Source organism: Roseateles agri, from assembly GCF_034043675.1.
In the GTDB taxonomy this organism is placed as follows: domain Bacteria; phylum Pseudomonadota; class Gammaproteobacteria; order Burkholderiales; family Burkholderiaceae_C; genus KK5.
In genome coordinates, this window is the sequence record NZ_JAXCLA010000008.1 from 278,080 (window position 1) to 335,750 (window position 57,671).

A 57,671-nucleotide genomic window follows, 5' to 3' on the forward strand; every position below is an offset into this window, starting at 1 on the left:
CCGCTGGCTTTGGTGTTGAACGCCAGACCCCACATCCCACCCCGTACTATTGGGAGAACGATTCCGTCGATCAACTGATGCGCGAGTTCGGTGGCGCGGCCGACCGGAGGCGGGAGGTCCTCGTGAGTGGCACGGGGGACGGCGGCCTCATCGACGTCCTGCGAGGTGTGCTGTCCAGCTTCAGACATGACACGGTGCTCAACGCGGTACTCCATCGTGTCGATGAAGGCGCGCGGTCCCATCTCAGGAGGCTCGACGCGAGTCTTCGCGCACTGGACCTGGCCGACGCCGACGAGGTCGAGCACTACGTTGGGGAGTTCTGTAGCGTCAAAGTACCAGAGATTGACGCCTACCTACGTGAACAGATTCGGGGCGACACGCGTCTGTGGCTTGCCGGAAAGATCCCGCATCCATGCCTGGCAGCCAATGCCAACATCATGCATCGTCTTCTGGTCACGCGCCTCCTGGAAACTCAGAGAGACGTCAAAGATCCTGTGCTCATCTATCGGCCGAGTGGCGTGTCGTTGACATGGAAGGATGGATACGGCGAGTCAGTGATGGATGGGACAGCCATCCGCTTCGATGCAGTCTTCATTCGGCACGGGACCGATACGGCGAGTCAGCCTGCAATGCAGGCGTTAGCCAGGAATCTTGGCGTCGATCTCGACGAGGTTGAGCGCCGCGCCTCGCGGCTGGCGCCACCGTCCGAGGCCTTCAGAGCGCACCTGAACCATCGCCACCGCAGTCTGTTGCCTGCGGGCACCGTTCAAGTAGGACAGTGCGCGGACACGCCGATCGGCCCATCGGAACTGGGTGACCTCATTGACCTTTGGCTCTCCTCGGCCCCTACACAAGCTCTGATAGACCGGATCGAGCGCGCCCAATCTCAGGCTGCAGCCTACCGATTCCCAACGGCCTTGCAGCGTGCTGTGCATGCACGACTGTGGATCATGCTTTCGGAGCAGCACACGAAGCTGCGACGCCCGATTCCTGCCGGGCGTGCAATCGACGAGGCACGCGCACTCTTGCTCGGCCTTCCCGATTCACCGCAGAAGCTGCAGGCAGAACTGGACATTGAGTGGTTGCTGTCCATCGTCTACAAGCTGAACTCTCGCCACTCGCTCGCGGTGGACCTTTGCACCAAGTCACTCGAAGGACTCGAAGTACGCTTGGCCCGCGAAGGAAGCGATCACCACTTGGTGCAGCAGTTGACGCTCCATGAGGCGCGCATGCGACGGTCTCTGGTGACATACCTGGCTGAACAGGGCGAGTGGCTTGCGGCGCGCCAGTCCGCGGAGAATGCCGACGCACCGGTCAGGGCCGGCCGATGGAAGGCCCTGGACGCCACTTGGCTATGCGAATGTCATCTCTATCCGCAGACGGCGATGGAACGGGTGCTCCAGCACGAGGGCTTTCAGCTCCGTCGCAGGCAGATGGATTTTTGGCTGCAGGCTGGCGAGATGGATCGGGCGCTCGCCGTGTTCCCCGCATTCGCTCGCCAATACCTCGAGGCGGTCGAACGGCACGCGATCGACAACATCACCAGGCTGAACTTCTTCAGATTGATGGCCGGGCTGTGCGCCAGAGCTTCCATTGGCAGCAGCGCGGATCTGCGCGACCGCCTCCTGAACCTCGCGCGCCGTTGTGCTGGCGTTTCGCGGCTCGCCGCCGCAGGTCAGGATCTGCCATCGCCCGTTCGCATACGCGACGCGTTCATGGTCATGCTCGACCGAACGCGGGCAATCGACGATTGGGAAGTGGCTGCGTCGCTCTCGGAACAGCGCGCACTCGTCGACGCGGCCGCCCTTGAGCTGCAGAAAGTGACTGAACGCAGGCAAGCGCCGGTGAGACTGCTGTGGAAACCAGGCATGTCCCCCGGATTCGCACGGACCAGCCATGCCGGTGTCTTCGGAGCAGTGCACAAGCCAGGCGTTGGGTTTGCGTCGGTACAGGCTGCTGCTCAGCATATGCTGGCCGGGCTGGTCGAGACCGGTGAAGGCTCTGACCACAACGGCGCCATCGCCCTGGAGTTGGTGCGGCAGACAGCCGAGCAACTCTGGGCCGCGGACAAGGATGCCTCAAAGAAGGTCGGCGTGCTTCTGGTGCTACACGACGAAGAGACACACATCACGCGCTGGTACCGATCGGGCGCCGTAGATCTCAGCTTGAGCGATCGGCCACTTGAGCCAGGATCGGAGAGTGGCGCATTCGACGGTGGTGGTTCGCTGATCGCACGGCTCGGCGTCGCGGAGGGCGATGCGGCCACCCCAGAAACCATCTGGACATGCTGGGTTGACGGATGAGCCCCGACAACGAAAAGGGAGCAGGCGATGTTGTCCGAGGATGAAAAGAATCGATATGCCGAGCACGGCGTACTCTTTCCGCTGCGGGTACTCCAAGCGGAGGAAGTCACTACGGTTCGTCAACGCTACACGCAACTCGAACAGGCGCTCGGCGGGCGGCCGACACCGCTTGAGCTGACGCAGTTGCATCGCGCATTCCAATGGGCTTGGGACGTCGCTGCGCATCCGGCGGCCCTGGACATCGCTGAATCACTGATCGGGCCTGATCTGGCCATCTGGGCCACTTCAGTCTTCTGCAAGTATCCGGAGGACGACGCCTATGTAGGGTGGCATCAGGACAGCCGCTATTGGGCCATGTCCGGTGATGACGTCGTGTCAGTCTGGATCGCATTGACGCCCAGTACCGTCGAGAACGGTGCGATGCAAGTCATGCGAGGCACGCATCTTGGTCAACTTCAGCATCACCAAGAGGGCACGTCGTCGAAGAACGTCCTGAGCCGAGCACAAGAAATCCGAGATCTACCGGCTTGTCCCGATGTTGTCGATGTGCAGCTGGCTCCGGGCGAATGTTCGATTCACCATGTGCGTGCGATACACGGCTCGCAGGCAAACAGCTCGCCCTTGCAGAGGATAGGGTTTGTCACCCGGTATGTGCCTCCCTGGACGAGGCAACCCAACCCCATGGAAGTCGGGGTGCTGCGGGGATCGATCGCTGCGTTTTCGGGGCAGAACCTTGTTGCCCGCCCTGCTGACGACGACGTGTCCGAAGAGGCGATCGTCAGATTCCGCGCAAGCGTCAGTCAATTTCTCGGCCGCACGCGCACCGCTGCTGCCAAGTCGGCTGACAACGAAGGCAGCTGAGACATCGAGCCGGCATGCTGCCCAGCCGCCTTCGCCCCGGCTACTGGAAATCCTCTCGATTGGGCTCCTGGGATTCGGCCAACGCTGGGCATTGCCGACGCTCGTTCGCTCGGTCATCAGTCGCGCACCGGCGCGCCGGCTCCGGCATGATCGCCGGCATAGCGAATTCAGCGCTTCAGATCAGCGCAGCACTGGGCATCGCAGCCATCGGCGGCGTGTTCTTCAGCGTCGCATGTACTTTCCCCGATTCAATGTCCGTGGCGAGAGCGCCGGTGATCGCTATGTTGTGCATTGGGGCCAGCCTGTCTGTCTCCGCCGTCTTGTCCGTTGTCGCCTCGGGGCGTGCGTTGAGATCGACATCTATGCGGCTGGTGACGTTGTGACTGGCCTCGACCAGTTGGCCGTCGCTTTCGGGCACGGCGCCATCGCCGCGATGACCGTCCACAACGCGCTGCATGCCAGTCGGTAGTCCAGCCGGCAAGGGTCCCGGTCGTGAACTCACCCAGCAAGGGCCGCTGACAACCCGCAGCCCTTGTCAGGCATCAACGGCTGGTCCGCGCCAATGCAATGCCCGTGACGCGCTGGCTGCAGAGGGTCCAAGCCACAAGATCTGAGTTGCTGGCTCCCTGCTGATCGGAAGAACGTCGATTCACCTGGCTGACGCTCCACCCCTCCGCCGCAGCACGCGTATGGCCACCAGCGCTGCGCCGAAGCCCGACAAGGCTCCGATGCCCAGCGCCCATCGCGGGCCAGGATGGTCGGCGATCCACCCGACGATGGGCGCACCGATAGGCGTGCTGCCGAGCGCGACGCCGAGCCGGATCGCCATCACCCGGCCGCGCATGGCGGGCTCCGTCGACAACTGCATCAGCGTGTTGGTGGCCGTGGTGAAGGTCAACGCGCCGACCCCGATCACGACCAGGGCAACCGAGAACAGGATGGCGTCCGGGGCAAGCGCTGCCAGGGTGCAGCCCACGCCAAAGATCAGCGAGCCCACCAGCAGCGTCATGAAGCGCGGCACGCCGCGGCCGGCAGAAGCAAATGCGCCGGTGATCGTGCCGAGGGCCATCGTCGACGACAGCAGACCGTAGCCGCGTGCGTCGGTGTGGAAGACGCCGACGGCCATGGTCGAGATGAAGATCGGGAAATTCAGGCCGAAGGTGCCGACCAGGAACAACATCAGCAAGATCGCCCTGAGGTCCGGCCGGGACCACACGTAGCGGAACCCTTCGGTGAGACCACCCGGCGTGCGCGCAGCCCGGGCGTTGGCTTTCAGCTCGCCGGTGCGGAAAAGGCACAGCGAGACAAGCACCGCAACGAAGCTGGCGCCATTGATCAGAAACGCCCACCCGGTGCCGACCGACGCGATCAGGAGGCCAGAAACGGCCGGGCCGATCATCCGCGCGGCGTTGAACGAGGTGGAGTTCAGTGCGACTGCGTTCGGCAGATCGTCATCGCCGACGAGTTCCGCCACGAAGGTCTGGCGCACCGGGGCGTCGAAGGCCGCGGCGCAGCCGGAGAGGAAGGCGAACACGTAGACCTGCCAAAGCTGAACCCAGCCCGCGACCGTGAGCAGTCCCAGCATCAGTGCGAGGGCACCCAGCGTGGCCTGCGTCACCATCAGCAGCTTGCGCTGGTTGAAGTGGTCGGCGGCAAAGCCCGTCCAGGGCAAAAGCAGAAGCTGGGGCCCGAACTGCAGCGACATGACGATGCCAACGGCGGAAGCGCTGTGCGCCGTCAACTGGGTCAGCACGAGCCAGTCCTGCGCCGTGCGCTGCATCCATGTCCCGACGTTGGAGACCAGCGCGCCAGCAGCCCAGACCCGGTAGTTGTAGCTCCGCAGTGAACGGAAGATGCCGCGGGCCGATGCGCTCATGAACGCCCCGGGTGCTCGCCGCCGTGCAGGGGGCCGAACAGCCGTGCGTGCATCAGGCCCATGCCCAGGATGCCGAGCCCGAGAGCCACCGCATCGGCCGTGGCCTTGAGATCGAAGTCACCGATCCGACAAATGAGCACGTAGCCCACGGCGAGATTGAAGAATCCCCAGAGCACATTGACCGTCGAGGACGAAAGGCCCTTGCCCGGCGGATTGGCGAACGGGCTCTGGAAGGGCTTGCCCATCGTCCCGCTGACGAAGTGCGGCAACGCATTGGGAAGGCGCCGCCGAAGAAATAGGACAGGAGTTGCAGCCAGGACATGATCAGGCGCTCCGGGTTTCGAGCAGGTCGATGACCTCTTGGACCGTGCCGGTTTCGCCCAGGCGCGGAAAGACTTGTCGGATGCTGTAGTCGTGCGCCTCGGGTCGCCCATCGGTCATGGCATCGATGGCCAGCGTGACGTTGAGGCCGTGCTCGTAGGCCTGGCGGGCGGTCGCCTCCACGCCGGTGCCTGTCGCGATGCCCGTGATGACGACCTGGGTGACGCCGAGCGACTTCAAGCGGCTTTCCAGGTCGGTGCTGGCGAAGGCACCCCAGGTCTGCTTCGTCACGGCGATGTCGGTGGCTTGGCGGTCAAGTTCGGGAATGAGTTCTATCCAGTCAGGTGTGAAGGCGAGCGCGCGGCGAGGCTGCTCGGTGCGGCCGGGTGCACCGCCGGCGACGTTGACCAGGACGACAGGCAGACCCCTCTTGCGGAACGCATCGAGCAGCGCACGCGTTCGGCCGATCACGTTTTCGACCGGGTGAGCAAGAGGGAGGGCAACGATGCCCTTTTGCAGATCGACAACGATGAGAGCAGTTCTCGGGTCGAGGGTGGTGAGCGGCATGTTCGTGATGGGTGTGGCGGACGGGGAAATCAGAACTCGGCAAGGCGTTGCAACAGCGGGATCGTGGCGGCGAGCTCTTTTTGCTCCTGCGGCGTCAATTGCGCCTGCAGTGCCCGAAACAGCCAGTCCTCCTTGGCGGCGCGCTGGGTCTTCAGCGCCTCGCGGAAGTCCTCGGTCAGTGCGATCAGGGTCTTCCGCCCGTCACCGGGGTCGGGCTCGCCGCGGATCGCGCCCTGCGCCTCAAGTGCAGCAACGGTGATGCGCATCGATTGAGGCTTCACGCTCTCGGCCCGCGCCAACGCTGAAACGGTCGCCGGCCCGTCACGTTCCAAGCGCAGCAGGACCGACTTCTGGGAGGAACTGAAATCCCCGGAGGCCGAGTGCTCCCGTACGCGCCGTATCAGCTTGCCGACGCTGATTCGCAATTCGCCGGCAAGGGCATGCAGGTCTGGATTGGGGGCAGTTGTTTGTCCTGGCATGGATAGACCATAACATATATACAGTTTAACTGCACAGTTAAACTGTATAAATGGCGGAATTTCCAACAAGCTACATTCACGCGTCTGCCCAGGTCTCGAGTCCAGACCTCTATCAAAACGCCCTGGTGTATCGCTTCGCTTGAGCGGCGGACAACTGTCGGACAAAGCCGACGCGCGGAGCCGATGCGGGCAGTCAACTCCATGGCGAGGCAGATGCCAAATCCCAGCCATGAAGCCGCTGATCGTCGCGCCGTCCATCCTCGCCGCCGACCTCGGCCAACGGGGTAAAGAAGTGTGCGACGTCGACCGCGCCGACGCCGACTGGATGCATGTCGACATCCACGAACGGCCGCTTCGTGCCCACCATCAGTTTCAGCCCCGCTGCGGTCCAGGCGGTCCAGCGATTCACCGCGAAGCCGCTCAGCGTGCACCTGATGATCGTGTAGCCCGAGCGCTGGATTGAGGACTTCCGCCGCGCCGTCGCCGACCATCTGCTTGTGCGAGCCGAGCCCGCGCCAACGATCCACCTGCACCGCGTGCTCAGCCGCACCCGTGAACTGGGCCCGGGCAGCGCGATGGTGCTGCCCAAGATCCGCGCGCTGCGGCGCATGTGCGACGAGCACGCTGGCCCCGTGGATCGAGGTCGATAGCGGCCAGGACGTCAGCACCGCCAGGCATGCCGTGCAGGCCGGGGCCAACGCTCTGGTGGGTGTGCTCGGCGCTGTTCGGCCAGCCTGAGTACGCCAGAGCGATCGCCAGGCTGCGAGAGTACGCAAGAAAGGCCCGAAACGTCGCTTCGTCAAGCATTGTTTCCCGTCAGCGGGCGCCTACAGCGCGACGAGCCCCCTTCCGATTCGGCCCCTCGAAGCGCGGGGCTGAAATGGACGATCGAACAAGGCATGGAGCGACGGTATGCAACCAGCGATGATCGGCCTCGGCCTCGGCCTCGGCCTGGGCCGCACGGGCGCAAGCATGGTGCGGCGGCTGATCCACCAGGGCCATGAACGCGCGGTCCACGACCGGCGGCCCACGACGGTCGAGGCGATGCGCAAGGACGGCGCGGTCGGGGCCGTGTCGCTGCCCGACTTGGCGGCGAAGACGAGCCAGCCGCGGGCGATCGGGCTGACGTTGCCGCCCCCCGTGCCGACTCCCGTGCTGAGCGGCGCGCTGTATGCGCGATTCAGCTCGCGCGGCGAGGAGGACATCGCCAACCAGCTGCTGTCGGCGATGCGCCATGAGTTCTGTGGGCATGTCGAAACCAACGTCGAAGGCAAGACATGACCCCCGCCGCTCCTCCATCGTCGTCTGACGCCCTGGTCGTCTTCGGCTTCACCGGCGACCTCGCGCACAAGAAGATCCTGCCTGCCCTGTACGCGATGGTGAAGAAAGGCACGCTGGCCGTGCCGGTCATCGGCGTGGCCTCGCGTCCGCTCGACATCGCGGCCCTGCACGCCCGCGTGCGGAACAGCCTCGAACAGCAGGCCGGTGGCATCGATGACGCCGCCGCGTTGGACAAGCTGCTCTCCCTGCTCAGCTACGTCAGCGGCAAGTACGAGGACGCCGCCACCTTCGATCGGCTGAAGGCCGCGCTCAGTGGCGCGAGCCGGCCAGCGCACTACCTCGCCATCCCGCCGGACCTGTTCGAGAAGGTGATCCAGGGTCTCGGCGCCGCCGGGATGGCGAGCGACGCGCGGCTGATCGTGGAGAAGCCCTTCGGCCGCGACCGAGCCTCGGCCGCCGAACTGGATGCCGTGGCTCACAGCGCCTTTCCTGAGGCGTCGATCTTCCGGATCGACCACTACCTCGGCAAGGAGGCGATCATGAACCTGCTGTATTTCCGCTTCGCCAACGCCTTCCTCGAACCGATCTGGAACCGCGACCACATCGCCAGCGTGCAGGTGACGCTGGCCGAAGACTTCGGCATCGGCGATCGCGGTGGCTTCTACGAGAGCGCGGGCGCGCTGCGCGACGTGGTCGAGAACCACCTGTTCCAGATCGTCGCGCTGCTGGCGATGGAGCCGCCGGTGCACCGCGAGTTCGAGGCCGTGCAGGCGGCCAAGGCCGGGGTATTCCAGGCGATGCGGCCGCTGGCGCGCGAGGACCTCGTGCGCGGCCAGTACGAGGGCTACCGGCAGGAGAAGGACGTCGCTGACAACTCCGACGTCGAGACCTTCTGCGCCGTTCGCATCTTCATCGACTCCTGGCGCTGGGCCGGCGTGCCCTTCTACCTGCGCGCGGGCAAGCAGCTGCCCGTCTCCGCCGGCGAGGTGCTGGTGCGGCTGAAGCCGCCGCCGCAACAACTGTTCGACGACGCGTCGTCGCAGCCGAATCACCTGCGCTTCCGCCTGCAACCGGCACCAGCCATCGCGCTGGCGGCGCGGGTGAAGCGGCCCGGCAAGGGCTATGTCGGTGAGCAGCGCGAGCTTCTCGCCTGCGAGGACACCCGCGGCGAGGAGGCGCCCTACGAACGTCTGCTCGGTGACGCGATGTCCGGCGACCGCGCGCTGTTCACCCGTCAGGACGCGGTGGACGCCGCCTGGGCCGTCGTTGACCCCGTCCTGGACGACCACGCGCCCTGCCTGCCCTATGCCCCGGGCAGCTGGGGGCCGGTGGCAGCCGACACGCTGGTCGTCGAGGCCGGCGGCTGGCATGACCCCGATCCCTCGCCGCCGCCGGCCCCTTGCGAGACCCGATCGGCGTGAGCGCCCCACTCGTCTTCCTGATCGGCCCGCCGCCGACTTCAGCGTTGGCTGCATCGCCGATCTGCTCGATATCGATTTCTCCCGCCTGGAGGTCCGACCATGACGAAGAAGAACGCCAACACACAGGCACTGCACGCGCTGGGCCAGAGCCTGTGGGTGGACAACATCACGCGGCAGATGCTCGACGACGGCACGCTGCAGCGTTATATCGACGAGCTCGCCATCACCGGCCTGACGTCGAACCCGACGATCTTCGAGCACGCCATCGGCAAGAGCACCGCCTATGACGCGCAGATCGCCGAGCTGAGCCGCGCTGGCAAGTCGGGCGAAGCGCTGTTCTTCGAGCTGGCGATCACCGACCTGCGGCGCGCGGCCGACCTGTTCAAGCCCATCCACGCGGCCACAGAAGGCGTGGACGGCTGGGCCTCGCTGGAAGCCTCGCCGCTGCTGGTGGACGATGCCGAGGGCACCATCGCCGCCGCCGCCCAGCTGCACCGGGCGGCGGCGCGTGACAACATCTACATCAAGATCCCCGGCACGGCCGCGGGCGTGAAAGCGATCGAGGCCTCCATCTTCGCCGGCGTGCCGGTCAACGTGACGCTGCTGTTCTCGCGCGAGCAGTATCTGGCCGCGGCCGAGGCCTATCTTCGCGGCATCGAGCGGCGCATCGCCGCAGGGCTCGATCCGAAGGTGGAATCGGTCGCGTCGCTGTTCGTCAGCCGCTGGGACGTGGCGGTGAAGGACAAGCTGCCCAAGGACCGGGCTAAGGAGAAAGGCAACCGCCTCGGCATCGCCATCGCTCAGCGCTGCTACCGCGCCTACCGCGAACTGCTGGCCGCGCCGCGCTGGCAGAAGCTCGCCGCCGCTGGCGCGCATCCGCAGCGCCTGCTCTGGGCCAGCACCGGCACCAAGGACCCGGACGCGCCGGACACGCTCTACGTGCAGGCGCTGGCCGCGCCCGACACCGTCGACACGTTGCCCGACAAGACGCTGGAGGCCTTCGCCGACCACGGCAGCGTCGGCGCCGTGATGGCGCCGGACGGCGGCGACGCGGAGGCGGTGATCGCCGAGCACGGCGCGCTGGGCATCGACGACACGGCGCTCGCTGCGCAGTTGCAGCAGGAAGGCGGCGACTCGTTCAAGAAGTCCTGGGAGGCCTTGCTGAAAGGCATCGCCGACAAGGCAGAGCGGGCTGGCAACGCTGCGAGCAAGGCCGGTCTGGCATGAGCGCCGGCCCGACGCCCCTCGCGCAGAGCCCGATGTGGCAGGCGCTGGCCGCACACCACCGCGAGATCGGCTCGCGCCATCTGCGTCAGCTCTTCGCGGACGATTCCTCGCGCGGCGAGCGCTTCGCGGCTGAGGCAGCGGGGATCTACCTCGACTACTCGAAGCAGCGCATCACCGACGAGACGCTGCGCCTGCTGCTCGCGCTGGCCGTCGAGTGCGGGCTGCCCGAGCGCATCGAGGCGATGTTCCGCGGCGAGGTGATCAACACGACCGAGCGGCGCGCGGCCCTGCATGTAGCGCTGCGACGGCCCCAGGGCATGGCCCTGGTCGTCGACGGGACGAACGTTGTCGCCGAGGTCCACGCCGTGCTCGATGCGATGACCCGCTTCGCCGAGACCGTTCGCAACGGCGACTGGCGCGGCCACACCGGCCGACGCATCCGCAACATCGTCAACATCGGCATTGGCGGTTCGGACCTGGGCCCGGTGATGGCCTACGAGGCGCTACGGCACTACAGCGAGCGCGCGCTGACGCTGCGCTTCGTCTCCAACGTCGACGGCACCGACCTCGTCGAGGCCACGCGCGACCTGGACGCCGCCGAGACTCTGTTCATCGTCTGCTCCAAGACTTTCACGACGCAGGAGACGCTCGTGAACGCGCATGCGGCGCGTGACTGGTGCTTGAGTCACCTGGAGGACGAGGCGGCGGTGGCGAAGCATTTCGTCGCGGTGTCGACGAACGCCGAGGGCGTGAAGCAGTTCGGCATCGCGCCCGGGAGCATGTTCGGCTTCTGGGACTGGGTGGGCGGGCGCTACTCGATGGATTCGGCGATCGGCCTGTCCACGCTGATCGCCGTCGGCCCGGAGCACTTCCGCGCGCTGCTCAGCGGCTTCCACGAGATGGACGAGCATTTCCGCAGCGCACCGCTAACGAGCAACCTCCCGGTGCTGATGGGGCTGCTGGCCCTCTGGAACAACAATTTCCTCGGCGCCGCCACGCAGGCCGTACTGCCCTACGAGCAGTACCTGAAGCGGCTGCCGGCCTACCTGCAGCAGCTGACGATGGAGAGTAACGGCAAACATGTGCGCGAGGACGGGCAGCCCGTCGGCGTGGACACCTCGCCGGTGGTCTGGGGCGAGCCCGGCACGAACGGCCAGCACTCGTTCTACCAGTTGATCCACCAGGGCACGCGCATCGTGCCCTGTGACTTCATCGGCTTCGCAAAGGCGCTGAATCCGCTCGGCGATCAGCATGACCTGCTCATGGCCAACCTGTTCGCGCAGACCGAGGCGCTGGCCTTCGGCCGGACGGCCGATGAGGTGAAGGCCGACGGCGACAGCGCGCCCAAGCTGGTCCCGCACCGCGTCTTCGAAGGCAACCGTCCGACCAGCACGCTGTTGGTCGAGCGGCTAACGCCCGCCACGCTCGGCGCGCTGGTCGCCCTGTACGAGCACAGCGTGTTTACGCAGGGCACGGTCTGGGGCATCGACTCCTTCGACCAATGGGGCGTCGAGCTGGGTAAGTCGCTGGCGAAGCGGACCGCGGCCGAGCTGACCGGTGGCAACGAACCCGCGCTGGCGCACGACAGCTCGACCAACGCGCTGATCCGGCGCTACCGCAGGTTGCGCACGCAGACGGAGACCTGAGATGCACGCACCCATTCTGAGCATGGCGCGACCTGATCGGCCAGGCCGCCAACGTCGCCGCCGCCCAGCAAGCATTGCTCCACCGCGCCGAATGCAACCGCGCCGCTCGCCGCAGTGACTATGACGAAGTCGGCGACGACGCCGCTATCGACCGAACCTGAAAGCTTCTCACATGCCCTCCTCCGATCTCGATCAGCAATGCGTCGACACGCTGCGCTTCCTGTCCGTCGACATGGTGCAGCAGGCCGACAGCGGCCACCCCGGGCTGCCGCTGGGCGCCGCGCCGATGGCCTATGTGCTGTGGACCCGCTTCCTGAAACACCGTCCGGACGATCCGTCATGGGCCGACCGGGATCGCTTCGTGCTGTCGGCCGGCCATGGCTCGGCCCTGCTCTACAGCCTGCTGCACCTGACCGGCTATGACCTGCCGCTGGGCGACATCCAGCGCTTCCGCCAGTGGGGCAGCAAGGCGCCGGGCCACCCCGAGCGCGGGCACACGCCGGGCGTGGAAGTGACAACGGGCCCGCTGGGCCAGGGCTTCGCCAACGCGGTGGGCATGGCCGTCGGCGAAGCGCAGCTGGCGGCCCGCTACAACCGCGAGGGGCATACGGTCGTGGACCACCGCACCTGGGTCATCGCCAGCGATGGCGACCTGATGGAAGGCGTCGCGGCCGAGGCCGCCTCGCTGGCCGGGCACCTGAAGCTCGGCAAGCTGATCTGCCTGTACGACAACAACGCGGTGACGCTGTCCGCCGGCACTGACATGAGCTTCTCGGAAGATCGCGCCAAACGCTTCGAGGCCTATGGCTGGCAGACGATCAACGTGGACAACGGCAACGACCTCGACGCCATCGACGCCGCGTTGGCCGCCGCACGCGACGAGACCGGCCGGCCCACGCTGATCCTGGTGCGCACGCACCTCGGCTTCGGCTCGCCGCTGCAGGACAGCTTCAAGGCCCACGGCTCGCCGCTGGGTGCCGACAACGTGAAGAAGACGAAGGCCGCGCTGGGCTGGCCCGCCGAGCCCCCCTTCCTGATCCCCGAGGCGGCGCTGGCGCACTTCCGCGAGGCGCTGCAACGCGGCCAGGAAGCGCAGGCCGCATGGAACGCGAGCATCGACGCTTACACCCAGGCGCAACCCCAACTCGCGCGCGAACTGGCTCAGCGGCTGCGTGGCGAGCTGCCGGCCGGTTGGGACGCCGACATCCCGATTTTCCCCGCCGACGCCAAGGGCATGGCCACGCGTGTGGCCGGCGGCAAGGTGATGAATGCCATCGCCGCCCACCTGCCCGCGCTGACAGGCGGCTCTGCCGATCTCGATCCCTCCACGCATACCGCACTGAAGGGGCTGGGAGACTTCAACCCGGTGTCGCCCCCCGGCGGCAAGGACTGCGAAGGCTCGGACGCCGGCGGCTGGAGCTACGCCGGCCGCAATGTGCACTTCGGCGTGCGCGAGCACGCGATGGGGGCCATCGTCAACGGCATGGCCGCGCACGGCGGCTTCATCGCCTACGGCTCCACCTTCCTGATCTTCTCCGACTACATGCGCCCGCCGATCCGCCTGGCTGCGCTGTCGGGACTGCACGTGGTACACGTCTTCACACACGATAGCCTGGCCCTCGGCGAGGACGGCCCCACGCACCAGCCGGTCGAACAGCTCGCCAGCCTGCGCGCGTTGCCCGAGGTCACCCTGTTGCGCCCGGCCGATGCCAACGAGACGGCGGTCGCCTGGCGGATCGCCGTCGAGACACGCGACCGCCCGGTGCTGCTGGCGCTCACGCGGCAGGACGTGGCCACGCTGGACCGCGGCCGCTACGCGAGTGCCGAGGGCGTGCGTCGCGGCGCGTATTTGCTCTGCGACACGGACCCGGCCTCACCACCGGCGCTGATCCTGATCGCCAGTGGCTCGGAGGTTGGCCTGATCACAGCCGCGGCCGAGAAGCTCGCCGCCGAGGGCATCGCCGTGCGCTGCGTCTCCATGCCGAGCTGGGACCTGTTCGAGGCACAGCCCCAGGCCTACCGGGACGAAGTGCTGCCGCCTGCAGTCACCGCGCGTCTGGCTGTCGAGCTGGGCGTGCGCCAGGGCTGGGATCGCTACGTCGGGCCGGACGGAGACATGCTGGGGATCGAACGCTTCGGCGCGTCGGCGCCAGCGGGCGAACTGCTGGCGCGCTACGGGTTCACGGTCGAAGCAGTCGTCGATCGTGCGAAGCGGCTGCTTGGGTAGTGCAGAAAGATAAGGACCTGTTCTCGGCCCGGTCGCAAGGATTGCCTTCGACCCATGCGGGCGCTCCTGGAGGGCTGTCTAGAGTCGCTCGGCCTTCCTGCTCCTGTACCGTGCGCGGGCTTGAGAGACGAGAGATGCACCGCTGATGTTGGTTCGATCGACAACAAGCGGCCAGCAGCTGACTCCGGCGAGCGTCAGGTTTGGGTCGGTCGACCATGCCTGCATCTTCGACTGCGACGCCCTCGGCACGGCAGATCAAGGCTGACCGAAGTCATTCGAAGCCGGCGGCCTGAGCGGCCGCGGCGATCAGCACAAGACATCCGACGATTCTTGGCAGACGGCCAGTGCACCTCGGACATCTGGCACTCGACAGTTGGAGGTCGCGATCTCGCTTGAGCCTGCCTTATCATGACTCGTCTCCAAACCTATCGGACGCAGTCCACCATGGCGGTCAGCCGGACTTCCCGCGACGGCGCATTCGTCTCCTATTCACGTGCTGACGGAGAAGCGATAGCCCGCGAGCTTGTCACGCAACTCGCGGCCACAGCGCCGGAGCTTCGAGTCTGGATGGACCGATTCGAGCTTGAGGGCGGCGTCGGGTGGTGGAGGCAGGTCGAAGAGCAGCTCGACCAAGTTGAGTTCTTGATTCTGGTTATGACGCCGGCTGCGATGAATTCAGAGAACACGCGCCGGGAGTGGCGCGCTGCGCGCCAGCGCGGTGTGTGTGTATACCCTATCAAGGGGTTACCGGATTCGCAGTTCGACTACACATTGCTGCCTCGCTGGATGCGTAAAGCGCACTTCTACGACCCGAGCACCGAGTGGGCCAAGCTGGTGGCACATCTGCGGCGGGGTTGTGCAGGTCACCGGGTGCCCTTCATGGCGCCGTCGCTGCCTCCCGCATTCGTGTCGCGACCGCGCGAGCTAGCCGCACTGGAGCAGAATCTTCTCGGCGACGATCCGAGCGGAAAGTCTGTCGTGCTACGAGGCCCGGGCGGCTATGGCAAGACTTCGCTAGCCGCCGCGCTATGCCTTCGAGACGGCGTGATCGAGGCGTTTGACGATGGCATCCTTTGGGTCACGCTGGGGCAGGCACCGGACCTGCGGGCCGAGTTGCTAAAGCTCTATGCAGCAGTGACCGGCGAGCGCACGGGTTTCGTCGATGTCGACGATGCCGCGCGAGAGTTGGCTCTGCGACTGCAGGACAAGAACTGCTTGGTCGTCATCGACGATGCCTGGAACGTCGCCCACGTCCGGCCGTTTCTACACGCACAGGGGCCGCGCTACCTCATCACGACGCGCATCTTCGAGGTTGCGCTGGGCGCCGAGCGCATCGACCTGGGCCTGATGGACCCCGACGACGCCGTTCAGTTGCTGCTGCGGCGCGCCGAGGTCGACACTATCGACCTTGAGCCCTACCACGCGCTGGCGCGCCGGCTCGGCGGCTGGCCGCTGACGCTCAAACTGGCCGGAGCGGCGATGCGCCAACGCCTCGCGCGTGGCGACACGCCCGAGCGCGCGCTTCAGTACGTGGGTAGAGCACTCGATCGGCACGGACTGGTCGCATTCGACAGAAACGATGCGACAACGCTGGACGCCACCGTCGAAGCGACGCTGAGACGAAGCCTCGACCTGCTCGACGAGGTGGAATGCCGCCGCTACGCCGAGCTGTCTATATTTCCCGAAGGCATGCCCATCCCGCTGTCCGCTGTCGGGAAGTTGTGGCCCCTCGATGAATTCGACACCGAGGAACTGGCGCGCCGTCTCGATGAACTCGCACTTGCCGATTTCGACCTGCGTTTCGGCACGCTCGCGCTACATGGAGTGCTTCGAAGCCTCATGGTGACGCGGCTGGGCGATGCCGCGGCGTCGGCCCATGCCCGTCTCGTCGACGCCTGGTCGCCGCTTCCGCCCGACGGGTACGCTTGGCGCTGGCTGATCTTCCATCTGCGAGGTGCGGGCCATACTTCCGAGTTGCGCGCAAGGCTGCTCGATCCCAAATGGCTCATCGCAAAGCTGGCCGCGACCGACATCTACGCGCTGGCCAGCGACTTCGACAAAACCACCGACGACCTGCCCCTGCGTCTGATTCGCGACGCACTGCGACTGGCTGCTCCTGCGCTGCACCGCGAGCCTGGCCAACTGGCGTTGCAACTCGGCATGCGCTTGATGGCGCGTGGCGAACCGGAGCTGGTCGCGCTGTGCGCGACGCTCGCGCGCATGTCCACGGACGTGCTGTGGCCACTGCATCAAAGCTTCGATGCACCCGGCGGTGTGCTAGCGATGACGCTGCTGGGCCCCGAACGCGACGTCCTGTCGCTGGCCTGGACGGCGAACGGCGAGCAACTGCTGTCGGTCGGCAACGACCAGATGCTTCACGTCTGGTCGCGCGAGGGCCTGCCACTGAGCGTGCTGACCCTGCCCGCAACCGGCGTGCGCTGCGTCGCCGTGGATGCGGCAGCGCGTCTGGCGTTCTGCGGCAGCTCCGCCGGCCGTCTGATCGAAGTGGATCTTCGCCAGGGCGAGGTACTTTCCAAGTTCTATGACGATCCGCGCCGTGCCGTCGATGCGGTGGTCCTGTCGGGCGACGGCCGCCGGGCGGCGACTGCCGGTCGAGGAGCGGATGTCCATGTCTGGGACCTAGCCGCCAATGCCGTCGTAATGCGCCTTTCGACTCGGGGAGGACGCGTGCAGGCGCTCGCGCTGTCGGCCGACGGGCACGTGCTGGTAGCGGGCGTGGATGACGGCACGGTCCAACGATGGGACTTCACCACCGGTACGCCACTGCGCGGCCTGACTGCACATACCGCCGCCGTCACCAGTGTCGCGACCAGCGCCGATGGCCGCGTCGTGCTATCCGGCTCCAGCGATCGCAGCCTATGCGTGTGGGACAGCTCCGCCAACACAGTTCGGCATTTGCGCGGGCATGAGGCGAGTATCAACACGGTCGACATGAGCCCGGATGGGCTGCTTGCCTTGTCGGGGGCGTCAAACCGCGTGATGAATGTCTGGCGCCTGGCTGATGGCTCGCTGCTCCACCAAGTTGTCGCCCATGCGGATGAAGTCCACGCCGTGCGTTTCGGCGGCTCAAGCGACTGGGCTGCGAGCGCGTCGGCGGATCACAGCATCCGCCTCTGGAACTTCTCCGAGTTCGCGACCGAGCGCTCGCGCGACCAGCACGACGGGGCCGTCTGTGCGCTCGCGTTCAGCGCCGACAGCCGCCTGTGCGCATCCGGTGGGAGCGAGGGGCGCATTAAGCTATGGGAAGTGGCCAGCGGCCAATGCATTGCCACGCTGGGCATCGCCGCTGGCACGCCAATACAAAGCCTCGCCTTCACGCCGGACGACCGTTGCGTCGTCAGCGGCTCCACGGGCGGCCACTACCGTCTTTGGTTCATCGATTCTGGCGAGTCAGTCTGGATCCCCGTCCGGCACAATACACCGGTGGACCATGCAGTGTTCAGCGCCAATGCTCGCTTCCTGGTCACCAGCTGCCCGGATCGTTATGTGTATTTCTGGGACGTCTCCAGCGGCTCGCTCGTCGCGCGCTACGGAACACGTCGACTGTTCGATCACCTGATTCGCCCATCGGCTCGACGCGCCCTTGCCGGCGACAGCGCAGAACTGCTCGACACATACCTGCCTGGCGAGCCCGTATTCCAAGTCCAGGGCATCGCGCTCTCCGACGACGGCCAATTCGCTGCGATCAGCGGTCAGCCAACTTGGCCCGGCGGCCAGCGCTCGAATCAAGACGGCAGCGGCGTCATCGGCGAGGTGGCCGTCCTCTCGTTTGACATCGCTAGCGGCGCGATAGAGACGGTCTCGACGGAGCAGGTGCTGCCGGTTCGGACCCTCGCCATCACGACTAGCGGCGAAATGCTTACTTGGGTCGGTCAAGACCATGTGCTGCGGCTTTCGGGACCGGGGCAACCACGCCTGTTTACCGGCCACCAAGAACGCGTTCGCGGCGTCGTGGTGGCCGCTGAACGCGGCCTACTCATCTCCTGCAGCCTAGATCACAGCGTGCGTGCCTGGCGGCTGTTGGACGCTCGCCCGGCAGCGTCGCTGATTGGCGACAGCCCGATGCACGCGCTCGCCTTGTCGCCGGACCAGTCGGTCGTTGCGGTGGGTGATCAGTTGGGCCGCGTGCACCTTCTCGGGCTGGGTGACCGAGCACGGGAGCGGGAGCACGCATCGACTGGCTAGTGGATTGAGACCCGTGCGACCGAGGCCGGGGTCAACGGTTTGGACGGTGCGGAGCGGGACGAGTTGGGTATCGCATACTCTGCAACCGGTTGGCCGCACCCGGCCACAAGCCGCCATACGCGCTGGCGCGACCTACTACCGGTCCAGGCTGATTGCAGTCCTTCGCACGCGCGCGTCGACGGGTGGATATCGCCCCACTGCAGCCGTCGGATCGCGACATATGAATTTCGGCTTCACTTCGAACTGTCGTTCACCAAGAGACGCCGAATGATGGTCTCGGCCGAAGCGGTTGGTAGCGAATATCGGATGTCCGGCGTAATCGCATCTGCAACTTTCAGAGGAAGTGGCTGTCGGTGTCGAATTGCTAGTCGGTGCGGCCCGTACCGACGATCCGCGAGCGACAGCGCGGCGACGTCAGCGGCCTGCGATGGTCACCCTTGCAACGGTGGAGACGAAGTGCCGCTGCACCCACAGCAGCAGCACCGCTGCGAGTAATCCGCTGAAGGCGCAGGTGCCGCTCATGGCGACTAGCAGCGCGTTCGAAGAACCCGTCAGCACATCCGACAGGCCACCGACGACCACAAGGCCGCCGGCACTGAAGAAGACGCTGACGATCGAATAGACACCGAGTGCACGGGACCGGATCGAGGCCGTGGCCATATCCTGGACAGCGATGGCCATGACAGCGTACCCCGAGGTGCAAGGTACCAGCACTAGTGTGGCCATCAGGAACAGCAGCGACGGGGAGTCCGCGAACGGCAGGGCCGCCGCAAGCGTACCGGTCAGCAGCAAAGACAGCGCCATGATCCGGATCGAGGTGGCGGCCTGCAGTCTCGGCCGCAGCACTTTCTCGAGTACGGTACCGATGATGGTCCCGGCCACGGCTCCCACGATATAGGCCAGGCCCAGCCGGTTGCCGATCTCCTGAGGGGGCAGCCCGAACTGCCGGGAGGCCGTGATCGGCAGCCACATGATGAAGGACGTCATAGCACACGCGGCGAAGCCGATCCCGCCGTAGAGCCCGAGCGTCGTTCGACGGTTGCTCAGGAAATGGCGAATGATGCCTTCCCCTTTCGCCGCGTGCTGCGCGAGCGGGCCAACCCGTTCCCGGCGTTCCCGGATCGGCATTACCAGCACAGCGACAACGAGGCCGATCGGCACAGCCGAAAGGAAGATCACGCGCCAGTGCTCCAGGTGGCTCAGTCCGAAGGGCAACAGCGGCTGAACGGTGCTCAGGAACTCGATGAGCGCTCCGCTTGCCGCCAGGCCGATACCGCTACCGGCAACAATTGAAAACGCAAGAATCGTATTGGCCAGCGCCCGCTGAGATCGGTTGGGGAACAGGTCCGGGATCATCCCGAACAAGATCGGATTGAGCCCGGCTTCGCCGATGCCGACCCCCATCGAGGCGATGAACAGCCCGGTATAGCTGTGCACCATTCCGATGGCCGCAGTCATCGCGCTCCACACGAGGATGCAGAGCACCAGGATCCATCGGCGCGGGAACTTGTCCGCCAGCCAGCCGAGAGGCAGCGAGGCCAGCCCGGCAATGAGAGCGAAGCCCACGCCTTGCAACAGTCCGAACTGCGTGTCTGACAGATTGAACGCCTTGCGGATAGGCTGGGCCAGCAGGACAAAGATCTGCCGGTCGACGCCCGCACAGATCGTGGTCAGGATGAAGACGCAGAGTGCGTACCAGCCCAGGACAAATCGCCTGTCTGGCGCGGCTGCGGCGGAGGTGGTCTGGTTCACGATGGGGCGCGGCGCGCGGATGCGCACCCGACGTCAAGGGGTGTTCAAGAAGGGCTTGCGACTTGCGCCGCCAGCCCGGCTCAGTGGACGCGGTTGAAGATCCGGGCCAGTGCTCCCAACTGCTGCATTTTTCCGGTGACATCGGGCTTTACGAAGGCCAAGGGGAACGGGAGAGCGGTGCCGTTCAGGCTCATGGTGAAGAGATGGTCGCCGACGCGCGTGAGCTGGAAGATCCGGGCCTGCGCGGAGTCCGTTTCGTAGATGTCCTGCTTAGTGAGCATCCGAGCCAGCAGATGCCCATCCTCCACACGGACTTCGAAGCGATAGATCTGGTTCTCGAAGCTGCCCTCATAGAAGGACGCATCGAAAGGCCGATCCATCGGCGTCAGCGGTGTGGTCGCCGCGCCCCAGCTTTCGAGAATCGGCTCGACAAGCCGCGTATCGAAGACGCCCAGCTTCGAGCAGTTGGTGAGCAGTGCAAATGCTCTGCCGCTCTCCGGGTGCGCGTAGAGCAAGGAGGATACGCCGGGCCCGCCACCACCGTGGAATACCACGCCGCCTGCCAGCATCATCCAGCCGAGGCCGACGCGCCACGCCGGCGGCGAGATGAATCGCGTCGTCTCCGTCGCCATCAGCGCCGCGCTCTGTGCCGACAGAACGCGAGCCCCATTGGCTCCGACGCCGCCATTGATCAAAGCGCGGGTGAAGCTCAACAGATCGGACGGGGTCATCATCGTCGTGGCCCCGGCCGGGGCAAAGCTCAACGGCAGGAAGGGACGCTCGCTCTGCACGAGCTTGCCGTCGGCGCCGACTTGGTCACCGACGCTGACGCGAAAGCGTGGCAGCTCCGTGATGTCGACGAGGGAATGTCGGAGCGCCAGCGGCTCGAAAAGACGCGACTTGACCAGGCCGTACCAGTCCTCGCCGCGAAGCTTCTGGGCAATGTAGCCGGCGATGACGGTGCCGATGTTCGAATAGGCCGTGGCTTCACCCGGTGGATGGAGCTGCGTCATGTCGGCGCAATCGGCAATCGCGTCAACGACCCGCTGTTCATCGAAGCCGCGATAGGGCGGGCAGTCGTAGTCGATGCCGCTCGTATGGTTGATGAGCATCCGGCAGGTGATCCGGGCGAGAGCCTCCGGATCGCCGAGGCGTAGCTCTGGCAGATGCTTCGTGACGGGATCGTCGAGACCGATCAGTCCATCGTCGACCAGTTGCAAGAACAAGGCAGCGTTCAGCACTTTGGTGATCGAGCCGATGTGCATCAGGGTGTCAGGTGTGACTGGATCGCCGGTGACGCTGTTGCGCAGCCCGCCTACGGCCTGGTGCATCCGCTCGCCGTCCCAGTAGGCGAAGGACGCACCCGTCACCTCGCCGCTGCCAGTGACCTCCGCAATGACCTTGGCATAGTCGATGCTCATCTCAATGCCCACCGCTGATGCAGGACGGGCATCCGGGCAGGCGAGTGCCATGGACGAGGAAACGCTTGAAGTTGGCTTCCTCCTCGAGCGGCGGGGCCAGTTCCGCCGTCAGCAGCGGACGCTCAGGCAGTGCGTCGAGGTCGACAGACACGCCACCCTTGATGACCGCATGGATGCTCCGGTAGTGGTCCGCGGCTTCCAGCGGGTCCTTGTCGAGCACCACCATGTCGGCGATCTTTCCGACTTCGAGCGTGCCGAGATCGGTATCGAGCTTGTAGGCGCGGGCGATGTTTCGCGTCGCCGCGTGCAGCAGGTCCATCGCCGGCATGCCCTTCTCTTCCATCGCGCGGAGCCAGGCAAAGTGCCCGGTTGCCAGCCGACCGAGTGCCTCCTGTTCCGGCATGCCGTTCCAGGTGGCTTTCAGCCAGGGTTCGCGCAGCAGCTCCTTAGCGAAAACACCGCCGTCGTTGCCGAGCAGGATCGGCGCGCCGGAACCGATCAGGCGCCGCGCATTCTTGTCGCCCGCCGACCACATCGTCCATTCGAGGTCCGACACCGCGCCCTTGACGTGCGCCAGCCCGGCCTCGGTAACAGGAAAGATCACCGCGCCGCACTGCGTACGCTCGAACAGGTCGAGTGTTTCGACCGGGATCGGCACCGGGCCGGTCATGTTGCAGTGGGTGATGAGGTCACAGCCGGCCTCGATCGACATCCGCAGACCTTCTACCGTCGTGCTGTGCGCCTGCACGGTTCGGCCTGCCGCGCGCCCGGCTTCAACGATCGCCTGTTGGGTCCGCTCGGAGAATTGCAGGAAGGCGCCCGCGGCCATCGCACCATGTTCGGTAGCGCCATACTTGACAAAGTCGATGCCGCGCTCGATGTAGCGCGAGACCTCCGCACCGACCTGCTCCGGGGTCATCCACATCAGGTGGCGGCCGGAGTTCTCGACCCAGGCGGCATTAACGCGGTCGACGAACCAGGAACTCGCGATCTCGGCGGCTTTGCCGAAGAAGTCGGGCGAGAAAGGTCCGTCGAATCCGATGATGTTGCCCGCGCAGCGGATGCGGCTGCCAACGGTCTCGCCGCTTTCGATTCGGTCGCGCACATTTATCAGCGCGCGGCGTGGCCCCCAGGTGTCGAACACTGTCGTCATGCCGGCCTTCAAGGCGACCTGAGCCGCCTCTTCGATCAGCGCCTCGTAACGGCCTTCGAAGCGAAGTAGCGTTTCGAGGGAGGCATTGACCAGCAGATGGACGTTGGCGTTCATCAGCCCAGGAATGACGAACTTGCCCGCCAGATCGAGCGTTCGAACGTGGGGCGCGACATCCAGCGCCTCGCGATGGCCGATCGCCTTGATGCGGCCGCCATCAATGAGGATGGCGCTGTCGGTTAGCGGCTTGTCCGCGACGCCGTCGATGATCGTGGCGCCGGTGATCAGCAGAGTCGTCATGTCATGTCCTTTGAAGTGTCGGCCGGGCCGGTGAAAGCATCTGCTCGTCCAGTCCAGCGTCGACCAGATCTTGCGGCAGCTTCCGGCCGGTACAAAGCGCTGCCGCCGAGCGTCCCAGCGCGGCGGCGGTCTGGATGCCGTAGCCACCTTGCCCAACCAGCCAGAAGAAGCCCTCGGAGTCCGGATCGAAGCCCGCGACAGGCGTGCGGTCCGGCGTGAACACGCGTAGGCCCGCCCAGCTGTTCGCAACGCGGCGAACCTGCGCGCCGGTCGCCTGCTCGAAGCGGTCCACCGCGATGGCCACGTCAAGCTCCTCCGGCTGCGCATCGCAAGGCGGCGAATCCGTCTCGTCGGCGGGTGAGATCAGCAGCAAACCGGCGTCCGGCTTGAAATAGAACTCCTCGTCGATCGCAATGGCCGCGGGCCAGCGGGCCGCATCCAGACCGCGCGGCACGTCGACCAGCGCCGCGGTGCGACGCTTGGGCTGCAGTCCGAGCGGTGCGACGCCGGCGCTGCGTGCCACCTCGTCGCCCCAGGCTCCCGCGGCATTGACGACGATCGGAGCACTGAAGCGCCCAAGCCGCGAACTCAAGTGCCAGTGCCCGTGGAAACGCGACAGCTCGTCGATCCGTGCCGCGGTCAGGATCTCCGCGCCTCGGGCCCGAGCCTGGCGCAGGAAGCCCTGGTGGAGGGCGTCGACGTCGATGTCCGCCGAGCCGGTCTCCAGCACGGCCCCGCCAAGGTAGCCGTCGCGAAACGCCGGCACGCGCTCCTGGGCCTGCGTGGCGGACAGCATCACCGTCCTGCCGGCCACATCAGGATCCTCGCGAAAGCGCTCCAGCAGGTCCAGCTGATCGGGCGTGCCGAAGAAGAGCGTGTTCCGCGGCGTCACCAGGGGGCTCGAGGCGAAGCCGGACGGCGGCTCGAACAGGAAGCCGCGGCTGGCACGGGTGAGGAGCCGCACGACGGCGTTGCCGTAGATCTCCGAGATGAGCGCCGCCGAGCGGCCGGTGGAGTGGTAGCCGGGATGGTCCTCCGCCTCGAACAGCAGGACCGAGCCCTGGGTGGCGAGATGAGCCGCCACCGATGCCCCGGCGATGCCGGCGCCGATCACCATGAAATCAACTGCCCTGACCTGCGTCATCACTGCCACCCATCGATTGCGATGGGCGGACTATACGAAATAAAAATGCCGAATTGGAAATTAATTTTCCAAACCCGAGGAATGCTACTTTGCGCGCGGTGGGCGCTGTTGTCTGGCGCCGTTCTGGCGGTGCTCCCCCTCGGCTGCTGCCGCCCGCCTCCGGGAAGCCGAGACGAAGGTCTCCATCATCGGTTCCACGTTGCCACGCGGCACGGCCGCGGCGACGATGCGGCATGGCGCATCGCTGGCCTTCAAGTACGCGTGACCCATCTCGCTGTCGAAGTAGAGCGTGTCACCGGCCTGCAGTCGCATCGGCTCGTAGAGATCAGTGCAGAAGTCCACCTCGCCCTCGATGATGTAGACGAACTCCTCGCCCGGGTGCCGAATGAAGTCGCCGAACTCCGCTCGGAATTCATCCATCGTGCGGGCGCGCACCTCGACGACCATCGGCGTCATCTTCTTGTGCAGCAGTTCCGTCGCCAGGTAGATCTGGCTGTAGCAATGCGTCTCGACCCGTTTGCCTTCACCCGCGCGAAGCATCACACGGCGGGCGCCGTGGTTGCTGGGCACTGGCGTGGCGGAGGGCACTGAGGTCCCCAGCAATTCGGCCATGTCGACGCCTAGGCCGCGGCTGACCGCGGCGAGCTTGTCGAACGAAGGCGAGACGCGGCCCGCCTCCAGCTTCGACAAGGTGGAGGCCGCAAGCCCGGTCTTAGCGCTCAGTTCCGCCAGCGTCAGATCCGCACTGCGACGCAGCGCGCGGATCGTCGCACCCGGGTTGTTGAGCTTGCCGGCGATGGGTTCGATCGTCTTCATGGCGCGCACTGTATCAGCCACGTTCTGCCAACCAAAATTTTATGCAATGTCCACCAATTTCATTCCACACTGGAATTTATTTCCAATTTGGAAATTTTCTTGCTACCATGATTTGCATCGACCAGGCATCAGCCGTTGCTCACAAGGACTCTCATGAACGTTGCAGATTCCCCCGCCCGCATGACCGCACTCCCATCGGGCCGCAACGGTCCGACTCCACGACGGCTGCTGCCGACACTGGTTTCGCTCGCATGCGCGGCGATGGCATCTGCGGGCCAGGCCCAGGAAGCGGCAACTCCCGCTTCAGCCGCAGCCTCGACGCCTGGAGCGACCCATCTGGATGTTGTCACCGTGAGCGCGACGCGTCGTCGCGAACCGGCTCGTGAAGTTCCAGTGCAGGTGCAGGCCATCCCGGCCGACCAACTGGAGAAGGGCGGCGCGCGTCAACTGGCCGACTACATGGCCGACCAGCCGGGCGTCAACGTCAACTCGGCCGGCGCTGGCTACAACAGCGTCACGATGCGCGGCGTCTCCACCGGCGCGCAGACGATCTCGACGGTGGGGATCTACGTGGACGACATCGCCTTCGGCTCCAGCGGAGCCTACGCCAACGGCGCTCAGACGGCGCTGGATCTCAGCCTGCTCGACCTGCACCACATCGAGGTGCTGCGTGGCCCGCAGGGCACCCTGTATGGCGCCGGCGCGATGGGCGGGCTGCTGAAGTACGTGACCAACGAGCCAGACTCTTACGAGCTGTCCGGCAAAGTGGGACTGGGCGTCAGCTCGACGAAGGACGGGGGCATCGGCCATACGGAGAACGCGGTCGTCAACGTCCCGCTAAATGAAGGCGTCGCTGGCCTGCGGGTTGCGGCCTTCCATGACCACGCGGGCGGCTACATAGATGCGGTCGGGCCGGTGCCGGGCAAAGACATCAATCGCGGAGACAGCAGCGGTGCCCGCATCTCGCTGCTGGTCCAACCCTCGTCGAAACTGAAGGTGAGAGTGACCGGCCTGTCGGAGCAGATCAAGCGGGATGCGCACGACTACGTGGACTACGACAAGACGACCGGCCGACCTGTCGAAGGCGACTACGAGCGCAACAATGCCGTACGCGAGCCGCTGACGACCAAGGTGCAATTACTGTCCGCAGGCGTCGAGGCCGAACTCGGATGGGCGCGCTTGGAATCGATCACCTCGGCGCAAACCTCATCCCTGGCCAACGACCTCGACTACACCGCGGTCTACGCGCCGCTGCTGCAGCAGTTGGCGGGCCTCACGGTGGAGACCGTACCGGTCCGCGCCTACTCCAAGACACGCAAGGAGACGCAGGAGTTCCGCCTGACGTCGCCGTCGAGCAAGACCTTGGAATGGCTGGCGGGTCTTTTCTATACGCACGAGCGTGGCACCAACCACCAGCTTTCCAGCAGCACGCTGCCGGGCGGCGGCGATGGCCCGACGCTGGTCAGCGCGAGCCTGCCGAGCACGCTGAGCGAACTGGCCGTCTACGGCGACCTGACCTGGAAGCCAATGCCGGGGCTGGCTGTCACTGGCGGAATGCGCATCGCGCGGAACAAGCAGGAGTTCGGCCAGACCCTCTCCGGCGCGCTGGCCGGCGGCGACCAATCGCTGGCTGGCTCGTCGAAGGAGACCAGCAAGACTTACCTGGCAACGGTCAGCTACGCGCTGAGCCCGGTCAGCAACATCTATGCGCGAGCCGCAAGTGGCTATCGGCCCGGCGGGCCAAATCCGCTGGTGAACGACCCGGGGACAGGCCTACCGATCGCGCCCCCGATTTTCAAGCACGATTCTCTCTGGAGCTACGAAGCGGGCTACAAGGCCGACCTGCTGAACAAGACGCTGAAGGTGGAGGCATCTGTCTACGACATCCGCTGGAGCGATATCCAGCAGTTCACGTCTGTCAACGGGCTTGGGGTGATCGTCAATGGCGGCAAGGCGAAGATCCAGGGTGTGGAACTCGGATTGCGCTACAAGCCCGCCGATCCGCTGAGCATTAATGCGGGCCTGTCCTACGTCGATGCCAAGCTGACCAAGGGCAGCGATGGCCTCGGAGCCGCCGGCGCGCCGCTGCCCAACAGCGCCCGCCTGTCGGCTAGTCTGGGCAGTACCTACACGTTCTCGCTGGCGGAGCATGAGGCGTGGGTCGGTGGATCGGCACGGTACCAGGGCAAGCGCAACGCCGGCTTCGATGGCAGCAATCTGCAGCCGAACTTCATCATGCCCTCCTACTGGCTCGCCGATCTGCAGGCCGGCATGGACTTCCAGCGGGTCCAGCTCTCGCTGTACCTGCGCAATGTGTTCAACCGCCAGGCCCTGCTCGCCGCATCGACGCTCTACGTGCCGCTGAACGGTCCCGTGCAGGCCACCATCGCACAGCCGCGTACGATCGGTGTGACACTGAGCGCCTCGTTCTGAGCGTTTTCGATGAACGAATCCTCCTTCCCGTACGCCGTGCTGGACGAGTTGTTCCAGCCGTTCAATCGCAGCGATGCGCCCGGTCTCGTTGTCGGCGTGGCCTTGCATGGCAAGACGCTCTACCGCCGCGGATTCGGGCTGGCCAGCGTGGCGCTCGGCGTTTCCAACACGCCGTGGACGCGCATGCGCATTGGCTCCACCAGCAAACACTTCACCTGCCTGGCCGTGCTGCTACTGGCCGAAGAGGGCAAGGTCGATCCTGATGCCGGCGTGCGCCGGTATATCCCTGACCTGCCAGCGCTCGATGCCGAGCCGACCCTGCGACAGCTGATGTCGCACACCGGCGGATACCGCTGCTACCTCGACTTGGGCTTCATCGCCGATGGCATGGCGATCCGACCAAGGGGCGGCGCCATGGCAATCCAGCTGCGTCAGACCGAAGCCAACTTTGCGCCGGGTGAATCGATCATCTATTGCAATAGCGGCTACCACCTCTTGTCGCAGGTGATCGCTCGAGTCAGCGGCATGCCTGTCGAGCAGTTCCTACAGGAGCGCATCTTCGCGCCCATGCGCATGCTTGACACCGCCTCCGCACCGAGCGACTTCGAGATCCACCGCGGCATGGCGACCTTGCATCTTCCACTGCCCGGCGGCGGATGGCAGCGAGGCATCTTTCCGAGCGAAGAGGTGCTCGGCGAGGGCGCGATGATCTCGACGCTCGACGACATGCTCCGCTGGCTTACCCATCTGCGAGCGCCCCTGGGCATGAAGACCGTCGGAAGCGCGGCGACATGGGCGCAAATGACCACGCTCTCGCGTCTGAACGACGGCAGTGCCACCCCCTACGCACTCGGGCTAATGCGGCACGACTACCGCGGCGTCGACGTAATCCACCATGCCGGCGGCGTGGTCGGCGGCGCCTCGCAGATGCTCACCGTGCCGAGCGAAGGGCTGGACATTGTCATGATGACCAACGGAGCACCGGTGAGCCCGACGGAATTGGCTTGGCGGGTCGTGGACGCCGTGCTGGGAGATAAATTGCTCGGCCCACGCGCCGAGAAGGCTTCGACTGAGCGATTCCGCATGTTGGTCGGGGCACGCTATCTCTCGAAGGACACCGGTCATGTACTTGGCTTCGAGGATGTGGACGGCAAGCTGAGCCTTTCCTTCCTGAACAGTCCGGCGATGCCGCTGACGGACGGCGGCGATGAGCTTCGCATCCCCTTCCAGGAACTCGCACTAGGACCTCTGAGCCTGCCGGCCGCGCAGTTCGAAGGCCTGGCAGAGACTCCGACTGGGCTCCAGTTCAGCGAAGGCGGCAAGGCATCGACGTTCGAGTGTCTTCCCGCCGAGGCGCCGGTGCTTGCGGAAGCCGGTGGCGCGCTAGTAGGCCGCTACCGCGCGGACGACCTCGGCGCGGACGCGGAGATTGGCTTCGACGGCGACGCGCTGAACCTGCGCGTCCACGGCGCGCTAGCCGTTCCGGTGATGCCGCTCGAAGCGTTCGGCGCCGACGTCTTCGGCCTATCGTCGGCCGCCGCGAACTTGCCGTTACGCGGTGTCGTGCACGTCGAACGCAAGGACCGATGCGTCACCGGCTTCGTCCTCCACACCTTGCGCACGCGGCACCTGCGATTCGAACGACAGGATTGACGATGATGAACACCCCGCCGCTGTCTTCGATGCTGATCTGGGACAACCATGCCTGCATGCCGCTGCGTCCGCATGACCTTAGCTTCATGGACCAGCTCGAATGGCATCGCCGTAGCGGTACCGACGTTGTGATGCTCAATGTCGGCTTCGGCGACGACTCGATCGAAGCGCATCTGCGCATGCTCGCGGCGTTCCGGGGCTGGCTGGCGGCGCGCCCGGCGCAGTACCGCCTGATAAGCACGGTGGCGGACATCCACGCTGCCCGTGCAGCTGGCCAACTGGCCGTGGGTTTCGACATCGAGGGGGCCAACGCCATCGGCGATCAGCTCAGCCTGATCGCGCTTTACCGGGACCTTGGCGTGCGCTGGATGCTGCTCGCATACAACCAGAACAACCGCGCTGGCGGTGGCTGCCAGGACGAGGATTCGGGCCTCACCGCGTTCGGCCGCGCGATGCTGGAGGAGATGGCGCGCGTCGGCCTGGTAGGCTGTTGCTCGCACACCGGCTACTGGACCGCACGCGAGGCGATCGATGCATCGCCGACGCCACTGATCTTTTCTCATTCGAATCCGCGCGCACTGCATGACCACCCGCGCAACATCCCCGACGAGCTGATCCGCGCCTGCGCCGCGCGCGGTGGGGTAGTCGGCATCAACGGCATCGGCTTGTTCCTTGGGCGCAATGACGCATCGCCTGCCAACGTGGCCCGACACGTGCTGTACGTGGCCGAGCTGGTGGGCGTCGAGCATGTCGGCATCGGCCTGGACTTCATACACGACCGCCGTGAGGTCGACGAACTGATCGCCGCGAACCCAGAGCAGTTTCCGGCCCACCTTGGCTACAGATCCGGCATGACGATGATGGCGCCCGACGAACTCCCTACGCTGGCCGCCGAGCTGAGTGCCGGCGGCATGAGCACGGCCGATCTTGCTGCGGTGCTCGGCGGTAACTGGCTGCGGCTCGCCGAGCAGGTCTGGCGCGACTAGCCCGCGGGTTCGCCGCTGCCAGCCCGACATCCATTCGACTCCTTCACAGACGGAAAGATCCCATGACCGACATCCAGCGTTTCGACGCCGGCCCCCGCATCTCTCAGATGGCCATTCACAACGGCGTCATCTATCTCGCCGGCCAGATCCCTACCCGGGTCGGCGCGGACGCCACCGGCCAAACGGCCGAGGTACTCGGCGCCGTGGACGCGCTGCTGGCTCGCGCCGGCAGTGACAAGACGCTGATCCTTCGGGCGGAGATCTTCCTCGCGGACATCAACGACTTCGCGGCGATGAACGCCGCGTGGGACGCCTGGGTGCCGGCGGGCCACGCGCCGCCACGCGCCACCGTCGAGGCACGGCTTGCCCTACCGGGCTTGAAAGTCGAGATCGTGGTGACCGCAGCGCTGCGCCCGGCCTGAGTGCCCAGCTGTCGATCTACTTCGGTATGAGGTCGAATGCCCTCGCGGGCTCCCCTTCGATGGGCCCGGCCATCCGTGCTGTTCGGCAGGATAAAGGGCTGACGCTCGCGCAGGTCAGCAAGACGACCGGGCTGGCTGTCTCAACCTTGTCCAAGCTCGAGAAGGGCCGCATCGCACTTACCTACAGCAAGCTCATGTTGATCAGCCACGGCCTGGGTTTGAGCCCGGTCAGTCTGCTGGACCGGCAGGCAGCGACGACCAAGCCACCGAGCGGCGCCGGTCGCCGGATCGTGCAACGTGCCGGAGAAGGCGAGCAGATCAATACCAAGAGCTATCGGCATCAGCCGCTCGCTGCGGAGTTGTTGCACAAGAAGATGACGCCGATGGTCGTTGAGGTACTGACGCAGAGCTTCGATGAATTCTTCACCGAGTTTGGCGAATTCATGCGCGAGCCAGGGGAGGTCTTCGCTTTGGTCATCGAGGGTGAGCTTGATTTTCACAGCGAGCTCTATGCACCCCTGAGAATGAACGAAGGCGACTCGATCTATTTCGACGGCGCAATGGGCCACGCCTATGTCAAAGCGTCAGAGGGTCGCTGCCGCTTGGTGGCAAGCTCGTGCGTCTGCCTATCATTCGAGCGGAGCCGGTACGGCCAAGCTGGAAGGTAGAACAGACGCATTGCCGTCAGGCAACTGAGCGGCCTTGCGGCGCCGACGTACCGCTCCGTTTGCCCGAGGGCGCGGACTCGGGGCAGTGGCTCACGCCGCTGCAGCATCCCACATCCCCATGGCGTCGCGCACGGCTTTCTCGATGACAACAGGGCGGACGTGATCGCGAGCCAGCACCGACAGCCCCTGGAAGAAGCAGTCGAGCGCTATAGACAACGCAGCGGGTTCGGTGGTCTTGCGCAGCTCTCCGCTCTTGATGCCCCGCTCCACGCAAGAGCGAAATCCCGCCCGCGTGCGACTGCGAATGTCTCGAAGCAACTGAGTGACCGCATCGCTCGTCGTGGAATTGGACCCCATGACGCCCAGTGCAACCATGCACCCCTTCGGATGCCCGCTCTCGGTCTGCATCTTTGCGGACCGCTGCAGCGCAAGGAACACACCCTCCCGCGGAGCGATCGACGTGTCGTGCAGGCTCCGCGTCAAGTCCCTGTAGAGCACCATGTATCGATCCAGCGCCTCTTTGTACAAGGCCTCCTTCGACTCAAAGGCCGCGTAGAAGCTGGGGGCGGAAATTCCTTCGCCCATGGACGCCTTCAACTGCGACAACGATGTCGATTCGAAGCCCTGTTCCCAGAACAGGTGCATCGCCGAATTGACTGCCGCGTCGCGGTCGAACGTGCGTGGCCGGCCCCGCTGAGCCATGAGGATCTCCGTCAGTTCAAATTTACATACTAATCGATACACAAGGCCTGAGACAAGGTGGGCATTTGCCCTGATCACGGTGGCAAGCGCCATGCAAACGCGTTGACAGGTCTTCTGACTCCATCTATATTTGTACCGATCGGTACTTAAATCAATCCGAAGCGGGATGCAAGTTCCCGCCTTTTTTACTCTATTTTTGTACTGCTTGGTACATTATTTAATGCGGATTCGTCTGGACGACTAACCTGCCCCACCCCTTCAAGGAGAAATCACATGTCTACATCGCTCGAAGCACGCCTCGACGCCATCGAAAGCCGTTTTGCCATCGATACGTTGATCGCCAACTACGCCGAGGCGTTCGACACCATGAATGAGGAGCTGCTCGCAACGCTCTGGCATCCCGAATCGCGCCTGCTCCTTGGCGCGAACGGCAACTCCGAAGGCCTGGAGGCCATCCTGGCCCAGGCGAGAGTCAACATGAAGCGGATGCCCCACATGCATCACTGGATGGCGAATGCGCTGATCAAGTTGGATGGTGACCACGGCAGCGGCCTAGTGGCTGCGGACTGCATCTTCTACGACGTGGACCAGGGACCGCTGCAGGTGAGCGGCCAATACCGCGACGTTTATGAGCGACGCGATGGTCGCTGGGCGTTCCTTGAGCGCACCTTCACCATGCACTATGCCGTGCCGCTGCAGAACTGGGTGCCCGTCATGGGAACCGAACGCTTCGGCCGTTCGGCCTGACGCGACCCTCGATCAAGGACCCGAAAGCAAATGACGACCTCTGCCACGCGCAGGTGGTCGGCGTTCGCGGTGCTGCTGGTGGGGGCGTTCCTGCCCCCGCTGGACTTCTTCATCGTGAATGTCGCCCTTCCTTCAATCCAGAGCACGCTGCACGCGAGCGCTGCAGAACTGCAACTCGTGATCTCCGGATATGCCGCCGCCTATGCAGTGTTCCTAATCACCGGCGGACGGCTAGGTGATCTTTTTGGCCGACGCAGAGTTTTCCTGATCGGTATTGCCGGATTCGGACTGACTTCGGTGATGTGCGGGCTTGCGACGTCGCCCGCCATGCTGATCATCGCGCGCGGGCTCCAAGGCCTCAGCGCCGCCGCCATGGCGCCACAGGGACTGGCGTCCATTCACGCCCTGTTCCCGGAGCAGGAGCGTTCGCGCGCTCTCGGGCTCTACGGCGCGGCGGTCGGACTGGCGGCCGTGACGGCGCAGGCGCTGGGCGGCGGGTTGATCTCGGCAGACTTCCTTCACCTGGAGTGGCGAATCATCTTTCTCATCAATCTGCCGGTGGTCTTCGCCGTCTTGGTCTTCGGGGTGCCCCTGCTGCCAGACGCCCGCGGTGACAGTCCGGCGCCCGTGGACCGGATCGGCGTCCTGCTCTGCGCCCTGACGCTGGGACTGCTGATCGTACCCTTGGTGGAGGGGCGGGAGAGAGGCTGGCCCTGGTGGGCGTGCGCCATGCTTTTGGCGTGTCCGCTCTCGGGTCTCGGGTTCTGGCGGTACGAGAGGACCTACGCCACCCGTGGCGGCGTGCCCCTTATCAGCGTGGACCTGGTCCAGCGGCCCGGGCTTATGAGCGGACTCACGGGCGTACTCTTCTTCTACGTCGTCTCCGCCTTCTTCCTCGTCTTCTCCGTCTATCTTCAATCGGCACTTGGCTTGGGTCCCTTGGAGACCGGGCTGGTCTTCCTGCCGTTCGGCGTTGGCGCCTTCATCGGGCCATTGACGACACCTTTGGCCATCCGTCTCTTCGGCAGTCGGGTACCCGCCGTTGGGATGATGCTGGAAGTCGCGGGCTGTGTGCTGCTCGCCAGGCTTGTGGCAGCCTCGCCCGGCCAGATGCCGGCGCAGGTGCCGCTGATCATCGCCGTGGGATTGCTGGGGTTCGGTCAGGGATGGGCGTTGCCAACGCTAGTGCGCTCAATCATCAATCGCGCGCCGGCCGCAGGCTCGGGGATGATTGCCGGCATCACGAACTCGGCGCTGCAGATCAGCGCCGCACTCGGTGTCGCCGTCATTGGCGGCGTCTTCTTCAGTGTCGCGGGCGCTTCGCGCGATCCCGCGACTATGGCCAGGGCGTTTATGACCGCTATGTTGTGTGTCGGGGCCAGCCTGACACTTTCGGCCATCCTCTCCATCATCGCTTCTAGAACCAGCGCGCGATGATCCTCTACCATCAGCGCTGCGATGGCGGCGTTCTCAAGCACCCTGCCTGAGGCGTTCGATACGGCGGGCCACGGCGTCCGTACCGGGCGTGGTGACCCGCCGATATCCCGACAGGACCAATGCGCCCCACCCCGTGAGGGCTCTACGAGCGCCGCTGTCCTACAGAGGAGTCGTTCGACAGCGTGACATGAAGGACCGCAACGGGTTGAAGCTTGCCGTTGATCACCCACGCCGCTGTCTGCACATCGTTCGTTTTGCGGATATCCCGGACGCTACCGCCGTCCGAACGGCACAAGAAGGGCATTGGGGCTGCTGCCACGAGGCCTGGCCTACCAATGGCACCAGCACGCGTCAGTCCAGAGCGTATCTCTACGCTTTGGCTAGGCCTGCCAGACCCCGTAGCCAGCTTCACGCAGGCCGATGGCGAGTTCCACTTCCATCTCGCAGGCTGCGCTGTATGGCATCGGGTTGTAGACCTGGTACAGCTCGGGCAGCAGCCGTACGCCGTACTTCAGCACGAATCGATTGGCCTGAATGCCAGCCATGTGCCTGTCAAAGCGAAGGTCGGGGTCCAGACCTGTCATGCCGACGTACAGACAGGGCTTGAGGATGTCGTGTTCCGGGTTGGCCGCCCGAAAGGCTGGCTCGTTCCAGACGTCGTCGGACAGCAGCACGACGTAGACATGATGGTGGTGGGTGGGTGCGCGTCGCGGCATCGCATCCCGATTCTCCCCCGAGCGCTCAGGTCCTCCACCGGGATCTCTACATTGCTTCCAACGCAAGCCATCTGCCGCCGGGAAGAAACTCGCGTCCCATCTGGCGGCGAGCAGCGACCTGCTGCCCCTGACTCCGCCCTGCTACTGAAAATCCTCTTGCTCGGACCCTTCGCTCCCGCCCTGGGGCGGGCGGGGGGTGGGCATGGCCCCTTCCTTCACGGGAAGGGGTTGGGGATGGGTGGTGTGTTCCGCAGCCGATGCAGTGCGCCGGTTTCCCGGCCCACCGCTCGAAGATCCCCCCACAAGTCCCCCTCAACCACGGATGGGGGTGCAGTGGGGGGATCGCGGTGGGACGACCGGCGCACCGGCTGCCTCCTCTTCGGCGCCGGAGCCTCGCAGCCGATGTGCCAGCTTGCCTGGCGCAACTGCTGCACCGAAGGCACCGAACACGCACGAGCAGCGGCGGCTCCGCGGCCGGCGTGCCAGGAAAGCGCAGCGGCTGGCGCGACGGTCGAGCCGCTGTGAGCATGCTTCGGTCCCGGGGCGCCACCTGGCGCCCGCGAGCGGGATCCGCAAGGCTGCAACGCAGTCCTCGCACCGCGAGGATGAGGGCCGTCCCGAACCTGGAGAAGCCCATCCGGCCGCGGCCGGCTCGCCCAACCCGATCGGCTCGCCCAAACCGCTCGACCTGCCTGACCTACACGACCTGTCTGAGCCTCCCGACTCGCCCGCCCCTTCAGTTTGCCCAACTGGCCCCGCTCACTCAGCTCATCCAGATCGCCCGGCTCACCCTGCGCGCTTCAACAGGCGCATGTGGGCGGCTTGCGAACCAGCACGCCACCCAATGCGGCGCGCAACAACGCCTTGGCGCTGCGTCGCCATCGAGCGTCCCAAGCCGCGCCCAGTCCCGGAAGGAACCTTCAGTTTCTTCTTTCGCTGAACCTGTAACCCAGCCGTCGCCCTGGCGCTCTAGACTGCAGCCTCTTCCTGCGCGCTCCTCCTTCGTGCCCTGGAGCGCATGCACACCACCTGCAGGCCTGCCGACGCACATCAACGAAGGTGCGCCATGTCCGAGACCGAGCTGAAGGGTCTTCGTGTGCTTGTCATCGACGACAACGTCGATACCGCTGAGGCCATCGCGCTGCTGTTGGCTGACGCAGGTGCAGAGACCAGCGTGGCCACGGACGCGACCGACGTGGCCGCGCGGGTCCTGGCATTCGATCCCGGCATGGTGCTGCTGGACCTGTCGTTGCCCACGGTCGATGGCTACGAGGGCTGCCGCGCCATCCGGGCGCTGGAAGGCCTGCAGCCCTACATCGTGGCAGTCACCGGATGGGATGGCGCCGAACACGTCTGGAGGTGCCGGCAGGCTGGATTCGATCTGCACCTCACCAAGCCCGTCGCCGCCGAGCTGCTGGTTGAGCATGCGCATCTGGCGCTCCGACGGTCGGCCCAGCGACAAGGCTGAGCCGGTGCGAGCGCCAAGCCAAGCCCTAGCTCTGTCGAGCCCGGCGTCAACCGTCAATGATCACGCCTGAGGACATTGGCTCCCCGACGGCAGGAGCATTTCACCCGGGCCGAGCAAGGACACGCGCGGGCCGTGGTGGCGCACGATCGCGGGGGCAGATCAACGATTTCGACCGCCCCTGATCGCCGGTGCGATCCTGCCAATGCCAGGAGGCGCGAGCGAAAGCGCGGCCCAACCCTAGTCCTCCGCGGCCGAATCATCCGAAGCGGACTCTCCAACAGGTGGCGGCCGCAGCCGGGCCGGCTCCAACAAGCTCGTTGGCCACGTCCGCGCTCAATCGGTCCGCCCTGCCCAGTCCGCATCGAACGCCGGCGTGCCGGGCGACAGCTGCTTCTTGAAGTCCTGGCGCGCCGCGAAGACCGGATCGGCCAGCGCCAGATCCGTCCACGCCCACCGCGAGCGCTGATCCAGCCCGTCGACATCCGGTGCCTCGCCTGAATCCAGCGCTGCCCGGACGTACGCGGCCCGCCAGGCCAGCTCCGTCCAGTACTGCGGCCCCGCGGGCGGCATCACGTCGATGCAGACCGCGCTCCACTGCTCGCTGTCGGCCGTCACTGGCACCTGGTCGGAGGCTGCCCGGAAGGCCGTCGACATCGCCTCGTGCCAAAGGTTCTCCGCGTCGCTGAACACTGCATCAGCCCGCACTGAGGCGTGGTGTCCACCGGCGGCCTCAGAGGCCAACCGCGCTTCCAGCACCTTCGCAGGTCCACCGAAGAACTCGTCCAACGTCAACTTCACGACCTGAATCGCCAGGGCAAGCTTGCGAGCCCGCCACGGGGAAGCGTGAATGATGACGAAGTAATCCTGGAGCATCGCAGCCACGATTCTGCCCCTCCGCCAATCAGCTCGCCCGCTTCAGGCCTTCATCAGGCCGGCCGCCGCAATGCCAAAGGGATTCGCATGGCACACAGCGCCATGCTGCATTGACGAGCACCGGGCAGTTACTGCGATGGCTCGATCAGCTCCACCGCCGCCGCCATCACCTGGATCGCATCGAAGCTATCCAAGTCCGCCGCACGGACGACGTCCTGGGCCGCATCGAGCGCACCGGTGCGCCGTCCCGCGGCCACCTTGGCCACCATGGCGCCCAGCTCCTTCATCCGAGCGGAATAATCCGCGCCCAGCAGCATTCGCGCCGTGTCACGGGTTTCGTAGAACTTTGCGGCCAATCCCATGGCCGATGCCGTCGTGCTCAACGCCGTCTCCCGGTACATCCAGATGTCCCAGTCCTTCAAAAAAGCACCCGGACATCTGACGATGCCGGGCGAGTCCTCTAGGCCAAGGGGAAGGGACAAGAAAACGAGCACCAGAAGTAAAACCACTGTAGGTTCACAACCGCAACACCGCCGTAGGACGGCGCCGTATTCCATCGCTCCGACACGACTCCACACAGCGCAAACGGAACCGTGCCAGCGACCCGGCTTCGGGCGTTTCAATACCGTCAGCGGCCCCCCGTCCAACGCGCGCCGCGATCTCCGGCCCAGCCGCAAGACACCGGCCCAAGACCCGAGACAGGCGGCAGGCCAAACTCCCCGTTCACCAACCGGCGGCGCAAGATGCGCTGTAGGCTCGGGGGCGCGGGGGACCGACCGCTTTGTCGCGGCTGACTCGTGAATGAAGGGTCCTTACGCTCATGATTACCCCTTTCGTGGCCGGTGGTGGAAATTGCTCTCTGGAGCCGGCTCGGCGCCGGAAGAGCGCAAGGACGGAACAGCGCAAGGAATCGCGCACAGGCCGCACCCCGGAGCGCAGCGCAGGGACCGGGCGCGCACAAAGGCATCGCCGACCCTTGCGCCGACCCTTGCACTGGGGCGGCCATGCGCTAGGCGTCGAAGAGAGCCGGAACCAGCGAGCAGTTCCCCGGAAAGAGGAGCGCAAGGACGGGGTTCTCAGGAACGGGCCAGCAGCGGGCGGCCCCGCCCCACCGGCCGCCGCTCACGCCGCGCAGCGGCGCCGATCGGGTGTTGGGCCGGCAGGCCTGCCGGCCGCGGCCAGGATGCGGAGGGCTGCACCGCAATCCTCGTGCAGTGAGGATGCGCGCTCACGCGCGGATCCACAGAGGCCCGCAGCGACTGCGTAGCGGGGGCAGCCGCCCAGAGCGGATTCAGATCCCTGGCAAATGGCGCGTGAGCAAGAGCGAACAACCAAGCGCACCAGCGCGCAGCTCTGCCGCCAACATTCGCTAGAAGGCACGAGGCTCCGCGACAATGCCCTATGACCCAGATCGTTTTGGCAATCGCAGAGAGGGCGAGCCTCTACTTCTTCCCACCCGCCGTCGGCGGAAAAGTCGTCCCCGAGGAAGTCCAGCAAGGCCTGCAGGACAACGGCCTGATCACGGCCCCGCAGGCCGACGGCCGCCGCCGCCTCACCCAGTTGGGCGACAAGGTCCGGCTCGGGTCCGTAAAGGTCACCATTAAGGACTGATCAGGAAACGGCCGACAGCACAACAGCCGCCAGAGCCCCGACGCGCAAGACCGCAGCAGCGCAATGCCGCGAACCGATTCCCATATTCGAAGAGCGCATACCGCGTGAGTGGGAGCGGTCGGCACGCCTAGGATGGCGCGATGACCTACCCACGAGCACTCTTGATGAACGCTTTCCGCCGCAAGCTGTCCCGCCCGCATCGGGCCGCCGAGGCCGCCAGGGCCACCGTCACCGCCATGACCGCGTTGGGCCTCCTGGCCAGCGCTTCGAACGCCTTGGCCTGGGGAGCAGACGGCCACCGTCTGGTCGCCGAGACCGCCGACTCGCTCCTGACCCCGCAGGCGCACGCCGAGGTTGACCGGCTGCTCAGGCTCGAACCGGGCGCGACACTCGTCTCGATCTCCACGTGGCCAGACGAGGTCCGGTCGCCAACGACGGCATCGTGGCACTACGTGAACTTCCCTCGAGATGGCAACTGCAACTACGACGAATCCCGCGACTGCGCGAGCGGCGCCTGCGTCGTGGGTGCCCTCGAACGCCAGACCGCGATCCTCAAGTCGGATGCCCCAGACGACAAGAGGCTTCTGGCGCTGAAGTACGTGACCCACTTCGTCGGTGACGTGCATCAACCCCTGCACGCTGGCTACGCCGACGACAAGGGCGGCAACACCTACCAGGTGCAATTCGCCGGGCGCGGCACGAACCTGCATTCGGTCTGGGACTCCGGCCTGATCCGGAGCTGGCCAGGCGGACTCGAGGCGCTGCGGACGGCAGTGCGCGCCAAAGCCGGCGAACCGAAGGACTCGTTCGCACCGGCCCGGTGGGCTGAACAGTCCTGCCGCGCCGTGGCGGCACCTGGCTTCTATCCGGAAGGCCACATGCTTGACGAGATCTATGCGTCCCGTTGGGACTCGCTCGTCGTGGATCAGTTGGCGGCGGCCTCACGCCGCTTGGCCAGCGTCCTCAACACGCTGCCCGGCAAGAACTAGCGGTCAAGCCGCACCCAGCACGGCGCTGCGGATCGGCGCATCATTGAGTACCTGGATCGCGACATCGACATCGACAAGTGCGATCCACCTTGCTGTGGCGAAACGCTGATCAAGGAAGGAAGACCATGGGCAATGCGATCGACCAACGTGCGGTCTTGACCGAGTCGGGCACAAACGACACGGGTGCGCCCCGCCACCCCGTGCGGCTGGTAGCTATCGCCGCGATAGCGACCCTCGCCCTGCTCGTCGTCGGCGAGTCCATGTGGTGGAACATTGCACCGAAGAGCTGCTACCCAGCATTCTTCGTGTCGGCTGCACCGAGCCATGCCAAGAACCTGCTCGACTTGAGAGACGCCTGCGGCGATTCGATCCAGGTGGCCCCGGCGGGCGACGGCGAGGCCCTTGTCCGGTGTGGCACCTGGTGGCCGGCACGCACGGTCTGGCGCGTGCCGAGGTCCTACGTGAGGCAAGTGCTTCCAGGCTAGGCGCGCGCCTTGATCGCCACCGGCAAGGTCACCTCGACGCGTGTGCCAGGGAGCTCATTGGCGTAAGTCCCGGCCCAGGGGTAGCGACCCGGTCGTCGCACAGGCGCATTGGCTGCTGCAGGTCACGGCGGCAAGCGTTCGAGGCGTCAGCGACGATAGCCTTGGCGGCATAGGTCTTCTCGATCAGTCTGCTCTAATCGTCCGGACACTGCACCGGGGACAAGACCGATGAATGCCGAGACAAGCCGCGCCATCGACACAGAGAGGGAGGTCTGGCTCGCCGCCGGCCTGCGCACACCGTTCGCCAAGGTGGACGGACAACTCGCCCGCCATGACGCGCTGGACCTGTCGGTGCCGGTGGTCCGCGCCATGCTGGCGCAACTGGCGGATGGCGCCGCGCCGGACTTCGCCGTCTGGGGCTGCGTGGCGCCGAACCTCACCTGGAGCAACCTCGCCCGCGAGGTGCTGATGGAGGCCGGTGCGCCGGCGACGATCCCGGCCTTCTCGACGGTGATGGCCTGCTCGACCAGCATGATGAGCGCCATCGAAGCGGCCGGCATGATCGCCGACGAGCGCGGCCGCAGCCTGGCGCTGGCGGGCGGCGCGGAGAGCATGAGCCGCGTGCAGCTGGGCCTGGGGCAGAACCTGTCGGACTGGATGCGCGGCTTCCAGAAGGCCCGCTCGCTGGGCCAGAAGCTCTCGCATGCGACGGAGCTGAAACTGCGCGACGTGCAGCTCTACCTACCGTCGGTCACCAACCGCACGACCGGCCTCAGTATGGGCGAACACACCGAGATCACCGCCAAGCAGTGGGCAATCGCGCGCGACGCGCAGGATCGGCATGCGCTGGACAGCCACCAGCGTGCCGTCGCCGGCTGGGAGCGCGGCTTCTTCGATGATTTGGTGATCCCGCTCGACGAACTGAAGCGCGACGGCATTCCGCGCAAGGACACCTCGCTGGAGAAGCTGGCGCGACTGCCGCCGGCCTTCGACCGCACCAGCGGCCAGGGCACGCTCAGCGCCGGCAACTCCTCGCCTCTGACCGATGGGGCCGCGGCGATCTGGGTCGGCTCCCGGCAAGGCATCGCCCGGCTGCCGGCCTCGCTACCCCGCGCGAGGCTGGTCGACTGGGAGATCGCCGCGGTGGACTTTCGCGTCGAAGGCCTGCTGATGGCGCCGGCCTTCGCGATCCCGCGGCTGCTGGCCCGCCATGGCCTGCGCTACGAGGACGTCGCGCTGTGGGAGATCCACGAGGCCTTTGCCGCGCAAGTGCTGTTCCACATCAAGGCGATGGAAGACGAGAACTTCCTGCGCGAGAAGGTCGGCATCGCCGACGCGGCGCGCTTCGGCGCCTTCCCGCGCGAGCGCGTCAACCCGAACGGCGGCAGCACCGCGCTGGGCCACCCCTTCGGCGCCACCGGCGCACGCATCCTCAGCCAGGCGGTGAAAGAAGTGGCCGCCCTGCCCTCCGGCAGCCTCTCCATCGTCAGCATCTGCGCCGATGGCGGTCAGGGCAGCGTGGCGCTGTTGCAGGCCGGTTGAGACGTTGCCGACTTGCACGCAAGCCGCAGCGCCTCGCACACGCAGCGCCGCCCGGTGCCACGGCAACGGTCAGGGCTGCAGCCGGCAGTGTTTCCACCCACTGAGACTGCACAGGCACGTTGCAGCCAACGCGGTGACGCTGGCGAAACGGCGCCGATGCCGGCCTGTTCCCGCATGCAAAAAAGGGCCAGCCGATCGATATCGACAAGCCCAAATGCTGAGCCATGAAGAACGGCCAGCAACTGCAAAACTGATGAGGAGCGCTTCGGGCTAGGCCCAAGACTTCAGGCCGCGGCAGCGAACTCCCGATGCTTCAGCTGGAACGCTGGGATGCTCGCGTCGGCCCATTGACTGACCTCCTGACGCTCCCGCTGTGCCCGCACGCCCACCGCCAACATGGCACTGAATTCCGGGTCAGCCGCGATGCGGCGCTGAGCCTCACGAATGGCGGAAGCGAACTGAGGATTGACCTTCAGCTCGAAGTCCAGAAAGCCATCGTGACGGGCCGGCCAGACCTTCCACCAGGCAAGAATGCTGTCCGGATCGTTCAGGTCCACCACCATGCGTTTCTCCCGCTAGTTCGTTGAGCGCCGCGCGCTGATGTTGATACTGTATGTTTATACAGTCAAAGCCGCAAGCGGCCCCGCCGTCGCACAGTGCAGAACACCAACGGCGACAACACCGAAGCGCAGCGCCGCCCGGCCGCATGCCATGATCCGGCCAATACCCTGGCTCCCAGGGCACAGCATTTCAGAAAACAGGCAGTCATGAGCACCACCACCCCCGTCCACTCCGAAACGGACTCGAACCAGCGCTTCATCGACCGGCAAATGGCCGGCGTCATCGAAGCCATCCTCACGCACGCCTACAGCCTCGCCCACAAGGGCTTCATCCCCGCCGAGCGGGAAATCGCCGCCTACGTCGACACGTTCGATGAGGCGACCCTGGTACACGCCATCCGAAAGCACCCCGGCGCGGCCTCTACGCCAGTGCGGACGGCTCCCGACGAAGACGTCCTGCGCTGGGCTCGCCTGGTGGGGCGATCCGCGAGCTGACCCGGGGACCGGTATAGCCCATCGCGGAAGGCGGGTCAGCCCGTCACTGGTCCGGGTGCACGAGCCGACCCTCCGTCAAACGGGCGGCAGGATCTTGCGCAGTTCGCCGGGATCGATCGGCTTACGCAGGTAGTGATCGAACTGAGCAAAGGCCTCGGCGATACCGTCGTCCCGACGGCCCTCGCCCGTCACGGCGATCAGCACGGCGCTGTCGCCATAGGCTTCGCGCAAGCGCGAGCACAGTTCATGTCCGCCCAGGCCCGGCATGCGAATGTCCATGAGCACGCACAAGGGCTCGAAGCTCTTGAAGGCCTCCAACGCCGCCAGGCCATTCGATGCAGTGCGCACCTTGTAACCGTCAAACTCAAGGATGGCAGCAAGCGCTTCAGCCGCATCTTCGTTGTCGTCCACGACCAAGACACGCGTCTCGTCCTTGCCCACATCCGTTCCTCCACGCCGCATAGGCGCTCGTGCGAGACTGTACGCCATGTCGAGAAAGCTAACGCTTCAACTGAGCGCACTCCAGCGCGCCAGATCGAGCGGCAGCGAGCCGCGACCGTCCTCGACAAACGACATGCTGTCTTACTGGTGCAGTGGTTACCGTCCGACCCGTCCCCATGCCTCCTTCTGCGATATTGAGGCCGTCGGAACCCCGTGGACAGCTCGCTTCAGCCGATGGGCCGTGCCAGCATCCAATGCCACGCTCCGCGTTCCGTCAGGCCCGGTCACTTCAAAGTGCCGGGCCTTTTTATCGTAGACATCGGGTGCGTTGGACTGTTCGGGTCTCGCACGCTTTTCCGCGTGACGCGCCTCCCCGAGGCGGAATTCAGGCTTGCGGATCTGCTTGGCTCAACTCGGCGCGAAGGGGCTCTCCGCTAGTCGAGGACGCAGCACGCCGCCAAACGCTAGTCAGGAATTCGGCATGGGCCCGTACCCTCGAGCTCAACGAAACCCGTCGAGCAGTTGGCGAACCTTGTTGACGAGAGCGATGAATTCGAACGGCTTGGTCATCACCTCCATGCCCGGCTCAAGGAATCCATTGCCTACCGCTGCGTTGGCCGCGTAGCCCGTAATGAACAGAACCTTCAGGTCGGGCCGCTGCAATCGCGCTGCATCTGCGATCTGACGACCGTTCATGCCGCCCGGAAGACCCACGTCGGTGATCATCAGGTCGACGCGTGTCGTGGCCTGGAGCAGACTGAGTGCCGAAGCGCCGTCATGGGCCGCGAGCACTCGATATCCAGCGTCCACGAGAACCTCGCTCGCAAGGATGCGTATCTGATCTTCATCTTCAACGAGCAGGACCGTCTCGCCCGCGCCCGCCTCGACCGGAGGTGGCGCGCAACCCACGGTGTCCGGTTCTGCAGCGCCCAGGTAGCGGGGAAAGTACAGGCACATCGTCGTGCCCTTGCCCAGTTCCGTGTAGACCCGGACAGCTCCGCCGCTTTGCCGCGCAAAGCCGTAGACCATGGACAGTCCGAGACCCGTGCCTTCCCCTGTCGGCTTGGTCGTATAGAACGGATCGAAGATGAGCTTGGCGACATCGGGTGACATGCCTGTACCGTTGTCCGAGACGCACAATGAGATGTACTGCCCTGGCGGGAGTTCACGGTCGTCAGCGGCCTGATCGTCCAGCCATTTGTTGGCGGTCTCGATGGTCAGCGTCCCGCCGTGCGGCATGGCATCACGGCCGTTGATGCACAGGTTCAGCAGCGCATTCTCCAGTTGGGCCGCATCGAGCGTCGCTGGCCAGAGTCCCGCGGCGCCCACGACGGTCAGCAGGACCTCCGGCCCCACGGTCCGGCGCACCAGATCCTCCATGCCGCTGATCAGGCGGTTGACGTCCGTGGGTTTCGGATCCAGCGTCTGTCGTCGCGAGAAGGCCAGCAGGCGCTGGGTCAACGCGGCCGCCCGGCGCACGGACGCCATGCCCATCGAGACGTAGCGGTCGAGCCCTTCCGTCTTGCCCTGCTTGAGGCGTACGCGCAGGACCTGCAGCGCGCCGCTGATGCTGGCCAGCAGGTTGTTGAAATCGTGGGCGACGCCACCCGTCAGTTGGCCCACCGCCTCCATCTTCTGGCTTTGGCGCAGCTGCGCCTCCGCCTTCGTCAGCGCGGCAGCCTGCTCCTGTTCGATGGTGACGTCACGGCCATGCGAGTAGATCAGGCCACCTTCAAGGCGTGTCGACCATGACATCGTGCGATACGAGCCATACTTGGTCCGGAACCGATTCAGGAAAACCTTCTGGCCCACGTAGCGCTCGGGAACGAAACGGCCATCGCGCAGCGGCGGCTGAAAGTCGGGGTGGATGAAATCCGTGACCTTGCGCCCAAGGAGCTCGTCAGGCAGCCATCCCAGGATGTCGAACGAGGCCGGACTGACGGACTGCATCATGCCGTCCAGGTCGATGACCATGATGACCTCGTGCGCGTTCTGCCAGATGCGGTCCAGATCCGCGGCCACCTTCGCCGCTGCCAGCGCAGCAGTCTTTTCGGCCGTGATGTGCCGTCCGGTCGCGAAGATCAGCTCGCCGTCGGGCGCCGCCACCCACGACAGCCATCGAAAGCCACCGTCCTTGTGCAGGTAGCGGTTCTCGATCACCGCCAGCGTTTGCCGGGATGCAGTTTCCAGCGCCTCGGCGGTCAGGCGCAGATCCTGCGGAGCGATGAACTCCATCACATTGCGGCCGACCATCTCGCCCTCTGCCCAACCGAGGATCTTGGTCGCCGCGGGATTGACCGACAGAAGTCTTCCCGTCTTGTCGAGCGTGAACAAGATGTCCGCCGACGTGTTCCACAGGCTGTCGCGCTCGCTGACGCGCTCCGCGATCAGGCGTTGCAACTCGCCATTGAGGCGCTCCATGGCGTCGGTCTGCCTCTTGCGCTCCGTGATTTCAAGGAACAGGACGGCGAATCGCTCGTCGTCGACCTTGAAGGCGTGTCCTTCGTACCAGCGATCAAGCGTGCCGACCTGGCGCGTGAACGTCGTGCTGACACCGGTCGCCACCACCTCGGCAAAGTCGTCGATCCATGCGTCCTCTATGCCGGGAAAGACTTCCCGGATCGTGCGGCCGATGGCCGCTTCCTGTGCCACCCCGACCAGCTTGGACCAAGCAGGATTGACCTCGACGTACTGCCAGTCCCGCACTGAACCGTTGGCGCCGCGAACCAGCTTTCCGAGGATGAAGCCTTCATGGAGGCGCTCGAAGACCAAGCGCCAAGATGCATCAGTGCGCTCGTCCGCTGATCTTCGTTCCGGATACAAGGTCGGCGCCATCAGCATTCTTCGAAAAGCAAGCAGTGCGGCACATCAGCTGCGGACGAACTCCAGCAGGTCCTGTGTCAACCGGACCTTCTCGGTGACGAAGAGGCCATGAGGCGCGCCGTCGTACTCGATCAGGTTCGATTGCGCAATGCCGCGAGCGGCTGCGCGGCCGGCCGTGTCGATGGGCACCGTCTTATCGTCGGTGCCGTGGATGATCAGGGTCGGCACCCGGAACGCCGGCAGGTCGGGACGGAAGTCCGTGGACGAGAAGGACTTTGCGCAGGCCAAGGTGGACCTCAGGCTGGCCTGCATGGCAGTATTCCGAGCCCATTCCAGGACTTGATCGCTGACCGGATGCGACACGAAGCTGACGCCAAAAAAGTCTCTGAAGAATCCGGCAAAGAACTTGGCCCGGTCTTCCTTCATGCCCTGCGCCATCTTGTCGAACTGTTCCTGGTCAACGCCATCCGGGTTGTCGGGCGTCTTCAACATGAAGGGCACGACCGAAGAAACCAGCGCGGCCTTCGCGACGGACTTCCCGCCATGGCGGCTCATGTAGCGCGCCACCTCGCCGCCGCCCATCGAGAATCCGACCAGTGTGGCGTCGGTCGCTCCGGTCTGCTCGATCACGGCAGCAAGATCATCGGCCAGCGTGTCGTAGTCGTAGCCATTCCAGGGCTGCGAAGAGCGGCCGAACCCACGCCGGTCGTAGGCGATCGCACGGTAGCCGGCGTCGGCCAGGGCCATGGCCTGGTCGTCCCAGGAATCCGCCGACAACGGCCAGCCATGTAACAGGATGACGGGCCGGCCGCTGCCCCAATCCTTGACATAGAGCTTGCTGCCGTCGGCGGTAGTGATGTGCTTCATGAGGACTCCGAACAATGTGGTTGGACACGCAGAGCGATCTCGCTCTGCTGAAGGGGCCGGCTCCTCAGCAATCCAAGGTCCCGATTGCTTCCCGTTGATGCGGCGGAAATGAAAAAGGCCCGGCACGTGAAGTGACCGGGCCTGACGGAACGCGGATACGGACATGTGCTAACACGAGCCATCGGCTGGAGCGAGCGGTCCGCGAGGGTTTCGACGACTTGAGGGTCTCAGGAGTCGGAACCGTTGAGGATCAGACCACCTGCCAATCGCCTGTAGGACGCGAACTACGTGCTCGACCGGGCCCGCTAGCAGTCATCCCACAGGAACACGGCGCGGCCGGCGATGACAAACTCGCTCCAATCGATGGCGCAATGGCGCCTGATTCCCTGCAGGGGGAGGACGAGGCGTCAATCACGGAGGCCGCCACGGGTGTGCCCCGCCGGCGGCCGGAAGCCGGTCATCTGTGAGTCGGCGAGCTGGGGCCCTCTCAAGCGCATCCTGCTGGACGGCGTCGCGACCGCACGGGGAGTTGCCGCAAGGATGTAGCCGCCCACAAGTTTCGAAAGATTGCCGATATCGCAGACTGCGGCCTGCGAGGTGCGCGACAACCAGGGCGGCTTGATCGTCGTCGACTTCGCGTCCAGCAGGAGACGAGCTTCTTAGTGTGCCGCGCGCAAGCCGCAGTACCGCGGTCGAGCAGCTCGCTGCGACGAACCCTCTCGGTCCAGCGGCTCTGCGCGCGGGGCGTCCCGCTCAGATGTTTGCCAATCTCCCGGCCGTCAGTTGCTCGATCAGAAATTCCAGCCGTCCCGGCCAGACGGGCTTCACGGCATGCGCGTCGAAGCCCGCGGCGCTGGCGCGCGCCTTGTCGGCCGCAAGGCCGTAGCCGGTTAGCGCCACGAAGCGTGTGCTCGGCGCCCCAGCATGCCAGCGCATGCGGCTGACCAGTTCATATCCATCCATCGCGGGCAGGCCGATGTCGATCAAGGCGACGTCCGGTGCCTCCGCGGCGAACATCGATAGCGCCTGTTCCGGGTGGTGGGCGACTCGGACCACATGCCCGCTGGCAACCAGGACCGCTTCCAGCGAGGCGGCCGCATCCTCGTTGTCGTCGACGATCATCACCCTGCGCGGTGTCGTGGCCGCATGCGTGGGCAGGGCCGTCCCCGACGCCAGTTCAGAGGCCGGATCCGCCGGCGGCAGGCGCACGATCACCTCAGTGCCCCGGCCCGCACCCTCGCTCTTGGCCTCCACCGTGCCGCCATGCAGCTTGACGATGTTCTTGACGATGCTCAGGCCCAGCCCCAGGCCGCCCTGTGCGCGGTCCAAGGCTTGACGGCTCTGCGTGAACATGTCGAACACGGTGGGCAGGAATTCGGCGGCGATGCCGATCCCGTTGTCGCGGATGCGGAACACGGCCTCGCCCTTCTCTTCGCGGGCCAGCAGCTGCAACAGTCCGCCGGGTTCGGTGTACTTCGCCGCATTGGCCAGCAGGTTCGACAGCACTTGCGTCATCCGGGACACATCCGCGCCGATCTCAAGGCCCGGCGCTACGTTTAACTCAAGCCGGTGCCGGCGTTGCTCCAGCAGCGGCTGCACCATCTCGACGGCACGCTGCGCCAGAGACTGTACGGCCACGCGCTCCCAGGCCAGTTCCACCTTGCCGGAGCTGATGCGCGAGACGTCCAGCAGGTCGTCCACCAGTCTGACCAGATGCTGGGTCTGCCGGCGCAATATCTCCAGCGGCCGCGGCGGCACGCCGCCCATCCGCTCCAGCAAGGTGGTCACAGAGACGATCGGCGCCAGCGGGTTGCGCAGTTCATGGCCCAGCATCGCCAGGAACTCGTCCTTCACCGAATTGGTGTGCTCGGCTGTGGCGCGCGCGCGGATCTCCCGCTGCAACAGCAATTGCAGCGCGCTGACATCGCGCACGGTGCCGATAGCGCGGTAGGCCGTGCCGTTCACCTCACGCAGGAAGTACACGTGCTCGCGCACATGGATCATGGCGTCCTCAACGCCGCGCACGCGGTACTCCGCGCTCCACGACGAAGCGCTGCCGACCAGCCCAGCATCGAAGCTAGCGACGACGCGCTCGACATCGTCCACGTGTATGCGCTGCCGCCGCCAGTCCGGCCGCTTGGAGACACGCGCCCGGCCGCCGAACAATTGTTCCAGGTTGCCACCCCACCAGACCTCGTTCTGTGCGACGTTCCAGTCCCACAGGCTTTCTTCAGTCGTCTCAGAGAAAAGCCGCAACCGCTCCTGGTCCCAGCGAGCCTGCGTGTGGCGCCAAGCCGTCTCCACCGCCGGGCCGGCCAGGGCGGCAATGGTTTCGACGACGCGTTGCGCCTCGGCTCCCTCCGGGCCGGACGGACGGCCGACGACCAGGGCACCGGTGGGCCGTCCGCTGCCGTTCAGCAGCGGCACGGCGAGCAGTTCAATGGCGCTGCCCTCAGGTAACAGCGCGCGGACGATGGTTTCGTTCTCGTCATCCCGCCTCAATTGCAGCGGCCGCGGCTCCAGCAGAATCCTGCGGTGGATCGCATACAGCGCAGAGCGAACTGCCGCCGGCGACGACGTGCCCTCGGGTGCGAGCACGCAGGCCTGCTGCCAAAGCCTTCCTGGCAGGACATGCGAAGCGAATGCGGGCTGCTGCGTCGCAGACTCCGCAGCGCGGCGCGCGCAGCCGAGCAACTCTTCATGGCCCGACAGTCCCAGCAGCTCCCGCGCGAAATGGATGAGATCGAAAGCCACGTGCCTGCGCGGGCCTCAGGTCGGAACGCCCGGCATGGCCTTGCTGCTCACGTTCACCAGATTGGCAAGGCGAGTTTCGAGAATGCCGCTGCTGCGGTCCGCCGTCAGGAAGGCCTCGGGCGGCACGTAGTACATTGAGGCATTGTCGAAGCCCTCCGTGTCCAGCAACACGCTCGGATGCGTGTGCAGTACGTCGTTCATCAGCTCCGCGTCGAAGCGGCGTTGGTCGTACTGGCAGATCGAATATGACTTGGCGCCGGTCGCGTAGAAATCGTTCAGCAGCGCTTCGTATTCGACCAGGCGCTCGGAGCCTGGATCGCCGGCCAAGGCCCAGGACATCTCGCCCGTCACTCGCAGCGCTGCATAGCCGGCCCGCAATGCGGCCTCGGTCTCGCGCCCTAACATCTCGATCATCCGCTCCGGCTGGAACGCGCCGTCTACAAGGTAGACCTCCTTGGCCGACTGGATGACCAATTGCCCGCTGGCCACCAGCGCATCGACGTCGATGTCCGCCGTCTGCAGCGTTGTCCGCAGTCGGTCGGCCGTCTGCAGGTGCACGAGGTAGAGCATTCTCTCGTGCCGCTCGATTCCCAGGCGGACGAAATCGATGGTGATCTGCCGCTGGTCCGCATCGCTACGGAATATGCCGCAGTAGTGATCTCCCGGTTGCATGCGTTCGAGGGCAGGAAGCACGGCGTGCTTGTCGGTACACATGGGAGGTCCTTCGCGGAGCGGGATGAATCCCTAGTGTATTTCTCGTCATCGAACAGCCCGCGTCCAATCGGCGAATCCCTAGCTATCGGCCTCATGACGTCCTACGTACGGCATGCAAACAAACCGTTACAAAACATTGCCCGGCATGGGCGGCGGTGTCCTGGAGCGAAAAATTGAACGAAGCAACTCACGCCTCCATTTCCGCATCAGATGCGCCCGCCATGCCAGCCAATTCAAGGAATCGACACTCGGCTGAAGCACCAGCAGGTGCCGGGCGTCTGAACGACCTTCTGGTCAGAGCCGCCGGAGGCGACCAGCGGGCGTTCCACCACTTTCACTGCCTTACTCGTCGATCACTGCTGTACCGCGTGCGGCAATCCATCGGGAACGCACAGGATGCCGAGGACGTCTGCCAGAAAGCCTATCTCCAGGCTTGGCGCGCTTCGCCGAGCTTCGACCCGTCCCTGGGTCAGGCGTCGACATGGCTCGGAAGGATTGCACGCAATCTCGCGGTCGATCACTTTCGTCAGCGCTCCAAGGACCATGCCTTTCTTCCCGGCAGTGGAGACGAATCGGTGCTGGCGGCGGTCTCGTCAAACGAACCTGAGGCCTGGGAGCGACTGCAGCAGCTCCAGAACTCTGCACTGCTTCACAAGGAACTGGCCCGGCTTCCCGCAGAGGTCCGCCAGGTCGTGATGATGTCCATGCACCATGGCTTCAGCCTGCGCGACATCGCCGGTCACCTCGAGACGCCAGAAGGAACGATCAAGAGTCGTATGCGCCGGGCCCTTCTGGTCCTGCGGGCGAGTTGGCCTGACTTCGATGTAAACGTTGGTCGGGCAGTTTTCGGGAATTCCTGACAGTCCTGATTGGCGGCGTGAGAGTTCACCCAGAGGGTGGCGCACTGGGTTGCAGAGATTTTCGGAGCAGTTCTCAGAGCCGTCTTCGCGAACGGGAGTCTCAGGCGACGCTCCGCGTTCCGTCTGGCCCGGTCACTTCACGTGCCGGGCATTCACCTCGTTCGCACCGCGAATGCAAGGGTGGTTCCGCCTGCACAACGGGTACATCCGCGTCAGCGACATCCGGCTGTCGCGCAACTCGCAGCGAGATATCGGATACAGCGGCAATCTTGCGATGGAGCAGTAGCAGCCCCAGCGGGCGCCGCGATTGCCCGCCCCGCTTCGATCCTGTTCGTGTTGTGCCTGCCCAGATCGCACCTGAACTCCAAGGTCTCCGGCAACCGAGGTTCGAAGAGGAAAATCCCCACGGACACCCCGCGTCCGCCCCCAATTCCGCGGTAAGCGAGACCATCAGACAAGAAGCCTGTACAAGCCGAACACCAGTTCCCATGCCCTCACGAAAAGCCAGCGCGCCAGCGACTACCGCCCCGTCGACCACACCAGGCTTTGTGCGCGTGCGCGGCGCGCGAGAACACAACTTGAAGAACGTCGACGTCGACATCCCGCGCGATGCGCTGGTCGTGTTCAGTGGCGTGTCCGGCTCCGGAAAATCCTCGCTGGCGTTCGCAACCATCTATGCCGAGGCACAGCGGCGCTACTTCGAATCGGTGGCGCCGTATGCCCGCCGGCTGATCGAGCAAGTCGGGGTGCCAGCTGTCGACTCGATCGATGGCCTGCCGCCAGCCGTAGCCCTGCAGCAGCAGCGCGGCACACCCAGCACCCGCTCGTCGGTCGGCAGCGCGACTTCGCTGTCCAGCCTGCTGCGGATGCTCTATTCCCGCGCCGGCCACTACCCTGCCAAGCAGCCAATGCTCTACGCGGAGGACTTCTCGCCGAACACGCCGCAGGGCGCCTGCCCGACCTGCCATGGCCAGGGCCGCGTCTACGAGGTGACCGAGGCCTCGATGGTTCCCGACGACTCGCTGACGATTCGGGAGCGGGCGATCGCCGCTTGGCCACCGGCCTGGCACGGCCAGAACCTGCGCGACATCCTGGTCACGCTGGGCCACGACGTCGACAGGCCCTGGCGCGACTTACCCAAGAAGACTCGCGACTGGATTCTCTTCACCGAAGAGCAGCCCACCGTCCCCGTCTACGCCGGTTTCACACCAGCGGAGACACGCGCCGCGCTGCGCAACAAGATGGAGCCGAGCTACCAAGGCACCTTCATGGGCGCGCGCAAGTACGTGCTCCACACCTTCGCGACGACGCAGAGCCCGCTGATGAAGCGCCGCGTGTCGCGCTACATGATCGCGAGCGCCTGCCCTGCATGCGAAGGAAAGCGGCTGAAGCAGGAAGCGCTATCCGTCACCTTCGCCGGCCTGGACATCGGGGAACTGTCACGCCTGCCGCTGCGCGAGCTGGGCGGCGTGCTCGCCGCTGCGACATCGGGCGAAGCGCCCACAATGAAGGGCCGACACATCGATGCGTCGGCGCGCCGGACCAAAGACCATGCTCATGCCGGTTCGTCGGATGTGCGGCGCACCCCCAACGAATCCGAGGAGAAACGGATCGCCGCCCAACGGATCGCCCACGACATGCTCGAGCGCATCACGACGCTGAACGAACTCGGCCTGGGCTATCTGTCGCTGGACCGGACCACGCCAACCCTGTCCTCGGGCGAACTGCAGCGCCTGCGCCTGGCGACACAGATCCGCTCGAACCTGTTCGGCGTGATCTACGTGATGGACGAGCCATCGGCCGGACTTCACCCGGCCGACGGCGAGGCCCTGGTGTCCGCGCTGCAGGCGCTAAAAGCCGCCGGCAATTCGCTGTTTGTCGTGGAGCATGACCTGGGCCTGATGCGCAAGGCGGACTGGATCGTCGACGTCGGCCCCGACGCAGGCGAGCTGGGCGGGCATGTCCTGTACAGCGGGCCACCGGCAGGCCTGGCGAATGTGGCCTCGTCGCACACGGCAGCCCACCTGTTTCCCTCGGAGCGCCCCTTGCGCCGGCCACCCCGCCCCGCCAGCGGCTGGCTGGAGCTTCAAGGTGTGGTGCGCAACAACCTTCGAGGCGTCGACGTCGCATTCCCACTCGGTGCGATGACGGCGGTCACGGGCATCTCAGGCTCGGGGAAGTCCAGCCTCGTCAGCCAGGCTCTGGTGGACCTGGTGAGTGCAGCGCTTGGGGACGAGGCGCCTTCTCCCGAAGCCGACGATGAACCGGACGCTGATGCGATCGCCCGCGAAATCACCCATGGACGCATCGTCCGAGGCGCCGATCGACTGCGCCGGCTCGTGCGCGTGGATCAGAAGCCCATCGGCCGCACCCCGCGCTCGAACCTCGCGACCTACACCGGCCTGTTCGATCACGTCCGCAGGCTTTTCGCGGCGACTCCGGCGGCCCGCGAGCGGCGCTATGACGCAGGTCGGTTCTCGTTCAACGTCGCGAAAGGACGTTGCGAGACCTGCGAAGGCGAAGGCTTCGTCAGCGTCGAGCTGCTGTTCATGCCCAGCGTCTACGCCCCCTGCCCCACCTGCCATGGCGCACGCTACAACGAGGCCACCCTGAAGGTGAAGTTGCGCGGCCGCAGCATCTCCGACGTGCTGCGAATGACAGTGGACGAGGCGAGCGCATTCTTCAGCGACGACGCTGCGTTGGCACGGCCACTGGCGCTGCTGCAGCAGATCGGCCTGGGCTATCTCCGACTGGGTCAGCCGGCCACCGAGCTGTCCGGCGGTGAGGCGCAGCGCATCAAGCTCGCAACGGAACTGCAGCGCGCCCAACGTGGGCAGACGCTGTATGTGCTGGACGAGCCGACGACCGGCCTGCATCCCGCGGACGTGGACAAGCTGCTGGCGCAGCTGAACCACCTGGTGGACGCCGGCAACACGGTGGTCCTGGTCGAGCACGAGATGCGCGTGGTTGCGGCCTGCGACTGGGTCATCGATGTTGGGCCCGGCGCCGGGGACGACGGAGGACGCCTGGTCGCCTGCGGTTCGCCGCAGGAGGTGGCACGAATGGACGGCAGCCGCACCGCGCCCTATCTACGCGCCGAACTATGAGGCGGTCTTCGGCGTCGGCGCATTCGGCTCGATCAACGATTCCCGCTTGAGCTCCTTCCAGAAACCCTCGGGAATCCTGGCATGCATCGAGTTCCAGTTCTGCTGGATCTGCTCAGCGCTGCCCGCGCCGACGACGAGGGCCACGGCCTCGGGCGCCGCCGCCGAAAACTGCAAGGCGGCGGCACGGAGGTCCACGCCGTGCCGCGCTGCCACGGCTCTCAGCCGCTCGCGCTTGTCCAGTGCCTCGGCCGGGATCCGGAAATTGTCCTTGCCGTAGTTGTAGCGCGGGCTGCCCGAGATGAAGCCGGCATTCAGCGACGAGCCCATGACCAGCGCCACCTGTCTGGCTCGCACTGCAGGCATCACTTCGTTGAGCGCATTGGCGTGATCGACGAGCGAATACTGGCGAGCACACAGGCAGACGTCGGGGTCTGCATCCTCAATGACCTTGAGAATCGCGTATGGCGTGTTCACGCCAACGCCCCATGCGCGGATGACCCCTTCGTCGCGCAGCCTGGACAGCGCGGGAAACGCACCCTTGCGCGCGATCCGGTACTGTTCCTTCCAATCGGTCGGGAACCAGGCGAAATCCGGCGACAGGTCGTGGACGAAGACCACGTCGAGGTACGACACCCCCAGCCGCTGCAAGCTGTCCTCGATCGAACGGAGCACGCCATCGGCGCTGTAGTCGATGACCAGATCGTTCGGCGAATCCGAGAAGGGGAACATCTTCTCGTGCCGGTTCTTTCGTGAGGCCTTGAGCAGCTTGCCCACCTTGGATGACAGCAGGTAGTCTCCGCGCGGCTGCTGGTGCAGGAAATGACCGAAGCGCCGCTCGGCCAGCCCGAGGCCGTACCACGGGGCGACATCGAAGTAGCGTACGCCCATGTCCCATGCCATCTCCAGCGTGGCCTGGGCTTGCTGGTCGGTGCGCTTCTCGAACTCGTTTCCGAGGGATACGCCCCCGAGCCCGAAGCGGAACTCGGGCTTGAAGATCTGCTTGGCACGACTCGGCATGGACGACTCCTCTCGACAGGAAGGTGAGCTCCTTCGCTGGCAATCGACATACCCCCGGCGTAGGACTGTGCGGAGACCGATCACCGGACGGTAGGCCGCTCTTGCGCGATACACGCGTCGGGTTTCGGGCCGCTCCTGGTCACCGCGGACAATGCACGCCATGAAATCACCGAAGAGACTGCAGGTCCTGATCGACGAGGGCCTGATCGACAGCGTCCAGCGCCAACTGATGAGCGGCAAGGAAGCCCAGGTCTTCGTTGTGAGGAGCGGCGGCGAGATCCGCTGTGCCAAGGTCTACAAGGAAGCCTCGAATCGCAGTTTCCGCCAGGCCATCGACTACACGGAAAATCGCCGGGTCAAGAACAGCCGCCAGGCGCGTGCGATGGCCAAGGGCACGAAGTTCGGCCGCGAGGCGCAGGAAGCCGCGTGGCAGAGCGCAGAGGTCGATGCGCTGTATCGGCTGGCTCGCGCCGGCGTGCGAGTGCCGAAGCCCTTCAACTTCTTCGAAGGCGTGCTCCTGATGGAGTTGGTGTGTGACGAGCATGGCGACGCCGCGCCACGGCTCAACGACGTCCTGTTCTCTGCCGACGACGCCCGCGCACACCACGCCACCCTCATCACCGAGGTCGTGCGCATGCTGGTCACGGCCGGGGTCGTGCACGGCGATCTGTCCGAGTTCAACATCCTCCTGGGCGCCGACGGGCCGGTCATCATCGACCTGCCACAGGCGGTCGACGCAGCCGGAAACAATCATGCGCAGCGCATGCTGCTGCGCGACGTCGGCAACCTGCGCGACTTCTTCGGCCGCTTTGAGCCAGAACTATTGAAGACGGATTTTGGCTCCGAGATCTGGGACCTCTACCAGCGCGGCGCCCTGCATCCCGAGACACCGTTGACGGGCCTGTTCGAGCACAAGATCGGCACTGTCGACCTGACCGGCGTCATGCGCGAGATCGATGATGCACGGGCAGAGGACGCGGCCCGCCGCTTACGCATCGCCCAAGGCTGAAGCCTGGGCGCCGAAAACCTACGGCACCAAGGCCCGACGTGCTCGCCGGCCCAACGAGCGCGGCCTCGGATGTCATGCGGTGCTACCCTGTGCTTGGCTCTGGGGCCATTGCGGACGCATCACGGTGTCCGCGCCCCGATGGTCGCGAGCTGATCTGCGGCCACTTTGACGAGCCACACCCAATCGGGAAGCTTCTTGGCGCATGCGCGGCACCTGGCTTGCCATGCCCGGCACGAGACCACGTCCGCCATCGCCCAAGGAACTTCCATGAACCTCCAGCACCGCAACAATGTCCAACTCAGCGGCGCCGGTCCCGCCACGATGATGTTTGCCCACGGGTTCGGCTGCGACCAGACCATGTGGCGCTACCTGGCGCCGGCGTTCGCCGACCGTTTCAAGATCGTCCTCTTCGACCTGGTGGGCAGCGGCATGTCGGACCTGTCCGCCTACGACCCGAAGAAATACGACACCCTTCACGGTCATGCCAGCGACGTCCTGGAGATCGCTGAACAATTCGCCGAAGGGCCGGTGGTGTTCGTCGGCCACTCCGTGAGCGCCACGATCGGCATGCTTGCGACGATCGCGGCGCCGCAGCGCTTTGCAGCGCACATCATGGTCGGGCCCTCACCCTGCTACATCAACGACGACGACTACCTGGGCGGCTTCACGCGCGAGGACATTGATGGACTCCTCTCCGCGCTCGAAAGCAACTACCTGGGCTGGTCGAGCAGCATGGCCCCGGCCATCATGGGCTCACCGGAGCAGCCGGAACTCGGCGTGGAGCTCACGAACAGCTTCTGTCGCACCGATCCGGACATCGCCAAGCACTTCGCGCGGGTCACATTCCTGTCGGACCACCGGCAGGACCTGAGCAAGGCCAGCACGCCTGCGCTGATCCTGCAGTGCAGCGACGACATCATCGCGCCGGTGTCCGTCGGCGAGTACATGCACCGGACCCTGCCCTCCAGCAAGCTCGAGATCATCGAGAACGTCGGCCACTGCCCCCACCTCAGCGCGCCGCATGAGAGCACGACAGCGACCGAGCAATTCCTTCAAACTCTGGGCCTTTGAAATGGCCACCGAGACTTCTCGGGCCGGCGCCGACGTTCTTTTCGAGCAAGCCGCCTGCGGCCTGCTGACGACGACGGCAAACGGCACGATCGAGCGCGTCAACGCCATGTTCTGCCTGTGGACGGGCTACACCGCCGCCGAGCTGGTCGGAAAACGCCGGATCCAGGATCTCCTGACGATCGGCTGCCGGGTCTTCCATCAGACGCATTGGGCACCGCTGCTG

General features: G+C 65.5%; 48 protein-coding genes and 1 pseudogene (2 of these 49 only partly in view). 28 read left to right on the forward strand and 21 right to left on the reverse strand.

Translation table 11 applies throughout. The features are described 5' to 3' along the window. Together SNE35_RS24095 and SNE35_RS24100 are read left to right on the forward strand one after the other, a co-directional pair. Positions 1–2,303, forward strand: the 3' portion of a protein-coding gene (locus SNE35_RS24095; protein ID WP_320425570.1) for a hypothetical protein. 577 nt of this gene lie to the left of the window's left edge; the window shows 2,303 of its 2,880 coding nt (coding positions 578–2,880); the start codon falls outside the window, past its left edge; it ends in the stop codon at positions 2,301–2,303. A 27-nt stretch (positions 2,304–2,330) separates the two neighbouring features. After that, positions 2,331–3,164, forward strand: a complete 834-nt coding sequence (locus SNE35_RS24100; protein ID WP_320425571.1) for a phytanoyl-CoA dioxygenase family protein — start codon at positions 2,331–2,333, stop codon at positions 3,162–3,164. A gap of 175 nt (positions 3,165–3,339) precedes the next feature. Here the strand turns inward: SNE35_RS24100 and SNE35_RS24105 are convergent, their stop codons facing one another. From SNE35_RS24105 to SNE35_RS24125, 5 genes and pseudogenes are all read right to left on the reverse strand, one after another. Beyond that, on the reverse strand, positions 3,340–3,621 hold the full coding sequence (locus SNE35_RS24105; protein WP_320425572.1) for a hypothetical protein: 282 nt from the start codon (positions 3,619–3,621) through the stop codon (positions 3,340–3,342). A gap of 192 nt (positions 3,622–3,813) precedes the next feature. After that, positions 3,814–5,040: an MFS transporter gene (locus SNE35_RS24110; protein WP_320425573.1), complete on the reverse strand. Its 1,227-nt coding sequence runs from the start codon at positions 5,038–5,040 to the stop codon at positions 3,814–3,816. Next, positions 5,037–5,362: pseudogene (locus tag SNE35_RS24115) on the reverse strand (hypothetical protein). Before SNE35_RS24115 ends, SNE35_RS24110 begins: the two are co-directional and overlap by 4 nt. A 2-nt stretch (positions 5,363–5,364) precedes the next feature. Further along, positions 5,365–5,928 (reverse strand): isochorismatase family protein, encoded by a 564-nt coding sequence (locus tag SNE35_RS24120; protein ID WP_320425574.1) that lies wholly within the window; start codon positions 5,926–5,928, stop codon positions 5,365–5,367. 29 nt (positions 5,929–5,957) lie between these two features. After that, positions 5,958–6,407: a MarR family winged helix-turn-helix transcriptional regulator gene (locus tag SNE35_RS24125; RefSeq protein WP_320425575.1), complete on the reverse strand. Its 450-nt coding sequence runs from the start codon at positions 6,405–6,407 to the stop codon at positions 5,958–5,960. 229 nt (positions 6,408–6,636) lie between these two features. Between SNE35_RS24125 and SNE35_RS24130 the strand changes: the two genes are divergently transcribed. The 8 genes from SNE35_RS24130 (at position 6,637) to SNE35_RS24165 (ending at position 18,415) form a co-directional block, all read left to right on the forward strand. Further along, complete coding sequence (locus SNE35_RS24130; RefSeq protein WP_320425576.1) at positions 6,637–6,870, forward strand: hypothetical protein; 234 nt, start codon at positions 6,637–6,639, stop codon at positions 6,868–6,870. Positions 6,871–6,904: 34 nt separating this feature from the next. Then, a complete protein-coding gene (locus SNE35_RS24135) occupies positions 6,905–7,057 on the forward strand; it encodes a hypothetical protein (protein ID WP_320425577.1) in 153 nt (50 codons plus the stop codon). 262 nt (positions 7,058–7,319) lie between these two features. After that, the gene (locus tag SNE35_RS24140; protein ID WP_320425578.1) at positions 7,320–7,688 is read left to right on the forward strand and encodes an NAD(P)-binding domain-containing protein; all 369 of its coding nucleotides are present in this window, start codon (positions 7,320–7,322) and stop codon (positions 7,686–7,688) included. Then, complete coding sequence (gene zwf, locus SNE35_RS24145) at positions 7,685–9,109, forward strand: glucose-6-phosphate dehydrogenase (RefSeq protein ID WP_320425579.1); 1,425 nt, start codon at positions 7,685–7,687, stop codon at positions 9,107–9,109. Before SNE35_RS24140 ends, zwf begins: the two co-directional genes overlap by 4 nt. Before the next feature lie 99 nt (positions 9,110–9,208). After that, the gene (gene tal, locus SNE35_RS24150; protein WP_320425580.1) at positions 9,209–10,336 is read left to right on the forward strand and encodes a transaldolase; all 1,128 of its coding nucleotides are present in this window, start codon (positions 9,209–9,211) and stop codon (positions 10,334–10,336) included. After that, positions 10,333–11,982: a glucose-6-phosphate isomerase gene (gene pgi, locus SNE35_RS24155; protein ID WP_320425581.1), complete on the forward strand. Its 1,650-nt coding sequence runs from the start codon at positions 10,333–10,335 to the stop codon at positions 11,980–11,982. The genes tal and pgi overlap by 4 nt, the downstream gene beginning before the upstream one ends. 172 nt (positions 11,983–12,154) lie before the next feature. Next, on the forward strand, positions 12,155–14,209 hold the full coding sequence (gene tkt / locus SNE35_RS24160) for a transketolase (protein WP_320425582.1): 2,055 nt from the start codon (positions 12,155–12,157) through the stop codon (positions 14,207–14,209). 408 nt (positions 14,210–14,617) lie between these two features. After that, positions 14,618–18,415: a TIR domain-containing protein gene (locus SNE35_RS24165; protein ID WP_320425583.1), complete on the forward strand. Its 3,798-nt coding sequence runs from the start codon at positions 14,618–14,620 to the stop codon at positions 18,413–18,415. A 414-nt stretch (positions 18,416–18,829) separates the two neighbouring features. On the opposite strand, the gene SNE35_RS24170 is transcribed toward SNE35_RS24165, so the two are convergent. The 5 genes from SNE35_RS24170 to SNE35_RS24190 all read right to left on the reverse strand — a co-directional run bounded on the left by SNE35_RS24170 (position 18,830) and on the right by SNE35_RS24190 (position 24,998). Beyond that, positions 18,830–20,167, reverse strand: coding sequence for an MFS transporter (locus tag SNE35_RS24170; RefSeq protein ID WP_320425584.1), 1,338 nt, complete (start codon positions 20,165–20,167; stop codon positions 18,830–18,832). An 80-nt stretch (positions 20,168–20,247) separates the two neighbouring features. Next, complete coding sequence (locus SNE35_RS24175) at positions 20,248–21,588, reverse strand: serine hydrolase domain-containing protein (protein WP_320425585.1); 1,341 nt, start codon at positions 21,586–21,588, stop codon at positions 20,248–20,250. 1 nt (position 21,589) lies between these two features. After that, positions 21,590–23,038 carry an amidohydrolase family protein gene (locus tag SNE35_RS24180; protein WP_320425586.1) on the reverse strand — a complete coding sequence of 483 codons (1,449 nt, stop codon included), beginning with the start codon at positions 23,036–23,038 and terminating at the stop codon, positions 21,590–21,592. A gap of 1 nt (position 23,039) precedes the next feature. Then, on the reverse strand, positions 23,040–24,182 hold the full coding sequence (locus SNE35_RS24185; protein ID WP_320425752.1) for an NAD(P)/FAD-dependent oxidoreductase: 1,143 nt from the start codon (positions 24,180–24,182) through the stop codon (positions 23,040–23,042). Positions 24,183–24,266: 84 nt separating this feature from the next. Continuing rightward, positions 24,267–24,998, reverse strand: a complete 732-nt coding sequence (locus tag SNE35_RS24190; RefSeq protein WP_320425587.1) for a helix-turn-helix domain-containing protein — start codon at positions 24,996–24,998, stop codon at positions 24,267–24,269. A gap of 351 nt (positions 24,999–25,349) precedes the next feature. Between SNE35_RS24190 and SNE35_RS24195 the strand changes: the two genes are divergently transcribed. The 5 genes from SNE35_RS24195 to SNE35_RS24215 all read left to right on the forward strand — a co-directional run bounded on the left by SNE35_RS24195 (position 25,350) and on the right by SNE35_RS24215 (position 31,160). Beyond that, on the forward strand, positions 25,350–27,431 hold the full coding sequence (locus SNE35_RS24195; RefSeq protein ID WP_320425588.1) for a TonB-dependent receptor: 2,082 nt from the start codon (positions 25,350–25,352) through the stop codon (positions 27,429–27,431). A 9-nt stretch (positions 27,432–27,440) separates the two neighbouring features. Further along, positions 27,441–29,084: a serine hydrolase domain-containing protein gene (locus tag SNE35_RS24200; protein WP_320425589.1), complete on the forward strand. Its 1,644-nt coding sequence runs from the start codon at positions 27,441–27,443 to the stop codon at positions 29,082–29,084. A 2-nt stretch (positions 29,085–29,086) separates the two neighbouring features. After that, positions 29,087–30,070: a dipeptidase gene (locus SNE35_RS24205; RefSeq protein ID WP_320425590.1), complete on the forward strand. Its 984-nt coding sequence runs from the start codon at positions 29,087–29,089 to the stop codon at positions 30,068–30,070. A gap of 62 nt (positions 30,071–30,132) precedes the next feature. Next, a complete protein-coding gene (locus tag SNE35_RS24210; protein WP_320425591.1) occupies positions 30,133–30,492 on the forward strand; it encodes a RidA family protein in 360 nt (119 codons plus the stop codon). 59 nt (positions 30,493–30,551) lie between these two features. Next, positions 30,552–31,160 (forward strand): helix-turn-helix domain-containing protein, encoded by a 609-nt coding sequence (locus tag SNE35_RS24215; protein WP_320425592.1) that lies wholly within the window; start codon positions 30,552–30,554, stop codon positions 31,158–31,160. Positions 31,161–31,250: 90 nt separating this feature from the next. Here the strand turns inward: SNE35_RS24215 and SNE35_RS24220 are convergent, their stop codons facing one another. Then, on the reverse strand, positions 31,251–31,955 hold the full coding sequence (locus tag SNE35_RS24220; RefSeq protein WP_320425593.1) for a TetR/AcrR family transcriptional regulator: 705 nt from the start codon (positions 31,953–31,955) through the stop codon (positions 31,251–31,253). A gap of 180 nt (positions 31,956–32,135) precedes the next feature. Between SNE35_RS24220 and SNE35_RS24225 the strand changes: the two genes are divergently transcribed. Next, entirely contained in the window at positions 32,136–32,609 is a 474-nt protein-coding gene (locus tag SNE35_RS24225) for a nuclear transport factor 2 family protein (RefSeq protein ID WP_320425594.1), read from the forward strand. Between the two features lie 30 nt (positions 32,610–32,639). Beyond that, positions 32,640–34,046: an MFS transporter gene (locus SNE35_RS24230; protein ID WP_320425595.1), complete on the forward strand. Its 1,407-nt coding sequence runs from the start codon at positions 32,640–32,642 to the stop codon at positions 34,044–34,046. Positions 34,047–34,426: 380 nt separating this feature from the next. Here the strand turns inward: SNE35_RS24230 and SNE35_RS24235 are convergent, their stop codons facing one another. Then, positions 34,427–34,762 (reverse strand): hypothetical protein, encoded by a 336-nt coding sequence (locus tag SNE35_RS24235; RefSeq protein WP_320425596.1) that lies wholly within the window; start codon positions 34,760–34,762, stop codon positions 34,427–34,429. A gap of 1,066 nt (positions 34,763–35,828) precedes the next feature. On the opposite strand from SNE35_RS24235, the gene SNE35_RS24240 reads away from it, so the two are divergent. Beyond that, entirely contained in the window at positions 35,829–36,230 is a 402-nt protein-coding gene (locus tag SNE35_RS24240; protein WP_320425597.1) for a response regulator, read from the forward strand. Positions 36,231–36,563: 333 nt separating this feature from the next. On the opposite strand, the gene SNE35_RS24245 is transcribed toward SNE35_RS24240, so the two are convergent. Continuing rightward, positions 36,564–37,103 carry a hypothetical protein gene (locus SNE35_RS24245; RefSeq protein WP_320425598.1) on the reverse strand — a complete coding sequence of 180 codons (540 nt, stop codon included), beginning with the start codon at positions 37,101–37,103 and terminating at the stop codon, positions 36,564–36,566. 128 nt (positions 37,104–37,231) lie between these two features. Beyond that, entirely contained in the window at positions 37,232–37,504 is a 273-nt protein-coding gene (locus SNE35_RS24250; protein WP_320425599.1) for a hypothetical protein, read from the reverse strand. Positions 37,505–38,504: 1,000 nt separating this feature from the next. Here SNE35_RS24250 and SNE35_RS24255 point away from each other — a divergent pair. From SNE35_RS24255 to SNE35_RS24270, 4 genes are all read left to right on the forward strand, one after another. After that, positions 38,505–38,714: a hypothetical protein gene (locus SNE35_RS24255; protein ID WP_320425600.1), complete on the forward strand. Its 210-nt coding sequence runs from the start codon at positions 38,505–38,507 to the stop codon at positions 38,712–38,714. A 164-nt stretch (positions 38,715–38,878) separates the two neighbouring features. Next, positions 38,879–39,703 carry a S1/P1 nuclease gene (locus tag SNE35_RS24260; protein ID WP_320425601.1) on the forward strand — a complete coding sequence of 275 codons (825 nt, stop codon included), beginning with the start codon at positions 38,879–38,881 and terminating at the stop codon, positions 39,701–39,703. A 125-nt stretch (positions 39,704–39,828) separates the two neighbouring features. Then, on the forward strand, positions 39,829–40,188 hold the full coding sequence (locus SNE35_RS24265; protein WP_320425602.1) for a hypothetical protein: 360 nt from the start codon (positions 39,829–39,831) through the stop codon (positions 40,186–40,188). Positions 40,189–40,416: 228 nt separating this feature from the next. Further along, positions 40,417–41,730: an acetyl-CoA C-acyltransferase gene (locus SNE35_RS24270; RefSeq protein ID WP_320425603.1), complete on the forward strand. Its 1,314-nt coding sequence runs from the start codon at positions 40,417–40,419 to the stop codon at positions 41,728–41,730. Positions 41,731–42,014: 284 nt separating this feature from the next. Here the strand turns inward: SNE35_RS24270 and SNE35_RS24275 are convergent, their stop codons facing one another. Beyond that, complete coding sequence (locus tag SNE35_RS24275; protein WP_320425604.1) at positions 42,015–42,293, reverse strand: hypothetical protein; 279 nt, start codon at positions 42,291–42,293, stop codon at positions 42,015–42,017. A gap of 93 nt (positions 42,294–42,386) precedes the next feature. On the opposite strand from SNE35_RS24275, the gene SNE35_RS24280 reads away from it, so the two are divergent. Beyond that, positions 42,387–42,785, forward strand: coding sequence for a hypothetical protein (locus tag SNE35_RS24280; protein ID WP_320425605.1), 399 nt, complete (start codon positions 42,387–42,389; stop codon positions 42,783–42,785). A 75-nt stretch (positions 42,786–42,860) separates the two neighbouring features. On the opposite strand, the gene SNE35_RS24285 is transcribed toward SNE35_RS24280, so the two are convergent. The 5 genes from SNE35_RS24285 to SNE35_RS24305 all read right to left on the reverse strand — a co-directional run bounded on the left by SNE35_RS24285 (position 42,861) and on the right by SNE35_RS24305 (position 50,384). Then, complete coding sequence (locus SNE35_RS24285; protein ID WP_320425606.1) at positions 42,861–43,226, reverse strand: response regulator; 366 nt, start codon at positions 43,224–43,226, stop codon at positions 42,861–42,863. A gap of 501 nt (positions 43,227–43,727) precedes the next feature. Further along, a complete protein-coding gene (locus tag SNE35_RS24290) occupies positions 43,728–46,061 on the reverse strand; it encodes a PAS domain S-box protein (protein ID WP_320425607.1) in 2,334 nt (777 codons plus the stop codon). Positions 46,062–46,094: 33 nt separating this feature from the next. Next, positions 46,095–46,916 carry an alpha/beta fold hydrolase gene (locus tag SNE35_RS24295; RefSeq protein WP_320425753.1) on the reverse strand — a complete coding sequence of 274 codons (822 nt, stop codon included), beginning with the start codon at positions 46,914–46,916 and terminating at the stop codon, positions 46,095–46,097. A 753-nt stretch (positions 46,917–47,669) separates the two neighbouring features. Continuing rightward, positions 47,670–49,670, reverse strand: a complete 2,001-nt coding sequence (locus SNE35_RS24300; protein WP_320425608.1) for an ATP-binding response regulator — start codon at positions 49,668–49,670, stop codon at positions 47,670–47,672. A gap of 15 nt (positions 49,671–49,685) precedes the next feature. Beyond that, positions 49,686–50,384 (reverse strand): MEDS domain-containing protein, encoded by a 699-nt coding sequence (locus SNE35_RS24305; RefSeq protein WP_320425609.1) that lies wholly within the window; start codon positions 50,382–50,384, stop codon positions 49,686–49,688. A gap of 173 nt (positions 50,385–50,557) precedes the next feature. Here SNE35_RS24305 and SNE35_RS24310 point away from each other — a divergent pair, with 173 nt between their 5' ends. Next, positions 50,558–51,244: an RNA polymerase sigma factor gene (locus SNE35_RS24310; RefSeq protein ID WP_320425610.1), complete on the forward strand. Its 687-nt coding sequence runs from the start codon at positions 50,558–50,560 to the stop codon at positions 51,242–51,244. Positions 51,245–51,732: 488 nt separating this feature from the next. Further along, a complete protein-coding gene (locus SNE35_RS24315) occupies positions 51,733–54,351 on the forward strand; it encodes an excinuclease ABC subunit UvrA (protein ID WP_320425754.1) in 2,619 nt (872 codons plus the stop codon). On the opposite strand, the gene SNE35_RS24320 is transcribed toward SNE35_RS24315, so the two are convergent. Then, a complete protein-coding gene (locus SNE35_RS24320) occupies positions 54,346–55,368 on the reverse strand; it encodes an aldo/keto reductase (RefSeq protein WP_320425611.1) in 1,023 nt (340 codons plus the stop codon). The genes SNE35_RS24315 and SNE35_RS24320 overlap by 6 nt on opposite strands. Positions 55,369–55,528: 160 nt before the next feature. On the opposite strand from SNE35_RS24320, the gene SNE35_RS24325 reads away from it, so the two are divergent. From SNE35_RS24325 to SNE35_RS24335, 3 genes are all read left to right on the forward strand, one after another. Next, positions 55,529–56,377 carry a PA4780 family RIO1-like protein kinase gene (locus SNE35_RS24325; RefSeq protein ID WP_320425755.1) on the forward strand — a complete coding sequence of 283 codons (849 nt, stop codon included), beginning with the start codon at positions 55,529–55,531 and terminating at the stop codon, positions 56,375–56,377. A gap of 267 nt (positions 56,378–56,644) precedes the next feature. Further along, complete coding sequence (locus SNE35_RS24330; RefSeq protein WP_320425756.1) at positions 56,645–57,448, forward strand: alpha/beta fold hydrolase; 804 nt, start codon at positions 56,645–56,647, stop codon at positions 57,446–57,448. A gap of 1 nt (position 57,449) precedes the next feature. Continuing rightward, positions 57,450–57,671 carry the start of a hybrid sensor histidine kinase/response regulator gene (locus SNE35_RS24335; RefSeq protein WP_320425612.1) on the forward strand. Its footprint extends 1,347 nt past the window's final position, so the window shows 222 of its 1,569 coding nt (coding positions 1–222); it begins with the start codon at positions 57,450–57,452; the stop codon falls past the right edge of the window.

What these genes read in the sequence shown, in the direction of transcription:
- SNE35_RS24205 (WP_320425590.1), top strand. Translation starts at nt 29,087, where the DNA reads ATGATGAACACCCCGCCGCTGTCTTCGATGCTGATCTGGGACAACCAT.
- SNE35_RS24265 (WP_320425602.1), top strand. Translation starts at nt 39,829, where the DNA reads ATGGGCAATGCGATCGACCAACGTGCGGTCTTGACCGAGTCGGGCACA.
- SNE35_RS24105 (WP_320425572.1), bottom strand. Translation starts at nt 3,621, where the DNA reads ATGCAGCGCGTTGTGGACGGTCATCGCGGCGATGGCGCCGTGCCCGAA.
- SNE35_RS24110 (WP_320425573.1), bottom strand. Translation starts at nt 5,040, where the DNA reads ATGAGCGCATCGGCCCGCGGCATCTTCCGTTCACTGCGGAGCTACAAC.
- SNE35_RS24220 (WP_320425593.1), bottom strand. Translation starts at nt 31,955, where the DNA reads ATGGCGCTTGCCACCGTGATCAGGGCAAATGCCCACCTTGTCTCAGGC.
- SNE35_RS24140 (WP_320425578.1), top strand. Translation starts at nt 7,320, where the DNA reads ATGCAACCAGCGATGATCGGCCTCGGCCTCGGCCTCGGCCTGGGCCGC.
- SNE35_RS24180 (WP_320425586.1), bottom strand. Translation starts at nt 23,038, where the DNA reads ATGACGACTCTGCTGATCACCGGCGCCACGATCATCGACGGCGTCGCG.
- SNE35_RS24230 (WP_320425595.1), top strand. Translation starts at nt 32,640, where the DNA reads ATGACGACCTCTGCCACGCGCAGGTGGTCGGCGTTCGCGGTGCTGCTG.
- SNE35_RS24215 (WP_320425592.1), top strand. Translation starts at nt 30,552, where the DNA reads ATGGGCCCGGCCATCCGTGCTGTTCGGCAGGATAAAGGGCTGACGCTC.
- SNE35_RS24240 (WP_320425597.1), top strand. Translation starts at nt 35,829, where the DNA reads ATGTCCGAGACCGAGCTGAAGGGTCTTCGTGTGCTTGTCATCGACGAC.
- SNE35_RS24315 (WP_320425754.1), top strand. Translation starts at nt 51,733, where the DNA reads ATGCCCTCACGAAAAGCCAGCGCGCCAGCGACTACCGCCCCGTCGACC.
- SNE35_RS24245 (WP_320425598.1), bottom strand. Translation starts at nt 37,103, where the DNA reads ATGCTCCAGGATTACTTCGTCATCATTCACGCTTCCCCGTGGCGGGCT.
- pgi (WP_320425581.1), top strand. Translation starts at nt 10,333, where the DNA reads ATGAGCGCCGGCCCGACGCCCCTCGCGCAGAGCCCGATGTGGCAGGCG.
- SNE35_RS24190 (WP_320425587.1), bottom strand. Translation starts at nt 24,998, where the DNA reads ATGAAGACGATCGAACCCATCGCCGGCAAGCTCAACAACCCGGGTGCG.
- SNE35_RS24325 (WP_320425755.1), top strand. Translation starts at nt 55,529, where the DNA reads ATGAAATCACCGAAGAGACTGCAGGTCCTGATCGACGAGGGCCTGATC.
- SNE35_RS24305 (WP_320425609.1), bottom strand. Translation starts at nt 50,384, where the DNA reads ATGTGTACCGACAAGCACGCCGTGCTTCCTGCCCTCGAACGCATGCAA.
- SNE35_RS24130 (WP_320425576.1), top strand. Translation starts at nt 6,637, where the DNA reads ATGAAGCCGCTGATCGTCGCGCCGTCCATCCTCGCCGCCGACCTCGGC.
- SNE35_RS24250 (WP_320425599.1), bottom strand. Translation starts at nt 37,504, where the DNA reads ATGTACCGGGAGACGGCGTTGAGCACGACGGCATCGGCCATGGGATTG.
- SNE35_RS24225 (WP_320425594.1), top strand. Translation starts at nt 32,136, where the DNA reads ATGTCTACATCGCTCGAAGCACGCCTCGACGCCATCGAAAGCCGTTTT.
- zwf (WP_320425579.1), top strand. Translation starts at nt 7,685, where the DNA reads ATGACCCCCGCCGCTCCTCCATCGTCGTCTGACGCCCTGGTCGTCTTC.
- SNE35_RS24290 (WP_320425607.1), bottom strand. Translation starts at nt 46,061, where the DNA reads ATGGCGCCGACCTTGTATCCGGAACGAAGATCAGCGGACGAGCGCACT.
- SNE35_RS24165 (WP_320425583.1), top strand. Translation starts at nt 14,618, where the DNA reads ATGACTCGTCTCCAAACCTATCGGACGCAGTCCACCATGGCGGTCAGC.
- SNE35_RS24320 (WP_320425611.1), bottom strand. Translation starts at nt 55,368, where the DNA reads ATGCCGAGTCGTGCCAAGCAGATCTTCAAGCCCGAGTTCCGCTTCGGG.
- SNE35_RS24100 (WP_320425571.1), top strand. Translation starts at nt 2,331, where the DNA reads ATGTTGTCCGAGGATGAAAAGAATCGATATGCCGAGCACGGCGTACTC.
- tal (WP_320425580.1), top strand. Translation starts at nt 9,209, where the DNA reads ATGACGAAGAAGAACGCCAACACACAGGCACTGCACGCGCTGGGCCAG.
- SNE35_RS24270 (WP_320425603.1), top strand. Translation starts at nt 40,417, where the DNA reads ATGAATGCCGAGACAAGCCGCGCCATCGACACAGAGAGGGAGGTCTGG.
- SNE35_RS24330 (WP_320425756.1), top strand. Translation starts at nt 56,645, where the DNA reads ATGAACCTCCAGCACCGCAACAATGTCCAACTCAGCGGCGCCGGTCCC.
- SNE35_RS24210 (WP_320425591.1), top strand. Translation starts at nt 30,133, where the DNA reads ATGACCGACATCCAGCGTTTCGACGCCGGCCCCCGCATCTCTCAGATG.
- SNE35_RS24120 (WP_320425574.1), bottom strand. Translation starts at nt 5,928, where the DNA reads ATGCCGCTCACCACCCTCGACCCGAGAACTGCTCTCATCGTTGTCGAT.
- SNE35_RS24200 (WP_320425589.1), top strand. Translation starts at nt 27,441, where the DNA reads ATGAACGAATCCTCCTTCCCGTACGCCGTGCTGGACGAGTTGTTCCAG.
- SNE35_RS24260 (WP_320425601.1), top strand. Translation starts at nt 38,879, where the DNA reads ATGAACGCTTTCCGCCGCAAGCTGTCCCGCCCGCATCGGGCCGCCGAG.
- SNE35_RS24125 (WP_320425575.1), bottom strand. Translation starts at nt 6,407, where the DNA reads ATGCCAGGACAAACAACTGCCCCCAATCCAGACCTGCATGCCCTTGCC.
- SNE35_RS24275 (WP_320425604.1), bottom strand. Translation starts at nt 42,293, where the DNA reads ATGGTGGTGGACCTGAACGATCCGGACAGCATTCTTGCCTGGTGGAAG.
- SNE35_RS24295 (WP_320425753.1), bottom strand. Translation starts at nt 46,916, where the DNA reads ATGAAGCACATCACTACCGCCGACGGCAGCAAGCTCTATGTCAAGGAT.
- tkt (WP_320425582.1), top strand. Translation starts at nt 12,155, where the DNA reads ATGCCCTCCTCCGATCTCGATCAGCAATGCGTCGACACGCTGCGCTTC.
- SNE35_RS24185 (WP_320425752.1), bottom strand. Translation starts at nt 24,182, where the DNA reads ATGACGCAGGTCAGGGCAGTTGATTTCATGGTGATCGGCGCCGGCATC.
- SNE35_RS24175 (WP_320425585.1), bottom strand. Translation starts at nt 21,588, where the DNA reads ATGAGCATCGACTATGCCAAGGTCATTGCGGAGGTCACTGGCAGCGGC.
- SNE35_RS24255 (WP_320425600.1), top strand. Translation starts at nt 38,505, where the DNA reads ATGACCCAGATCGTTTTGGCAATCGCAGAGAGGGCGAGCCTCTACTTC.
- SNE35_RS24235 (WP_320425596.1), bottom strand. Translation starts at nt 34,762, where the DNA reads ATGCCGCGACGCGCACCCACCCACCACCATCATGTCTACGTCGTGCTG.